A 57,671-nucleotide genomic window follows, 5' to 3' on the forward strand; every position below is an offset into this window, starting at 1 on the left:
GGATTGACAAGCCAAGGCCCGTTACAGAAGCCCGGATGAGCAGATGCCTGCGCCCTTGCGGGCGCAGGCTGTCGCTCATCCGGGCTAGATGAGGAGCGACCTCGCGCTCACTCCGGCATCATCGCGCCGGAGCCGCCGAACTCGGCCGGAAAGTCCTTCAGCTTCGGCAGGCCGTCTTTGATCGGCAGTACGCTCTCCGCATAGTTGACATGGACTCCCGGCGTGAACTTCAAGGTCGGGATGGTCGCGGCATAGACGTCGATCATGCCGAGCGGCGGGTGGTCGGTCATCAGATGCCCGCCACACTTGGTGCAGTATTTGCGGTGGCTCATGTCGGTCTTGTGATAGGTGCCGATCGCATCCGCGCCCTTGGTCACGCGGACATTCGCCGGCTTCCACAAGGTGAAAGCATTGACCGGGCCCGCCGACCACGAGCGGCAGGACGAGCAATGGCAATAGCCCATCGCCTCCGGCTCGCCATCGGCCTCGAGCTCGACCGCGCCGCAGAAGCATTTGCCCTGATAGAGCGTCATGACAGCGTTCTCCCTGTGTGTTGTTTTTGGATCTTGGGCGGACATGCTGACACAGCTCGGCGGCGAAAGGGAATCGCAGAATGCGCGTCAGCGCAGGGAACATCTGGTGCAGCGCAGCGGCTGACGTCGCTGATCGTCCGCACGGCGGAATGTGGCTTGAGTAACTCCGTCATGCGCGGGCTTGTCCCGCGCATCCACGTCGTTCTTCGGGGGAGGACGGACGTAGATGGCACGAGCCCGGCCATACGAGGAGGGGGACATCTGTCGTGACGTCGGAAGGGCCGTATGCGCTGCGCATGGCCCCATACGCGCACGCCGCTTGCCCAGGAACCCCTGGTGCCGTTAGCTCCTGGCACAACAACGAACGAGGGAGACGGCGCCGCGATGGGACCGCTTGCGGGCATCAAGGTCATCGACATGACCACCGTGCTGATGGGGCCGTATGCCGCCCAGACGCTTGGCGATTACGGCGCCGACGTCATCAAGGTGGAATCGCCCGAGGGCGACGTCACCCGCAAGATCGGTCCATGGCACCATCCCGGCATGGGACCGGTGTTCCTCAACACCAACCGCAGCAAGCGCGTGATCTGCCTCGACCTGAAGAAGCCGGCCGGCCGAGAGGCCGTGCTGCGCATGGTCAAGGACGCCGACGTGCTCCTCTATAACATCCGTCCCCAGGCGATGGCGCGGCTGAACCTCGGCTACGACGTGGTGTCTGCGCTCAATCCGCGGCTGGTCTATGCCGGCGTGTTCGGCTTTGGTCAGGACGGACCCTATGCGGCAAAACCGGCCTATGACGATCTGATCCAGGGCGGGGCGGCTTTGTCGCATCTGATGGCGGTGGCCGGCGACGGCACGCCGCGCTATGTGCCGAATGCGCTGGTGGACCGTATCGTCGGGCTCACCGCCGTCGGCGCGATCTGCGCCAGCCTTGTGCATCGCGACCGCACCGGACGCGGCCAGCGCCTGGACGTGCCGATGTTCGAAACCATGTCGGCCTTCATCATGGGCGATCATATGGGCGGGCTGACCTACGCCCCGCCGCTCGACCGCGGTGGCTATGCCCGGCATCTGTCGCCGGACCGCCGGCCTTACAAGACCGCCGACGGCTACATCTGCGTCATCGTCTACAACGACAAGCAATGGGACGCGTTCTTCACTGCGTCAGGCCGCCCCGACCTGTGCGCCGACGACCGCTTCAACAGCTTTGCCCGGCGTGCCGCGAATATCGACCTCGTCTATGCCGAGCTCGCCCGCATCTTCGAAACGCGCAGCACGGCCGAATGGACTGATCTGCTGGATGCGGCCGACATCCCGGTCATGCCGATGCACGACCTCGAGAGCCTGCTGCACGATCCGCATCTCGTCGCGACCGATTTCTTTCCTATCGTCCAGCATCCCACCGAAGGCCCGATCCGCAGCACCCGCGTCTCGGCGACCTGGTCGGAAACCAAGGCTGAGCCGCAGCGTCTGGCGGCGCGGCCGAACGAGCATGGCGAGGAGATCTTGCGCGAGCTGGGTTTCTCGCATGACGAGATCGTCGCAATGATCCGCGACGGCGCAACGACCCCGCCGCCTGCAAAGGAGTGACCCGATGGATTTCGCGCTCTCCGCCAACCAGGACTCGATCCGCGATGCGGTGGCCAGGATCTGTGCCCGGTTCGACGACGCCTACTGGCTGAAGAAGGACAAGGAGGGCGGCTTTCCCGCCGACTTCCACAAGGCGCTGGCCGACGCCGGCTGGCTCGGCATCTGCATTCCGGAAGCGTATGGCGGCTCCGGCCTCGGCATTCTCGATGCCGCGATCATGATGCGCACGATCGCGGAGTCCGGCGCCGGCATGAGCGGCGCCTCGGCGATCCACATGAACGTGTTCGGGCTCAATCCGGTCGTCGTGTTCGGCACCAAGGAGCAGTGCGCGCGGATGCTGCCGGGCATCGTCGATGGCAGCGAGAAGGCGTGTTTCGCGGTGACCGAGCCGAACACCGGCCTCAATACGACGCAGCTGAAGACCCGCGCGGTGCGCAAGGGCGACCGCTACGTCGTCAATGGCCAAAAGGTATGGATCTCGACCGCGCAGGTCGCCGAGAAGATCCTGCTGCTCGCGCGCACCACGCCGCTCGAGGAGGTCAAGCGCCCGACTCACGGACTGAGCCTGTTCTACACGGATTTCGACCGCAGCCGCATCAAGGTGCACGAGATCGAGAAGATGGGCCGCAAGCCGGTCGACTCCAACGAGCTGTTCTTCGAGGATTTCGAGATTCCGGTCGAGGATCGCTTGGGCGAGGAGGGGCGGGGCTTCGACTACATCCTGCACGGCATGAACCCCGAGCGTATCCTCATTGCTGCAGAGGCCGTCGGTCTCGGCCATCTCGCGCTGTCGCGCGCCTCGGCCTATGCGCGGACGCGTAACGTGTTCAACCGGCCGATCGGCCAGAACCAGGGCATCCAGCATCCTCTGGCAAAGAACTGGATGGAGCTGGAAGCGGCGTGGCTGATGGTGCTGCAGGCCGGCTGGCAATACGACGAGGGCATGGCCTGCGGCCCCGCCGCCAATGCCGCGAAATATCTCGCCGCCGAGGCCGGCTTCCACGCCTGCGAGCAGGCGGTCATGACCCATGGCGGCTTCGGCTACGCGCGTGAGTATCATGTCGAGCGATACCTCCGCGAATCCCTGATCCCCCGCATCGCCCCGATCAGCCCGCAGCTGATCTTGTCCTTCATCGCCGAGAAGGTCCTCGGTATGCCAAAATCGTATTGAGATGAGTTCTTGCTGAGATGTTGAACGCAATCATCAGGGACGCACGATACCCGTATTCCCTCCCTTGTGGGGGAGGGACAGGGAGGGCGGTCCCCTACGGGGACTCGTCGTATGAAGATACCGGCGTCGGTCGATTTTCCGGACTGGCCGACGTGAGCACATGCCCCGGGGCTCGCGGGGGGCTCGCCTCTCCCCGCACGCGGGGAGAGGCCGGATTGCATCGAAGATGCAATCCGGGTGAGGGGAACTCTCCACGCACTGAACTCGTGGAGAGTTCTCCTCTCCCCGCGCACGGAGAGAGGGGGCGCACCGCCCGCGTCGCACAATCTCGGGTCAAGCTACAGGGGGCCGACACGACCCTGGGCGCAGTGAGGGAAGCGCAGCGGCACTCGGGGCTGGCGCGATGACCTACATCACCGGCACCGGCCTCACCGCGTTTGGCAAGCACGATGGGCGCTCGTCGCTCGATTTGATGAGCATGGCAGCACAGCTCGCGCTCGACGATGCCGGGCTCACGCGGCGCGACATTGACGGCATCCTGTGCGGATACTCCACCGTGTCGCCGCACATCATGCTCGCGACCGTGTTCGCCGAGCATTTCGGCATCACGCCGTCCTATGCTCACGCCGTGCAGGTCGGCGGCGCCACCGGGCTCGCAATGGTGATGCTGGCGCATCATCTGGTCGAGGCCGGCGTGGTCAGGCACATGCTCGTCGTCGCTGGCGAGAACCGCCTCACCGGGCAGAGCCGCGACGCCTCGATCCAGGCTTTGGCCCAGGTCGGGCATCCCGTCTACGAACTGCCGCTGGGACCGACCATCCCCGCATATTACGGTCTCGTCGCCTCGCGTTACATGCATGAACATGGCGTCACCGAGCAGGACCTTGCCGAATTCGCGGTGCTGATGCGCACGCATGCGCTCGACCATCCCGGCGCCCAGTTCCATGATCCGATCACGGTGGCTGACGTCATGGCATCCAAGCCGGTGGCGCGGCCCCTGAAGCTGCTCGACTGCTGCCCGGTGTCCGATGGCGGCGCGGCCACCATCGTCAGCCGCGAACCGACCGGAGCCGCAGCGGTGCGTGTGCGCGGCTGTGCCCAGGCGCACACGCATCAACACGTCACGGCGGCGCCGGCGCTGAGCAACCTCGGGGCCGAGATCGCGATCACGAAGGCCAAAGCCGCTGCCGGGGTCAAGATCGTCGATGTCGACTACGCGGCGGTCTATGACAGTTTCACGATCACGCTCTGCATGCTGCTCGAGGATCTCGGTCTGGCCGGCCGTGGCGAGGCGGCTGCGCGTGTCAGGGCCGGCCATTTTGGCCGTGCGGGCGCGGTGCCGCTCAACACCCATGGCGGGCTGTTGAGCTATGGCCATTGCGGCGTCGGCGGCGCGATGGCGCATCTCAACGAGGCGCATCTGCAAATGACGGGACGGGCCGGCCACCGGCAGGTGCGCGAGGCGTCGCTGTCGCTGCTGCATGGCGATGGCGGCGTGCTGTCGTCGCATGTCAGCATGTTCTGGGAGCGGGTGCGATGAGCGAGGCGGCTGACTGGACCCGGGGTGAGGCCGTGATTCGCTACCAGCGCTGCGAGTCGTGCTCTCACCTGCAGTACTTCCGGCGCAGCTTCTGTTCGGCCTGCGGCTCGGCGGCCCTTACCGACCACCAGGCGAGCGGTATGGGCACCGTCTACGCGACATCATCGGTCTGCCGGGCTGCAACGCCGGAGACGCGCGCCCATGTGCCTTACAACATCGTGCTCGTGGATATGCGCGAGGGCTTTCGGATGATGGCCCATGGCGACCATGATCTTGCGATCGGCGACGCGGTCGAAGTCCGCTTCGTCGCCTTCGCAGGCGGCACCGTGCCATATTTCGGAAAAACGGAATGAGGTTGTGCGGCCGATGCACATCCGGACGGGCCGACCGCGGGCGGCCGAGGCGGGAACGATACGCAATACAGTTATTTCGTCCCGACCCGGATCGCCGCGCGATTGACGCAAAACGCTTACGCTACGCCTACCAACTCAAACGCAACTCAACTCGGTCGTTCGCGTGAGCAATCAAGCCCACATTCCTATCGACGGGCGATGAAGCAGCTGCGACGCAGAACCTCCAGACAGCCCTTCATCGCCCGTAGAACAGGACGCTGGCGATGACGATCATCGAGGTCACCGCCAGCATGTGTGCAAGTGCTTCCGATGTCGCCCTCTTTGTGGCTTCCTTCATGCCGTTTCCTCCCTGGACACTGGACACGACTCTCCGTTGCGCAAATACACACGCGACGGTCGGCTGGAATTTACTCGGAACACCCCACGTCGACGTCCGCTTCGCGAGTCCCCACTCGGCGTCGATCGACACTAGGGAACATCGTCGGCCAATGCGGCGCGAATTGGGCTCGCTTATGGTTGTCCTGCGACCGAGTCCCGGTAACGTTTGGGCGAGGCCGTACAAATACGAGTCATGAAAATCGGCCTTCAGAGACCATCCGGCGGCGCGAGCCGCCATTCCAGGTCCAGGCGAAGCCTGCCGTCGCGTGACGTTTCGATGACGGACCTAGTCGGCCGCGAGCAGATTGAGGCGCGCATTGGCCACCGTCAGGCGGTCCGCCAGCAGCCGCGCGAGATTGCGCATGATGCAGGCGCCCGCGTGCGGGTGAGAGCTGCGGAAGCGCTCGAAATCCGGAAGCGTGATTTCGAAGGCGCTGGCCGAGAAGTCGGCGACGACATCGGCGGAGCGCACCGGTTCCAGCAGCGCCATCTCGCCGAAACATTGCCCGGCCGTCAGGGTCGCCAGCCGGATGCCATCGGGCAAAGTTACATGGACGACGCCCGAGCGCAGGAAGAACAGCGATGTCGCCGCGTCCCCGGCGCTGAGAATCCGTTCGCCCTGTCGATATTGCCTGATGGTCGCCAACGCGGCGAGCTCATCGCGCTCGCCCTCCGTGAGGCCGGCGAGCAGTGGCTGCTCCGCAAGCTCCGTGGTTTCGAGGAAGTCGATCGCGCCGCCATGACGATAGACGATCTGATCCTCGGCCCATTCGATCGCCGTATCGAGCAGATAGAAATCGCGCACGTTCCGGATGTCGCCGGTGCGCGCCGTGATCTCCTGCCATTCCGGCGAACTGCGCCGAATCCCGGACAGCACCACCGTGACGTGGAAATCTGCCAGCTCGTGAAACAGCTCGGCCAACAGGCGCAGGCCTGCTTGTGTCATTGCGTTGACGCGGTGGAGATCGAAGATGACGAATTGCGGGCGCGCGCGCCCCGCAAGCTGACGCGAGACATAGTCGACGTTGGAGAACGACAGCGTGCCGACCAGCTCGAGCACGCGCACTGCATCGGGATGAGCGGCGAGGATCTTCCGCTCCTGCGCCCGACGGCTGCGCCGCGACGGGTTGGCGCCGATGTCGTAGTCGGCGATGATCGAGGCGCGCGCATCGTCCGAGCGGTTCAGCATGTGCAGTCCGTAGTGCGCCGACAGCGCTTCGCAGACCTTGATGCCACGCACGCTGTTGCCGTGGCTGTCGAGCCGGGGCGAGTAGCTGCCGAGCCCGAGTCGCGCCGGCAGGCTCGCCAGGATGCCGCCGCCGACGCCGCTCTTGGCTGGAATGCCGACTCGGTAGATCCATTCGCCGGCGAAATCATACATGCCCGAAGACGTCATCACGGACAGCGTCCGTGACACCGCATAGGGTGTCACGACCTGCTCGCCGGTGACCGGATTGACGCCGCGATTGGCCAGCGTCGCCGCCATCACCGCGCAGTCGCGCGCAGTCACGAGCACGGCGCATTGCCGAAAATAGACCGCGAGCACATCCTCGACCGGTTCCTTGATCACATGGGATGTCCGCAGGAGATAGGCGATGGCGCGGTTGCGGTCCCCGGTCGCGGCCTCCGATGCGAACACCGCATCGTCGACGTCGAGCCTGCGACCGGCGAAGCGGCCCAGCGCGTCGCGGATGGACTCGAAGGCATCGGCGCCCCTGGCCTTCAGGATGAGGCCGCTACAGGCGATCGCACCGGCATTGACCATCGCATTGAACGGATGGTTGTTGGCATTGAGCCGGATCGAGTTGAAGGGGTCTCCCGACGGCTCGACGCCGATGACCTGTTCGACTGCGTCGGAGCCGAGCGTGTCCAGCGCGAGCGCGAAGACGAACGGCTTCGACATCGACTGGATCGTAAATGGCACGCGGCTGTCGCCGACCTCGTAGACGTGGCCATCGAGTGCCGCGAGGCTGATGCCGAAATGCACGGGGTCGGCCTTGCCGAGCTCTGGAATGTAGTTGGCGACCGTGCCGTCATGGTCGGGCCCAAAATCGGCGTGGCAGGCGGCGAGGAAGCGCTGCAGCGGCGGCATCGCCGCGGACGCCCAATGTTGCGGATTGCGGATGGGCCGCTTGTGGTCGGTGGTCATGGCAAGCTCGGCGGGGGAGTCGATCGCGCGCCGGTTATGTCGCAGCTGCGTTGCAGCAGCCAGCCCACACTTGGTGCAAGTCTGGTCAAATGTTGCTGCTGCTCATGAATTGAGCTGCCGCGCGCACGCAGAGATGCGGTCGGGGGCTGCCGGGAGGCGGGGACGATCGGGCTGAGGCGAGGGCGGTGCGGTGCGACAGCACCGTCGCCAAAATGAATGCCTGCCATGCCATTGCGAATTGCGCTGACAGGCCGCGTCTTGTGCCAACACGCTGAACAACGGTGGGTTTTAGAAACGCTCTGCTGTTGTGAGGGAAAAACGGCTGGGCTAGCTTGTTCTGCAAGCGGAATTTAATTCCGCACCATGGAATTGAGTGGAACGCGCATGGGACGACGGTCTGAGCGATTGAGCAGGGTGGGGATGCTGCCTGGAGATCTCGCCGGTGACGGCGAGGTGATTCAGGTGGTGTCGCGGGCGTTCGACGTACTTCGTTGCTTCGAGGGGCACGAGGCGCGGCTGGGCAATTTAGAGATCTCGAACCGCTGTGGTCTGCCGCGGTCGACGGTGTCTCGGCTGACGCACACGCTGACCCGGATGGGCCAGCTGGTGTATCTGCCGCGCGATCAGAAGTACCGGATCGGCCCGAGCGCGGTGGCCATGAGCACGTCGATGACGCGGGGCTTGCAGCTGCGCAACCTGATCCGCCAGCGCCTGCAGGACGTCGCGGAGCAGTTGCCGGGGACGGTCGGTTTCGTCATTCCCGATCGCTTCCACCTCGTCTATCTGGAGTTCGGCCGTGCTGCGAATGCGCTGGGGCTGCACGAGACCACCGGCAGCCGGATCTCGATGGCGTCGACCGCGGCTGGCCACGCTTATGTCGCCGCCCTCGAGCCCGAGGTCGGCGATGCCCTGCTGACCGAGATGGAACGCGAGCTGCCGGATGCGGCGAGGCTGCTGCGGCCGCGGCTGGAGCACAACAGGCAGTTCCTCAAGGAGCATGGCTATGTGGTGGCCTGCGGCCTGTGGAGCCCGCATATCAACGGTGTCGCGCTGCCGCTGTGGTCGCCGCAGTACCAGACCTATGTCGTGCTCACGATCGGGCTGCTGTCCGCGATGTATGACGAGCAACGCCTGCATGACGAGGTGGCGCAGCCGATGCTCGAACTCGGCCGCAGCGTCGCTGCGCTGCTGCAGGGGGCCGAGGCCGACGTCTTCAACAGCCGGATGGAAAGAAAGCCGCTGCCTGTGACCACGAAGACCAACCAGAAGAACAAGACCATCACCGGGGCAGGGGGAACGAATGAGTTGGCAGCCGGAGCTCGAGGAACTGGCCCGGCGCGAAGCCTTCGCGCGGGAGATGGGCGGGCCTGACAAGGTCAAGCGTCAGCACGACCAGGGCCGCCTGACTGTCCGCGAGCGCATCGACGGCGTCGTCGATGCCGGCAGCTTCCACGAGATCGGCGCCGTCGCCGGTCTCGGCGAATATGACGAGCAGGGCGAGCTGAAACATGTGACGCCCGCCAATTGCGTGTTCGGACGTGCCCGCATCGACGGCCGCACCGTCGTCGTGGTCGGCGACGATTTCACCGTGCGCGGCGGCTCGGCCGATGCGTCGATCGCCGCCAAGCCGCTGATGGCGGAGGAGATGGCGCACGATTTCCGTCTGCCCATCATCCGCATCATCGAGGGCTCCGGCGGCGGCGGCTCGGTCAAGACGATCGAGACCAAGGGCGCGGCCAATCTGCCCGGCGGCATCGGCGGCAATCGCTGGTATCGCTACACGACCGAGAACATGTCGCTGGTGCCGGTGGTCGCGCTCGGCCTCGGCTCGGTCGCAGGCCTCGGCGCCGCGCGGCTTGCCGCCAGCCACTATTCGGTGATGACCAAGCAATCGGCGATGTTCGTCGCCGGTCCCCCGGTGGTGAAGCGGCTCGGCCAGGACCTCGGCAAGATGGAACTCGGCGGCGCCGACATCCAGACCCGCGCCGGCGGCGTCGATCATGCGGTCGACACCGAGGCGGAAGCCTTCGCCTGCGCGCGCCGCTTCCTGTCGTATCTGCCGTCGTCGGTCTACGAACTGCCGCCGACCTTGCCCTGCACCGACGATCCGCAGCGCACCGACGAGCAGTTGATCAGCGCCGTGCCGCGGGATCGCCGTCGGGTCTACAAGATGCGGCCGATCATCGAGTCCGTGGTCGACAGCGGCTCGTTCTTCGAGGTGGCGCAGAACTACGGCCGCCCGATCATCATCGGACTCGCGCGTCTCGAAGGCCGCGCGGTGATGGTGCTCGCGAGCGATCCCTATCACTATGGTGGCTCATGGACGGCGGATGCCTGCCAGAAGGTGATCCGCTGGGTCGACTTTGCCGAGACGTTCCATCTGCCGATCGTCTATCTGATGGATTGCCCGGGCTTCATGGTCGGTCTCGAGGCCGAGAAGGCGGCGACGATTCGCCATGGTGTGCGTGCGATGGCGGCGGTCAACCAGTCGACGGTACCGTGGTGCACGGTGATCGTACGCAACTCGTTCGGTGTTGCGGGCGTCGTGCATCAGCCGGCCGACCGCTTCTCGATCCGTTACGCTTGGCCCTCGGCCTATTGGGGCTCGCTGCCGCTCGAAGGCGGCATCGAGGCCGCCTATCGTGCCGAGATCGATGCCGCGCCGGATCCGAAGGCCAAGCTCAAGGAGATCGAGGAGCGGCTCAACAAGCTGCGCTCGCCGTTCCGCTCGGCCGAGAAGTTCTGGGTCGAGGAGATCATCGACCCGCGCAAGACGCGCGCGCTGCTCTGCGAGTTCGCGCGCCTCGCCGAGCCGTTGCGGACGGTCGGTCCGCCGACCGCGATGACGACGCGGCCGTGAGGGAGAGCGAATGGCGAATGGGGAGTAGCGAATAAGGGAAAAGGGTGGCGAATCGAGATCGCCGGACCCATCTCCTACTCGCTACTCGCTACTCGCTACTCGCTACTCGCTACTCGCTACTCGCTACTCGCTACTCGCTACTCGCTACTCGCTACTCGCCCGTTTCACGCCGGCTTCGGTTGTCGCGCGATCGCCAGCGCCAGCAGCGCCGCCAGGACGCAGAGCGCGCCTGCGGTGAAGAAGGCCGGCAGATAGCTCTGCAGCAGGGTGCGTGACAGGCCGGCGCCGAATGCGGCGGTCCCTGCGCCGAGCTGATGTGCGGCGAACACCCAGCCGAACACCAGGTTGGCCCGCTCCGCGCCGAAGCGCTGCGCCGTCAGCCGCACCGTTGGTGGCACGGTGGCAATCCAGTCGAGACCGTAGAACATCGCGAACAGCGACAGGCCGTAGAACGAGAAATCCGTGAACGGCAGGAAGAGGAGCGAAAGCCCACGCAGGCCGTAGTACCAGAACAGCAGCCAGCGATTATCGTAGCGGTCCGACAGCCAGCCCGAAACGATGGTGCCGAAGAAATCGAAGATCCCCATCGCGGCGAGCAGGCTCGCGGCCTGCACCTGCGGAATGCCGAAGTCGAGGCACATCGGGATCAGGTGCACCTGGATGAGGCCGTTGGTCGAGGCGCCGCAGATGAAGAAGGTCGCGAACAGCATCCAGAACACCGGCACTCGCGCTGCATCGCGCAGGGTACCGAGCGCGGCGGCAAGAATCGGCGTGGTGACCGGCGCGGGCGCCGTGATCGGCTCGCTGCCCTTGTCGCCGAACGGGCGCAGGCCGAGGTCGCTCGGCCGGTCGCGCATCAGGAGCAGCACGGCCGTGGCCGAGACGGCGAGGGCGCAGCAAACCAGCGCGAGCGCCGTGCGCCAGCCGAGCCGTTCGGTGAGGCTGGCGAGCAGCGGCAGGAACACCAACTGTCCGGTCGCCGTGCTCGCGGTGAGCACGCCGACCACGAGGCCGCGCCGCGCCACGAACCAGCGCGTGGCGATGGTCGCGCCGAGCACCAGCGCCGTCATGCCGGTGCCGATGCCGATCACGAAGCCCCACAGCAGCACGAGGTGCCAGATCTTCGTCATGGCCAGCGACGCCAGCAGCGCCGACACGACGATCACCTGGGCCAGCAAGGTGATGTTGCGCAGCCCGTAGCGGTTGAGCAGGGCTGCGGCGAACGGCGCCATCAGCCCGAACAGCACGAAGCGGATGGACAGCGCAGAGGAGATCTCTGCGGTGCTCCAGCCGAATTCCTGCTGCAGGGGGACGATGAACACGCCAGGCGCGCCGACCGTGCCAGCCGTGACCAGGGCCGTGAAGAAGGTCACGGCGACCATGACCCATCCGTAATGGATGTTGCGCCGTCCGAGGGCTGCTGCGATCTGGTTCGATATCATGCGAGGCCTCGCCAGTGTGTGCCACCGCGCCATTGTGGCAGGCGGCGCGGGTGACATAAACGACGAAGTTCCCTCATTTCACGACATCACGGACGCTCCACCGCGATGGCGGTCGCCTCACCGCCGCCGATGCACAGCGACGCCACGCCGCGCTTGAGGCCGCGGGCCTCCATCGCATGCAGCAGCGTCACGATCAGGCGTGCGCCGGTGGCGCCGATCGGGTGGCCGAGCGCGCAGGCGCCGCCATTGACGTTCAGACGGTCGCGGGGGATGCCGAGATCGCGCTGCGCTGCCATCGCGACGACGGCAAAGGCCTCGTTGATTTCGAACAGATCGACGTCCTCGACGCGCCAGCCGACTTTGTCGAGCAGCTTCCGGATCGCGGGGATCGGCGCCGTCGTGAACCATTGCGGCTCCTGGCTGTGCGTCGCATGACCCTTGATCTCGGCGATGACAGGCAGTCCGTCGCGCACGGCGCGGGATCGGGTCGCGAGCACGAGCGCTGCGGCGCCGTCGGCATTGGCCGAGGAGGCCGCTGGCGTGATCGTGCCGTCCTTGCGGAACGCCGGCTTCAGCGTCGGGATTTTCGCGGGATCGACCTTGAGCGGGTGTTCGTCATTGGCGATCAGGCGAGGGCCGGCTTTCTCCGTCAGGGTGATCGGTGCGATCTCGGCCTTGAATGCGCCGCTCTCGACGGCCTGGCGCGCCCGTGTCAGGGTCTCGATCGCGTAGGCATCCTGATCGGCGCGGCTGAACTGGTAGGCTTCTGCCGTCGCCTCGCCGAAATCGCCCATCGAGCGCCCGGACTCGTAGGCGTCCTCAAGTCCGTCCAGCAGCATGTGGTCGAGGATGCGATCGTGCCCCGCGCGATAGCCGCTGCGGGCCTTGGTCAGCAGATAGGGAGCATTGCTCATGCTCTCCATGCCGCCGGACACGACGATCTCGGCCGAGCCGGCCGTGATGATGTCGTGCGCCAGCATAGTCGCCTTCATGCCGGAGCCGCAGACCTTGTTGATCGTCGTGGCGCCCGTCGCATCCGGCAGGCCGGCGCCGCGCGCCGCCTGTCGCGCTGGAGCCTGGCCCTGACCGGCGGGCAGGACGTTGCCCATGAAGATCTCCTGGACCGCGTCGGGCGCAATGGTCGCGCGTTCGATCGCGGCTCGGATCACATGCGCACCGAGCTTGTGCGCGCTCAGCGGGGACAACTCGCCGATGAAGCGGCCGAGCGGGGTACGAGCGGCAGACAGGATCACGACGGGATCGGACGAGGCCATGACAGGTTTCCTGAATTGAATATGATGGTCATCATATAATAACGGATCCCAAAAGCAAATCCCGGCGATCTCGGCTCAACGGTGTCGTGATGCGGGAGGCGAGACGGCCGCGGGACTCGGCGCAGAACGTGGCGAATTGCTATCGCTTGCGGTCGATGAACCCCTGCATCAGCCGCTTCGGCTCGTCGGTGAGGAACGCGCGTCCGAAGGTGCCGACCGACAGCTCGATCGCATCCTTCAACGGCAGATCCTCCCATTGCCGCAGCAGGGCCTTCTGCGCCCGGAGCGCGTGCGGGCCGCAGGCGAGCAGCGACGCCACGGCCTTTTCCACCGCCGCATCCAATTCTCCTGCCAACGCCACGGCATCGACGAGACCCCAGGCGAGCGCGGTCGGCGCATCGACCGTCTCGGCCGTCAGCAGCAGCCAGCGGGTGCGGCCCCAGCCGATCAGCCGGGGCAGCAGCGCGGCATGAATCACCGAGGGAATGCCGACGCGTACTTCTGGCATACCGAATTTGGCATCATGTGCTGCAACGCGAAGATCGCAGGCGGCCGCCACCTCCAGCCCGCCGCCCAGGCACCAGCCGGGTAGCCGGGCGATCACGGGGGCCGGAAATGTTCGCACCGCGTCGCAAAGTTCAGCGAGGCGGGTGATGAAAGCCTCTGCGGAGGCCTGGTCGAGCGTCGCCATCTCCTTGATGTCGGCGCCGCCGATCATGCTCTTTTCGCTTGCTCCGGCGAAGAGGAGGACGCGAATGCTCTCGTCTGCGGCGAGCGACTGCAGTCCTTCTTTGATGCCGGCGATTGCGCTTGAGCCGAGAATGTTGAGCGTCCCGGCGTTGCAGATCGTCAGCCGGGCCACCCCACGGCCGTCGCGGCTGACGCCGCAGTATGGATTGAGCATGTCCATGGCCGGCCTCGTAAGGTTGTCGTGTTCGTGAAGCGCGCCGAGCCTGAACGGCATCGAGCCTTAGATCAACTCGAATTCATCAAATTGCTGCGGCGATCCGCGCGCGGAGCTGCTATTGTATGACCGCAGACATTCAATGGGACGGCAATGCGCTACTCTCCGGAACACAAGGCGGAAACCCACGCGCGAATCGTACGCAAGGCGTCGGTGCGGCTCCGCGAGAAAGGGGCTCATGGGGTCGGCGTCGCCGACCTGATGAAGGAAGCGGGGCTGACACACGGCGGATTCTACGCGCATTTCGAATCGCGCGAGGCGCTTGTCGTCGAGGCGTTTGGTTATGCCATGGACCGCTCGGTGGCGCGGTGGCGCAAGCTGCTGGACGAACTGCCGCCGCAAAAGCGGCTCGCCGCGATCGTCGACGGTTACCTTTCGCGGCAGCATCGCGACGACCTCGGCCACGGCTGCGCGGTTCCCGCGCTTGGCGCCGAGATCGCGCGCGAGAGCGCCAAGACCCGCAAGGCGTTTGCGGCGAAGCAGGAGGACCTGATCCAGCTGTTCGCCGGATACATCGTTGATGTGCCGCCCAAGATCGCCCGAAAGCGGGCGTCGGCGATGCTCGCGACCCTGATGGGGACGTTGGTCATGGCACGGGTGACCGGCAGTGGGGATGCGTCCGACGAGATTCTCGGCGCAGGCCGCGAGGCGGCTCTCGCCATCGCGACAGGACTCGGTCCGGCGGGCAAGACGTCGGCACGCCCGGCGGCGAAGCCGCGCGTGAGCAAGGCGCCCACCGCCCGAGGCTGAGCCCTTGGGCCCGCGGGCCTCAGCGCAAGGTCGTAAGGACCGAGAAGGGGAGCGGGTTTGACCGCGACGGAGGGGCGGCAATTTCGCAGCGCCGATCAGCGCTTAGACCCTTCCCAAACGCCGCAAAGACTGCAAGATGCCGGCCAAATCGGCACTGCTTACCCCTGCGGAGGATACCCCATGCGTTCGATCGGTCATTTCATTGGCGGCAAAGAGGTCAAGGGCACGTCTGGTCGGACGGCCGATGTCTTTGAGCCGATGACCGGCGACGTTCAGGCCAAGGTCGCGCTGGCGTCGCGGGCCGAATTGCGGGCGGCCGTGGAAAATGCCAAGGCGGCCCAGCCGGCCTGGGCTGCCACCAATCCGCAGCGCCGGGCGCGGGTGATGATGAAGTTTCTGGAACTCGCGCAGCGCGACTACGACCAACTCGCCGAGTTGCTCGCCCGCGAGCACGGCAAGACGGTTCCAGATGCCAAGGGCGACATCCAGCGCGGCCTCGAAGTGGTCGAGTTCGCCTGCGGCATCCCGCATTTGATGAAGGGCGAGTACACCGAAGGCGCTGGCCCCGGTATCGACATCTATTCGATGCGCCAGCCGCTCGGTGTCGTTGCCGGCATCACGCCGTTCAATTTCCCGGCGATGATTCCGATGTGGAAATTTGCTCCCGCCATCGCCTGCGGTAACGCCTTCATCCTCAAGCCGTCGGAGCGCGATCCGGGCGTGCCGATGAAGCTCGCCGAGCTGATGATCGAGGCGGGCCTGCCGGCCGGCATCCTCAACGTCGTCAACGGCGACAAGGAGGCCGTCGACGCCATCCTGGAGGATCCGGACATCATGGCGGTGGGCTTCGTCGGCTCGTCGCCGATCGCGCAATACATCTATGAGCGCGCGGCCGCCCACGGCAAGCGCTGCCAGTGCTTCGGCGGCGCCAAGAACCACGCCATCGTGATGCCCGACGCCGACCTCGACCAGGCCGTCGATGCGCTGATCGGTGCCGGCTATGGCTCGGCCGGCGAGCGCTGCATGGCGGTGTCGGTGGCGGTGCCCGTCGGCAAGACCACCGCCGACCGGCTGATGGAGAAGCTGATCCCGCGCGTCGAGTCCCTGAAGATCGGCACTTCGATCGATCCGTCGGCCGATTACGGCCCGCTGGTCACCCGCGAGGCGGTCGAGCGCGTGAAGAACTATGTCGACATCGGCGTCAAGGAAGGCGCGACGCTGGCCGTCGACGGCCGCGGCTTCAAGATGCAGGGCTACGAGAACGGCTTCTACATGGGCGGCTGCTTGTTCGACAACGTCACCCGGGACATGCGGATCTACAAGGAAGAGATCTTCGGTCCGGTGCTGTCGGTCGTCCGCGCCAAGGATTACGCCGAAGCGCTGGCGCTGCCGTCGGAGCATGATTACGGCAACGGCGTTGCCATCTTCACCCGCGATGGCGACGCGGCGCGCGACTTCGCCGCCAAGGTCAATGTCGGCATGGTCGGCATCAACGTGCCGATCCCGGTGCCGATCGCCTACTACACGTTCGGCGGTTGGAAGAAGTCCGGCTTCGGCGACCTCAACCAGCACGGCCCGGATTCGATCCGCTTCTACACCAAGACCAAGACGGTCACCTCGCGCTGGCCGTCCGGCGTCAAGGAAGGCGCAGAGTTCTCGATCCCTCTGATGAAGTGACGAGATGAGTTGACGAGAGTGGGAGCCCTTAAGGGCTCCCACTTGCGTCATTGTTGGCCGTCATTGCGAGGAGCGAAGCGACGAAGCAATCCAGGCTGCCTCCGCGGAAAGACTCTGGATTGCTTCGCTTCGCTCGCAATGACGGAGTGTGAAGAAGCGCCACGGCCAAGATAACAAACCAGGGAAACGCGGAGAACGGATGCATTTCGCTCTCGACGAGGATCAGATCGCGGTGCGCGACATGGCGCGCGCCTTCGCGGCCGAGAAGATCGCCCCGCATGCGTTGCGCTGGGACGAGGAGAAGCACTTTCCCGTCGACGTGATGCGCGAAGCCGCGGCGCTCGGCATGGGCGGCATCTACATCCGCGATGATGTCGGCGGCTCGGGCCTGACCCGTCTCGACGCGGCGCTGATCTTCGAGGCCCTGGCGACCGGCTGTCCGACGGTCTCGGCCTTCATTTCGATCCACAACATGGCGTCGTGGATGATCGACACGTTCGGCACCGAGGCGCAGCGTCAGGCCTATCTGCCGAAGCTTTGCGCCATGGATCTGATCGCGAGCTATTGCCTGACCGAGCCGGGCGCCGGCTCGGACGCCGCCGCGCTGCGCACCCGCGCGGTGCGCGACGGCGACGACTACGTCCTCAACGGCCAGAAGCAGTTCATCTCCGGCGCCGGCGCGACCGACATTCTCGTCGCGATGGTGCGCACCGGTGCCGATGGCCCCGGCGGCATCTCGACCCTGGTAATCGATGCGAAGACCCCGGGCGTGTCGTTCGGCGCCAATGAGCGCAAGATGGGCTGGAACGCGCAGCCGACCCGCGCCGTGATCTTCGAGAATGCGCGCGTGCCCGTCGCCAACCGGCTCGGCGAGGAAGGCATCGGCTTCAAGATCGCGATGGCCGGCCTCGACGGCGGTCGGCTCAACATCGCGGCGTGCTCGCTCGGCGGCGCGCAGAGCGCGCTCGACAAGACCCTTGCCTACACGAAGGAGCGCAAGGCCTTCGGCAAGCGGCTCGACGAATTCCAGGCGCTGCAGTTTCGCATCGCCGACATGGCAATCGAGCTGGAAGCGGCACGCACCTTCGTCTGGCGTGCCGCCGCCGCGCTCGACCGCAAGGATGCTGACGCCACCATGCTGTGCGCGATGGCCAAGCGCTTCGGCACCGATGTCGGCTTCGAGGTCGCCAACCAGGCGCTGCAGCTGCATGGCGGCTACGGCTATCTGAGCGAATACGGCATCGAGAAGATCGTGCGCGATCTGCGCGTGCACCAGATCCTCGAAGGGACCAACGAGATCATGCGTCTGATCGTGTCCCGCAAGCTGATCGAGGGCGCGCGATGAGCGAATTGGTCGAAGGCGATCTGATCGTTCGCCGCGAGGGCTCGGCCGGCATCATCCGGCTCAATCGTCCGAAGGCGATCAACGCGATGACCTTGGAGATGTCGATGGGCATCGACGCCGCGCTGGATCGGTTCGAGGCCGATCCCGCCGTGGCCGTCGTGGTGCTCGAAGGCGCCGGAGAGCGTGGGCTCTGTGCCGGCGGCGACATCCGGGGGCTCTACGAGAGCTCGAAGGTGAATGGTGACCTGGGCAAGGTGTTCTGGCGCCAGGAATACATCATGAATGCGCGCATCGCGGCGTTCGGCAAGCCCTATATCGCCTATATGGACGGCCTGGTGATGGGCGGCGGCGTCGGGCTGTCGGCGCATGGCCGCCATCGCATCGTCACCGAGAAGACCAGGCTCGCGATGCCCGAAGTCGGCCTCGGCTTCTTCCCCGATGTCGGCGGCACCTGGCTGTTGTCGCGCGCACCCGGCGAGCTCGGCGCCTATTTCGGTCTGACCGGACAGACGATGAATGGGCCGGACGCGATTCATGCCCGTTTTGCCGATGCAGTGGTGCCGACGGAGAGATGGCCGGCGCTGCGCGAGGTTCTGACAAAGGTCAGGCCCGGAGCGGTGTCCCTTGAGATTGACCAGCTCATTGCAGGTTTTGCCACCGGCGAGACCGCCGGGCCGGTGGCCGCGCAGCAGGCGAAGATCGATGCGTGGTTCGCTCATGATCGCATGCATGATATCTTCGTGGCGCTCGAAGCCGATGGTTCGGAGCTGGCGCTGGCGACCCTGAAGACGCTGAAGGAGAAGTCGCCGCGCGGCATGGTCGTGACGTTGAAGCTGCTGCGGCTGGCGCGCAAGGCGACATCGCTGCAGGAATGCCTGGTGCGTGAGTATCGTGCGGCGCTCGAAGTGTTCCGCAGCGATGATTTCCGCGAAGGCGTGCGCGCCGCGATCATCGACAAGGACCGCAATCCCAGCTGGTCGCCGCCGAATGTCGATCAGGTGACGCCGGAGATGCTGGAGCGCTATCTTGCCGAGATCGGCGCCGACGAGCTGACATTTCCGCAAACGAGATAACAAGCAGGTCGAGGGGAGACAACGAACCATGGCAACGATCGCATTCATCGGCCTCGGCAACATGGGCGGTCCGATGGCCGCCAACCTCGTCAAGGCCGGCCACAAGGTGGTCGCGTTCGATCTGGTCGAGGCGTCCAGGGCGCAGGCCAAGACCGATGGCGCCGAGATCGCCGCCAGCGCGTTGGCTGCGGCGAAGGGAGCAGATGCCGTGGTCACCATGCTGCCGGCCGGCAAGCATGTGCTGGCGGTCTGGAACGAGGTCGTGCCGGCAATGGCCAAGGGGGCGCTGATCATCGATTCCTCGACCATCGACGTCGAGAGCGCGCGCGCCGCGCATGCGCTCGCCGCCAAGCATGGCATCGCTGCGATCGACGCGCCGGTGTCGGGTGGCACCGGCGGCGCCAAGGCCGCGACGCTCACCTTCATGTGTGGCGGCGAGGAGGGGGCTTTCGCCGCTGCCAAGCCGATCCTGGAGAAGATGGGCAAGAAGATTGTCCATTGCGGCGGCGCCGGCGCCGGTCAGGCGGCCAAGATCTGTAACAACATGATCCTCGGCATCTCGATGATCGCGGTCAGCGAGGCCTTTGCGCTTGGTGAAAAGCTCGGCCTGTCGCACCAGGCGCTGTTCGACGTCGCCTCGACCTCGTCGGGCCAGTGCTGGTCGCTGACGTCCTATTGCCCGGTGCCCGGGCCGGTGCCGGCTTCGCCCGCCAACAACGACTACAAGCCGGGCTTTGCGACCGCGCTGATGCTCAAGGATCTCACGCTGTCGCAGGACGCCGCCAAGGCGGCGGGCGCGGCGACGCCGCTCGGCCAGCACGCGCAGGAGATCTACAAGGCGTTCGAGGCCGCCGGCCATGGTGGTGTCGATTTTTCCGGAATCATTCAGCACGTCCGCAAGCTTGCCGGGACCCCCTGATGACGACATTCAAGGACGCCCGCGCGTTTCTGCTGGCGCATCGCACCGATTATGATGCGGCCGTGAAGGGCTTTCGTTGGCCCGATCCGGTCCCGTTCAACTGGGCGCTCGACTGGTTCGATGCCGAGCTCGCGTCCGATCCGGAAAGCCGCGAGCGGACCGCGCTGTGGATCTTCGATGCGGCGCAGGACCGCCAGACCAAGCTGTCCTTTGCCGCGCTGTCGCGCCGCTCCAACCAGGTCGCCAACTTCCTGCGGGCGCAGGGCCTGCAGCGCGGTGATCATCTGCTGCTGCTGCTCGGCAATGTCGTGCCGCTGTGGGAGACGATGCTCGCGGCGATGAAGCTCGGCGTCGTCGTGATCCCCGCGACGACGCTTTTGACTATCGACGAGCTGCGCGACCGGCTAGAGCGCGGCCGCGCCAAGGCCGTCGTCGCCGCGCAGGATCAGGTCACGAAGTTCGCCGATCTCGGTGCCGGAGATCTGGTCCGAATCGTGGTCGGCGCACCGACCACGCCGGCGGGCTGGCTGCCGTTCGAGCTGGCCGCTGCGGCGGACGAGACGTTCACGCCGGATGGGCCGACGCAGCCGGACGATCCGATGCTGCTGTATTTCACCTCGGGCACCACGGCCAAGCCGAAGCTGGTGCGACACAGCCACCGCAGCTATCCGGTCGGCCATCTCTCGACGATGTACTGGCTCGGCCTGCAGCCGGGCGACGTCCATCTCAACATCTCCTCGCCGGGCTGGGCCAAGCACGCCTGGAGCTGCTTCTTCTCGCCGTGGAATGCCGGCGCGACCGTGTTCGTGGTCAACCAGCCGCGCTTTGACGCCAAGGGGCTGCTCGCGATCATCCGCCGCTGCGGCGTCACCACGTTGTGCGCGCCGCCCACGGTGTGGCGGCTGTTCATCCAGGAGCATCTCGCCGATTTCAAGGTAAGCCTGCGCGAGGCCTGCGGCGCCGGCGAGCCGCTCAATCCGGAAGTGATCGACCAGGTCCGTGCGGCCTGGGGGCTCACCATCCGCGACGGCTACGGCCAGACCGAGACCGCCGCGATCGTCGGCAACTCGCCGGGCCAGACGCTGAAGATCGGTTCGATGGGCCGGCCGCTGCCGGGCTACCGCGTCGAGGTCGCCGATATCGACGGCAATCTCGCGAGCGAGGGCGAGATCACCTTGGCGCTCACGGGGGAGCGACCGGCCGGGCTGATGCAGGGCTATCAGGGCGACGACGGCAAGCTGTCGGGGGCTGACGGGGTGCGCTATCGCACCGGCGACGTCGTGTTCCGGGACGAGGAGGGCTATCTCACCTTCGTCGGTCGCTCCGACGACGTGTTCAAATCATCGGACTATCGGATCTCGCCGTTCGAGCTGGAGAGCGTATTGCTGGAGCATGAGGCGGTTGCCGAGGCCGCCGTGGTGCCGTCACCGGATCCGATCCGGCTGGCGGTCCCCAAGGCCTATGTGCTGCTGACAGCGGGCGCCGAGCGCTCGCGCGAAACGGCGCTGTCGATCTTCGCGCATCTGCAATCGCGGCTGGCGCCGTTCAAACGTATCCGCCGGCTGGAGCTGGTCAGCGAATTGCCGAAGACGATCTCGGGCAAGATCCGCCGCGTGCAGCTGCGCCGGCTCGAGCACGAGGACAACCGCACCGACCATCTGCGCGGTGCGGAGTTCAGGGAAGAGGATTTCCCGGAGCTGAAGTCTCGGCAAGCCGGCCACGAGGGATAGGGGACTATTTGGTAAAGGCGACAATGACGCCGTGAGTTGGGTTACTCGTCATGCCCGGGCTTGCCCCGGGCATCCACGTCTTGCTGAGCATGCCGGACGACGTGGATGGCCGGGACAAGCCCGGCCATGGCGGCAGCGAAGCCGGTGCGTGACACGGCTTCCGGAGCAAGGCGTAGACAAGGCAGGACGAGCAAGGAATGAACAATCAAATCTGGAAGAAGCCGCCGATTTCACTCGAAGCCTATCAGGCCATGGTGGGACAGGAGATCGGCGTGTCGTCGTGGCACGTGCTCGATCAGAAGCGCATCGACACCTATGCCGACGTGATCGAGGATCATCAGTTCATCCATGTCGATCCCGAGCAGGCCAAGGCGACGCCGTTCGGCACCACCATCGCGCATGGCTTCCTGACGATGTCGCTGCTGTCGGTGATGTCCTACGAGGTCATGCCGGCGATCGAGGGCACGGCGATGGGCGTCAACTACGGTTTCGACAAGCTGCGCTTCATCTCGCCGGTGAGATCCGGCAAGCGCGTGCGCGGCCGCTTCGTGCTGGCGGAAGCCACGCTGCGCAAGCCCAAGGAATTGCAGTCGCGCACCAATGTCACCGTCGAGATCGAGGGCGAGGAGAAACCCGCTCTGGTCGCCGACTGGATCGGACTGATTTATCTGAGCTAACTCGCCTCGACACAACCCACCCTTCGTCATCGCCGGGCTTGACCCGGCGATCCATCACTGAAGAAAGCTGATGGATGCCCGGGCCTCCGCCGCGCCGAAGGGGCTTCGGCCCCGCAGGCGGGTCAAGCCCGGGCATGACGAGCAAAGAACCTAGGACACAACATCATGGCAATCAGATTCGACGGACGCGTCGCCATCGTCACCGGCGCAGGCAATGGTCTCGGGCGCGCGCATGCGCTGGGGCTGGCGAGCCGCGGCGCAAGGGTCGTGGTCAATGATTTCGGCGGCGCGCGTGACGGCACAGGCGGCTCGTTGACCGCGGCGGAGACGGTCGTCGAGGAGATCCGCAAGGCCGGCGGTACCGCGATGGCCGACGGCGCCGACGTCTCGAATTTCGAGCAGGTCACCGCGATGGTCGAACGCGCCACCAAGGAATGGGGCAGCGTCGACATCATGTGCGCCAATGCCGGCATCCTGCGCGACAAATCGTTCGGCAAGATGGAGGTCGCCGATTTCGCCAAGGTGCTGGACGTGCATCTCGTCGGCACCTTCTATTGCTGCAAGGCGGCGTGGAACGGCATGCGCGAACGCAATTACGGCCGCATCGTCATGACGACGTCGTCGTCCGGCCTGTTCGGCAATTTCGGCCAGGCCAATTATGGCGCCGCGAAGTCGGGCATGGTCGGGCTGATGAACGTCCTGGCGGAAGAGGGCCGCAAGACCAACATCCGCGTCAACATCATCTCGCCGACCGCAGCCACGCGCATGACCGAGGAACTGCTGCCGCCGCAGGCGCTGCAGCTGATGAAGCCGGAGGCGATCACCCCGGCAGTGGAATATCTGCTCAGCGAGGACGCCCCGACCCGCACCATCATGGGCGCCGGTGCGGGCTCCTTTGCGGTGATCAAGATCCTGGAGACCGAGGGCATCAACCTGCCGCCGGAGGAGTGGACGCCGGACGCGATCGCCGCGCATTTTGCCGAGATCAGCGACATGTCGAAGGCGCGGGCCCTGCAGGGCGCTTTCGAGCAGACGCAGAAATATGTCGGCCAGGCCGCAGCGCGGCTGGGGATCAAGCTGTAGGTCTCGCTGTCATTCCGGGCGCGCGTCAGCGCGAGCCCGGAATCCTGACCACGATCGGAAGTATGGATTCCGGGCCTGCGCCGAGCGGCGCATCCCGGAATGACGACCTTTTTCGTTGATCCGTTATCCCTCTTCACCCCGATTGCGCGATGTCCTCACACGCACCAAACATCGCCATCATCGGCGCCGGCCCCGCAGGGCTGATGGCGGCCGAGGTGCTGGCCGAGGGCGGCGCGGCCGTCACCGTCTACGACGCGATGCCATCCGTGGCGCGCAAGTTTCTGATGGCCGGCCGGGGCGGGCTCAATCTCACCCACAGCGAGGAGCTGCCCGCATTCCTGTCGCGCTACCGTGACGCCTCGTCCTGGCTGGAGCCGGCGATCCGCGCCTTCCCGCCGGAGCGGCTGCGCGCGTGGTGCGAGGCGCTGGGCGAGCCGACCTTCGTCGGCTCCTCGGGCCGCGTGTTTCCGGTTGCGATGAAGGCCTCGCCGCTGCTGCGGGCCTGGCTCCGCCGGCTGGCCACGCAGGGTGTTCGCTTCGAACTGCGACATCGCTGGACCGGATGGGACGATGGGCGGCTGTCCTTCGCGACGCCGGATGGACCACGCAAGGTTGCCGCCGACGCCACCGTGCTCGCACTCGGCGGCGCCAGCTGGCCGCGGCTCGGCTCCGACGGCGGCTGGGTGTCGATTCTCGCCGCGCAGGGCGTCACCATCGCGCCGCTGCGGCCAGCCAATTGCGGCTTCAGTGTCGCGTGGTCCGACATCTTTCGCGATCGTTTCGAGGGCCAGCCGCTGAAGGGCATTGCATTGTCTTTCGGCGAACGCATTGTGCGCGGAGAGGCGGTGGTGACGCGCGACGGCATCGAAGGAGGCGCGGTCTATGCGCTCTCGGCTGAGATGCGCGAGGCGCTCGCGCGGACGGGCGAGGCGATCCTGCACGTCGCGCTGCGGCCTGATCTCGCGACCGCGGACCTGATCAGCCGCATGTCGGCGCCGCGCGGCAAGCAGTCATTCTCGAATCTGCTGCGCAAGGCGCTGCACCTGTCGCCGGTTGCGATCGGCCTGCTGCAGGAGACCGCGAAGGCGCAGGGGCTCGCATTGGCGTCGTTGCCGCCGGACCGGATCGCGGCCCTGATCAACGGGGTGTCCATCCGTCTGACCGGCACCACCGGCCTCGCACGCGCGATCTCCAGCGCCGGCGGTGTCGCGCGCAGCGAGGTCGATGCCGACTTCATGCTCAGGCGGCGGCCGGGTGTGTTTGTCGCCGGCGAGATGCTGGATTGGGAGGCGCCGACCGGCGGCTATCTCCTGCAGGCCTCATTCGCGACAGGCGCGGCAGCCGGGCAGGGCGTGTTGACATGGCTGCGCGGAGCCGGTCAGGCTGACTGATCGTGCCGCTGGCGCAGAGCGCGCATCTCCAGAAAAAGACCGGTGCTTGGCCCTAATCCAAGCATATTCGAAGCCTAGTTGCTGACCGTTACAACTTGTCATGCGCAGGAGGCGCACCGAGGGAGACGCGCGTGCAGTCAGAGCTACCGGACATGAGTGATCTGGAACGGGACGTCATGAAGCTCGTCTGGCTCAGACAGCCTGTCACGGCTGAGATGGTCCGCGAGCTCCTCGATCGTGACCTGAAGGATTCCACGGTCCGGACCTTGCTGCGGCGTCTCGAAGAGAAGGGATATGTGTCCCATAGGATCGAAGGCCGGACTTATTTGTACAGCGCAAGTCGTCCGCCCGAGGCCGTCGCGGCGAACGCAGTCAACAAGATCGTCAATTGGTTCTGTCGCGGCTCCGTCGAGGAGCTCCTGGTCGGCATGATCGACGAGAAGCTCATCGATAAACGCCAGTTGAAGGCGTTCGCTGACAGGATTGCGAGGAGCAAGTCGGGAGAGCGTTGATGGACTTGCTGCTGGAGGCCGCACTGCGATCGTTTGGCCTCGGGGCGGCAGTCTGGATCGGTCTGCGGCTGGTCAGAGTCGTCAATCCTCGGATCGAGTTGCGGGTGTGGGTCTGCGTGATGCTGGCCTCGACCGCGATGCCTGCGCTGGTCGGGTCGAGTCTGGTCACGCTCACGCTGCACGAAGATCCTCCCGCGGCGGCGATCCCGCTGCCAGGCGCGCCGGACGAGCAGCCAATGGCCCGTAGTTTGCGGTCGGGCTCGGCCGGCGCCGCGCGCGTTGCCACGGCTGTCGATCAAAGCGGTTCGGCTCGCGAATTCGGCCAGGCCGACGCCAACCGCGGTGTGGGTGCCGCGACGTCCTCGTCGTCTGCCGCGCCCGGCGTCGGCGCGCAACTCTCTGCTTGGCGTCCGAACTGGCGCGGACTTGTCTTCTATCTCTATTTCACTGTGGCCGCCGTGCTGCTGCTGCGGATCAGTCTGGGCATTCTGTTCGCGGTCAGGCTGTGGCGCTCGGCGGAGATCGTTCATGAGCCGCTTGCCGGCGGTGATGTGCGCGTCAGTCCCGCCGTCAGATCGCCGGTGACGTTTGCCGGCAGCGTCCTGCTGCCTTTGGAATACCGCGACTGGGAGCCCGTCAAACTAATCGCGGTGCTCGGGCACGAGCATTCCCATGTCCGCCATCTGGATTTCTACACGCTGTTGTTTGCGACCTTGCACCGCGCGGTGTTCTGGATCAATCCGCTCGCCTGGTATCTCTGCTACAGGGTCGCGGCCTTGGCAGAGATGCGAAGCGACGACGAGGCGATCGAAGGCATCGGCGATCGCCTGGCCTATGCGGAAGTGCTGCTCGGGGTGGCCAGCAACCCGGCGCCGCCACCTCATGGCATGGTCGCCCTGATGCATGCGATCGTTGCCCAACGGATCGAGCGGATCCTGGATTCCGACTGCGTTTCGGAACGGCCCGCATTGCGCAAACGCATCGCCACCTATGGCGCCTGTTGCACCCTCATTCTGCTGAGTGCAGGCAGGATCGGCTACGGCTATCTGCCGCTGGACGTCAGCTGGGACGAGTTCACGGCCCGCAGGACCTCGGGGGCCGTGCGGGCCGTGATGGTCCCCCCCGAGCAGCTCGACAGCTATGTCGGCTACTACCAGGCCGATCCGGCGGTCCTGCCCGACCTGGTGTTGACCGTGACGCGCGACAAGCAGCATCTGTTCGTGCAACGTACCGGCCAGAACAAGATCGAAGTGTTGCCGGAGAGCGAACGCGATTTCTTCTACACCGATCGAAGCTTCGAACTGTCCTTCATCGGCCGGGCGGGGGCGCGCGCCATTGCCATGGTACTGCATCAGAACGGCACGCATATCCGTGCGTCGCGGGTCTCGGCGGACGTCGCCCGCCGTGCGGCCGACCTGCTTGAGCAGCGTCTCATTGAACAGGCGCGAACGCGCAGCCCAGCCAGGATTGACCCGGCTGCCTTCGACCGCCTGGTCGGATATTATCGTGAGAACCCGCGGCTCCACGTCGAAATCAGCCGAGATGGCGATCGGCTGTTCGGCCGATACAGCGGCAGCCGCAAAATGGAGCTGTTTGCCGAAGACGATCTGCACTTCTTCTTCAAGGATATTGATGCACAGATCGCCTTCGTCGCCGATGCCGATGGACACGTCAATGCGCTGACCAGTCACCAGGACGGCCGTCTGTGGCCTGCCCAGCGGATAGCCGCACCGGACCGAACCGTGGGCCAGGTCGAGGACGCTGCCGCGTCGCGGAATCCGGGTATCGCTCCCGAGCAGGCCGTCATTCTCCGTGAGCCGCGATCGGCCGAGACGATCGCAGGATTCTACCAGGTCGATTCGTTCAAGATTCTGGTCATTTCCGCCGAGAACGGCAGGAGTTTCGCGCAGCTCGGCTATCAGCCGAAGGTCGAGATCGAGGCGGCCCGCGACGGCTCATATGGCGATGTCGGCATGTCGCTCAGGCTTCGCTTCACGTTGGATGATGCGGGCAAAGTCTCGGGCGCGATGCTCATTCGCAAGGGCAAGACGACGCGGCTGCCGCGCATCAGTGGTTTGCCGCAGTTTGCACCGCAGGCCTCTCGGCTCGATGCGCGGCTGTTCGATGCCGAATACGCCGGAAACTACCAGGCGGGGTTCGATACTTTGATCCGAATTACCAGAGAGGGAGACCGCCTCCGCGTCGAAAAGCCTGGTCTGGTGACCGGAGATGAGATCGAACCTGTCGCCGATCGAGTGTTCCTGTGCCGGGCGACCGGCAAGCATTTTCTGTTCATTCGGGATCCCTCGGCAAGCGCGCTGAACCTCGTGATCTTCGAGCCGGGTGTCGGTGCAACGTTGGCCACGCGGATCGATGGCGCAACGGCGCGAGAGCTCGAAGTGGAGCATATTCGTCGGACCGCGATGAGGATCGACCGCGTTCTGGCTCAGACGGCGACGGCCGGCAGTGAGGAGATCCTGCGTGATACGATCGCGCAGTTGCAGCGCGGCGAGGTCGACTCGACGCAGCTGAAACAGAGATTTCCGCAGGAGCTTCGGGTCAGGCTGCTCAAGGCCAAGCGTGAGCTGCAGGCACTCGGCGTGCTTCAGCAGCTTCGGTTTGCCGGAGTCGCGGCGGACGGGCTGGACGTCTTCGATGCCCAGTTTGCGTGGGGGAGTGCCCGATTCAGAGTGCTCTTGGACAGCGACCGGACCGTGAAGCGGCTGGCCTTTCGCTGGTACGGAGACGACACGCCGGGGGCCTATGTGCCCTGCGGAGCTGAAATCCCCACCGGCGAGCCCGCCGGAGCGCTGTCGATCGACGTGACCCTGATCAATCACAGCGAAGGACCCGTCAACGCCTACCTGGTCGGGCCGGATGGCGAGCGCAGATTTCAAAGCAGTTTCGAGCCGGACACGCGTGGCGAGGTCGCGACGAAACTCGATCGGCCGATCGTCATCACCGACAAGGCCGGCGATTGCATCGGAATCGTTCTTCCAGGCAGGGCGACCCGTGTCACCGAGGTGCGGGGAAGCGAGAATGGCGCTGTCCTCGGCGCGCCCCTGATCCATGACACGCCGGATCCGCAGAGCCAGACGCGGCTGCTGGACTACATGGCCGCAGTGCGCGACGGTCGGATCGACGAGACGATGCTGACCCGGTCGATGGCGCGCAATGGACGCGAGAGGCTCGCCGTTTGGCAGCGCATGTTGACCGATCTCGGCCGGTTCGAGTCGCTTCGCTTTATCGGTGGAGATAGCGCCGTCGGCGATCGGTTCCGCGCGCGCTTCAGCAACGGCGAACTCGATTGGCGGATCGTCACCGCCGCAGACGGGCGCATTTCCAGCCTCGCTGTCGGCGCTGACTAGAGCATGATCCGGAAAAGTGGAAGCCGGTTTTCCGAATCGGATTGAGCCCGCTCGCATTCATCGAGCTGTTTGTTGAGCGAACAAATGTGGCGGTCGTAAACCGATAACGGCGCCGGGATCGCCACGATCAACTAATTAGTCGTGGCTTGGACGACCAGACATCGTCGAATTGCCGTCAATATCGCGACGCATTGCGAGTGTTACATTTTGTAGCGAATAAGGCGTCAACAATCGACCGTCTCGTGGAGAACGTAAAGATGAAGAACCTGAGGATCGTCAGGACGGCTGCGGCTGTGCTGATCGGCATTGGTGTGTCGTCCAATCCAGTATTCGCTGGCAACCATGCGGCTCTAGCGAAACCGGGTGCCAATTTGAAGGCTGCGGCGGCCGTCGATCAGAAGGCCAACAACGCTGTGGCGGCGGCCCAGGCCGCCGGCAAGAAGGCGGCTGATACGCTCAAGGCCGCCGACAAGACGGCGGCCGTTGCTGCAAAGGCCGTGACTCAGGCTGCTACCAAGGCGGCCACGGCTGCGGACAAGCAGACCGCGGCCGCTGCGAAGGCCGCCACCAAGGCCGCGACAGCTGCAGACAAGCAGACGGCAGCGGTCGCGAAGGCCGCCGACAAGGCTGCAGCGGCCAATGCCAATGCGGCCAAGGCTGCAGAGCAGAAGGCGAACGCAGCGAAGGCTGCGGATAAGGCGGCTGCCAAGGCTGCGAAGGAGGCGGCCGAGCAAAAGGCCAAGGCGGCGAAGGCTGCAGAGGCAAAGGCTGCCAAGGCAGCGAAGGAAGCCGCCGAGCAGAAGGCCAAGGCGGCGAAGGCTGCAGAGGCAAAGGCTGCCAAGGCAGCGAAGGAAGCCGCCGAGCAGAAGGCCAAGGCGGCGAAGGCTGCAGAGGCAAAGGCTGCCAAGGCTGCGAATGAGGCCGCAGAGCAGAAGGCCAAGGCGGCGAAGGCCGCAGAGGCGAAGGCTGCCAAGGCAGCGAAGGAGGCGGCCGAGCAGAAGGCCAAGGCGGCGAAGGCTGCAGAGGCAAAGGCTGCCAAGGCGGCGAAGGAAGCGGCCGAGCAGAAGGCCAAGGCGGCGAAGGCCGCAGAGGCGAAGGCTGCCAAGGCAGCGAAGGAAGCAGCCGAAAAGAAAGCGAAGGCCGCGAAGGCTGCTGAGAAGAAGGCGGCCAAGGCTGCAAAGGAAGCGGCTGAGCAGAAGGCCAAGGCTGCGAAGCAGGCCGCGGCGAAGGCCGCGCAGGCCGCTGCCGGGAAGGCTGCGGCGCAGGCCAACAATGCAGCCAATCAGGCTGCGGCCAAGACGGCACAAGCTGCAAAATAGCCAGGCCATGTCGACCGCGTAAGCGGCCGCCCTCGGGAGAGAACGACGGACCGTCAGCGTTGCTCGCCGACGGTCCATCTCGAGGACGGCGCATCGACGTCATGTGCAGGCTGCTGACGTCTGCTCGGATGCCGACGATAGCCGTTGCGTTTTTCATGCGCAGATGCGCCGAGCGCGTCTGCCTGATGCGTTGCCCGAGTTTGTTGTGAGACATGCGAAAGCGTCAGCTTTGGTTCGGGCGATGGGGATCACGCGGCGATTGCTTGGCGCGGCTTGCCGCATCGTGTTGCATTGTCTGCTGCTCACCGTCACCCTCTCGGTCGACCGTGCGGAAGCCGCCGTCAGGGCTGAAACATTGCTGTTGCGCCCGGTCGCCGACGCGGACCCGTTGTTGTTGCGGCGGTTCAAGGCGATCGATCCGCGGGAGAGCCTGGCGCGAGCCGTCCGCTTTGCCCCGGCCGCGGCGAAGCCGTTGCCCTTGCCGGGCGCGATGCTCGAGGGCACAGGATGCCTTGCCTTGATGCGGGTGCCCCCCAATGATGCAACTCGGATCTGGCGCGCGCTGGTCCGTTGTCACATCAAGAGCCGGCCTATCGGACCCAAGCGGCCGGTCGCGCCGGTCATGCCGAAGCTGGAGGAGGTCGCGGAGGCGCCCAAGCCGGAGGAGAAGGCCGAGGAGGACGATCCCTTCGAACCGAAGGGAATCAAGGTCGGGGCCTTTGTGATCAAGCCGGCACTGGAACTGACCGTCGGGGTCGACTCCAATCCGTTGCGGATGCCGCGGGGCGGCAGGCCCGCGCAGACGCGCTCCGTCGTCCACGAGCTCGAAATACGTTCGCAATTCGAGCGGCACGAGCTCAATGCGGATCTGAGCGTCGGTTACAGCCAGACGCAAGGCGTGCCCGTGCTCAACGCCCCGGCGGTCGATGCGAAGATCGATGGCCGCTACGACATCACCGACGATCGATCGATCAATGGCGAGGTCCGGTATGCGCTCGATCCCGTCGACCGGGTGCTCGAAGCCCCCAGAGGCACCTTCGTCTCTAAATCCGGAGCGACGGTGGGCGTGAGCCAGAAGCTCGACAATGTCAGCGTCTCGGTGAAGGGGCTGGTCGATCGGAGCACCTTCAGCGGCGCACGCCCCGGCGATGACGCGCCGATCCCGAACAAGGACCGCAATTTCACCCAGCCTGCGGTGCAGACGCGCGTGTCTTACGCATTGTCGCCGCAGATCAGTCCGTTCGTCGACGTGACGCTGGACCGCAGGGTGCACGACATCCCGGTGGATTTCGGCGGCGTCCGCCGCGATTCCAATGGCACCGTGGTCAGTGCCGGACTGAGCCTGGCCTTTGCTGGACGATTGGCCGGCGAGATCGCGGTCGGATATCTGACGCGGCGTTTTGCCGACCCGATGCTGCCCGGGATTTCCGGCATGATCGTGAACGGGGCGCTCGTCTATCGGCCATTCGACAGGACGTCATTCGTCCTGGTCGGAACGTCCGACACTCTGGAGAGCGTCATACCGGGCGTGAGCGGGATCTTTCGGCGGGACCTGATCCTGCAGGCGCGCCAGGAATTCGATCCCCGCACCAGTGCCTCGCTGTCCTTCGGCTTTGGTCAGGACCGGTTCGCGGGCATTGTCCGGACCGACGATCGATACTCCGTTGCGCTTGGCGCCGTCTACAAGCTGTCGCGTGAAGTGCAGCTCAAGGCCGACGTCCGGCAGGATTGGTTGAGATCGACAATCCCCACCGTCAACAACATGGCGACGACGGCGACGGTGGGAATCCGATTCCAATACTGACGATCCGTCTGCCTAGCGCAGCTTGCCCCTGGCCGCGACCGGCAGCGTTCCTAGGATCTCGTCGCCGCGGACCATCACGACCTCGTCCATCATGTTGACGACGACGCAGACATGGTTGGGGACGATGCGGACGACGTCGCCGACATGGGGGCGGGTGTTGGAGCGCGACAGATCGAGGAATCCGTGCTCCTCGGCGAAGCGGGCGATCTTGGCCTCCGGGTGCTCCAGGATCAGGCCATGGCCGTCGAGGCCTCCAGTATCGGATGTCAGCGTCTTCGAGCCGGCATCGAGGATGCCGCGCTCGGGCGCGGCACGGCTGACGACGGTCGAGTAGATATGCAGCGCGCAGTCGTCCCAGGTCGCAACGCCGGCGGCGACCTGCATGCGGTCGTTGTAGATGTAGGTTCCGGGCCGGTGCTCGGTGGCGCCCTTGAGCTTGCCGAGATTTTTCAGGTTGGGCGAGCCGCCGGTCGAGACGATGGCCGCGTCCAGCCCTTCGGCGCGCACGCCGGCGAGCGCCTCGTCAAAGAAGCGTTGCGCCTCGTCCCAGCCCGTCTCGGTCGGATACAGCATGAAGCCGGCGAAGCGCAGGCCCTCTGACACCTTGATCTGGCGCGCGAGCTGAATCGCCTCGGCCGGCGTTTCAACACCAGCGCGCTTGCGCCCGGTGTCGCATTCGACCACGACGGAGAGCGTGCGACCGGATTGCTTCGCCGCCTCCGGCAGGCCGGCGACGACGACCGGATTGTCGGCGGCGACCGTCATGTCGGCCTTGGCCTGCAGCGCGGCGAGCCGCGCCATCTTCTCCTCGCCAATCAGATTGTAGCTGATCAGGACGTTGTCGATGCCGGCCTCAGCCATAATCTCGGCCTCGCCGATCTTCTGGCAGGTGATGCCTTGGGCGCCGGCCGCGATCTGCAGCTTGGCCAGTTCAGGGCTCTTGTGCGTCTTGATGTGGGGACGATTGGCGACGCCGGCCGCCGCGCACTGCGCCTGGATGCGCGCGATGTTGCGCTCGACCCTGTCCATGTCGATGACGGCGCACGGGGTGCCGTATTCCCTGGCGATCCTGGCGGCGAGCGGCGTGGTCATCTCATTCACTCCATGTTGCCGTCATTGCGAGGAGCGAAACGACGAAGCAATCCAGAGTCGCATCTACAGCTGTGGATTGCTTCCGCCGTCGCCCTTCGGGCTATGGCGGACAAGTCGCTTCGCTCGCAATGACGAAGAGAACGTCGGGTGGGCAAAGCGAAGGGTGCCCACCGTCTTCTGTTGCGCAAGACCGCGGTGGGCACGGCGCTGGCGCGCCTTGGCCCACCCTACGGCGCCGTCACCCGCCCTCGATCTCCTCGCGCAGCATTTCGAGCTCCAGCCAGCGGTCTTCGGCAGCGGTGAGCTCGGCCTGCGCGGTGGCGAGGGCCAGCGAAGCGGCGTCGAACGTCTTGCGGTCTTTCGCATACAGCGCGGGGTCGTCGAGCAGCTTCTGCTGCTTCGCGATCTCCCCTTGCAGCTTGGCGATCGTCTTCGGCAAGGTCTCCAGCGCGTGCTTCTCGTTGAAGGAGAGTTTGCGCTTCGACGTGCTCGAAGCCGTCGCCGCAGGCTTGGCCGCCTTCTTCTCATCGGCGGCGGCTGCTGCCGCCGCGGCGTGCTCGCGCTTCAGGTCGGCGCCGCGCTGAACCAGCATGTCGCTGTAGCCGCCGGCATATTCCTGCCATTTGCCGTTGCCCTCGGGCACGATCACCGAGGTGACGACGCGGTCGAGGAAGTCGCGGTCGTGGCTGATCAGGATGACCGTGCCCTCATAGTCGCCGAGCATGTCCTCGAGGACATCCAGCGTATCGAGATCGAGATCGTTGGTCGGTTCGTCTAGCACCAACAGGTTCGACGGCTTGGCCAGCGCGCGCGCCAGCATCAGTCGGCCGCGCTCGCCCCCGGAGAGCACCTCGAGCGGCGTGCGCATCTGCTCGCGCGAGAACAGGAAGTCTTCCATGTAGCCGACGACGTGCTTCGGTTTGCCTGCCACCATGACGTGGTCACCGCGGCCGCCGGTCAGCGCCTCCGCCAAGGTTGTCCGTGGATCGAGGCTTTCGCGATGCTGGTCGAGCGTCGCCATCTCCAGGTTGACGCCGAGCCGGATGCTGCCGCTGTCGGGTTCGCTGCCGCCGGTGAGCAGGTTGACCAGCGTGGTCTTGCCGGCGCCATTGGGGCCGACGATGCCGATGCGGTCGCCGCGCTGGATGCGGATGGAGAAATTGTCGACGATCTTGCGATCGCCATAACTCTTCGACGCGCCCTTGGCCTCGATGACGAGCTTGCCGGACTTGTCGGCCTCGGCGGCGGCGAGATTAGCGCTCCCCACGGCTCCGCGATAGTCGCGGCGCTGCTGGCGCAGCGCATGCAGATTGGCGAGCCGCTTGACGTTGCGCTTGCGCCGGCCGGAGACGCCGTAGCGCAGCCAGTGCTCCTCGTTGACGATCTTGCGGTCGAGCTTGTGCTGCTCGCGTTCTTCTTCCGCCAGCACCTCGTCGCGCCACGCCTCGAACGCCGCAAAGCCGCGGTCGATCTGCTTGATCTGGCCGCGATCGAGCCACGCGGTTGAGCGCGACAGATTGGTCAGGAAGCGCCGGTCGTGGCTGATCAGCACCAGCGCGCAGCGCCGGCCGTCAAGCTCGTTCTCCAGCCACTCGATCGTGGTGAGGTCGAGATGGTTGGTCGGCTCGTCCAGGAGCAGGATGTCCGGGTTCGGTGCCAGCACGCGCGCCAGCGCCGCGCGGCGCGCCTCGCCGCCGGAGACATGCGCCGGATCTTCCTCGCCCGTCAGCCCGAGCTGCTCGACCAGATAGCGGGCCTGGTAATGATCGTCGCCGGGCCCAAGCCCGGCCTCGACGTAAGACAGCGTGGTGGGATGGCCGGAGAAATCCGGCTCCTGCGGCAGATAGCGCACAGTGGCGCCCGGCTGCACGAAGCGCGTGCCGCTGTCGCAATCGACCAGGCCGGCGGCGATCTTCAGCAAAGTGGATTTGCCGGAGCCGTTGCGGCCGATCAGGCAGACGCGTTCGCCGGGCGAGACCGACAGCTCGACGCCCTGCAGCAGCGCCGTGCCGCCGAAGGTCAGGCGGATGTCTTTCAACTGGATGAGCGGTGGCGCCATGTTTCTAGCTCTGCTGGTGGACCCGCGCCGCGCGCTGGCGCTGCAGGCGGCGGATCGTCGTATCGAGGGTGGAGAGAAAGGTGGAGCGGTCGCGCGGGGTGAACGAGCGCGGCCCGCCCGTGACCTCGCCTGATGAGCGCAGATCGGTCATCAGGTTGCGCACTGCCAAGGTCATGCCGATCGACTCCTCCGTGAACGGCTTGCCGTTCGGCGCGATCACGGCGCTGCCGGCCTTGACGCAGCGGCTCGCCAGCGGAATGTCCGCGGTGATGACGATGTCGTCGCCGCCGGTGCGCTCGGCGATCCAGTCGTCCGCGGCGTCCATCCCGCTGCCGGCTGCCACGCGGGTGATCAGCGGATCGTCGGGCACGCGGATGAAGCCGCCGGCGACGACGATCACCGGCAGGCCGTGCCGGAGCGCGACGCGGTAGATTTCGTCCTTCACCGGGCAGGCGTCGGCGTCGACAAAGATGCGGAAAGGTGCGGCTTCGGTGGTCATCGGGCCTTTCATCGGGATGGCCGGTTGGTACTCCATCGCGTCAGGAATTGCGAGCCAAACGCTGCGCTTGCCAGGACCTTTCCGGCCGCTACCATCGCCGAAAGGGCTCAAAGGGAGGCAAGCATGGCAGGCGGACTCGGGGTGCACGCGGTCGAGGCGTTCAATACGGCCAAGCAATCCGAGAACAAGATGCATGATGATGCCGTAGCGCGCCGTTTCGGCTTCGCCGGCGGCCTCGTACCCGGCGTCGAGGTGCTGGCCTATATGCTGCATCAGCCGGTGGCCCGCTGGGGCCGGGCATTCCTGGAGCGCGGGCTGATCGAGGCGCGGTTTATCAAGCCGGTCTATGATGGCGAGATGGCCGAGGTCAGGGCAGAGCAGGTGGGCGATGGCATCGGGCTCGAGGTGACAAGCCAAGGCGAGCTATGCGCCACCGGTTCCGCGTCATTGCCGGCGGTGGCGCCGGATGTCGGGCTGGCCGAATACCGCGATGTTCCGCCGGCTGCCATGCGGCCTCCGGTCAGCGCGGAGTCCTTCGCTGTCGGCAGCTGGCTCGGCACCGCGCCACGCGCCTGGCCAGGGCAGGCGGCGAAGCTGTATCTCGATGAGATCCGCGAGCGCGAGCCGCTCTATGCGAACGACCGGCTCGGCCATCCCGGCATGCTGCAGCGGGTGATGAACCGGCTGCTGGTCGACAATGTCGTGCTCGGTCCCTGGATTCACGTCGGCAGCCGGATGCAGCTGCTGTCGGTGATCGCCGAGACCGACGAGATCACGGCACGGGGGCGGGTGGTCGCAAACTACGAGAAGAAGGGCCACCGCTTCGTCGAGATCGACGCGCTGGTGGTCGCGAACGGCACGCGCGCGCTGGCACATTGCCAGCACGTCGCGATTTACCAGCCGCGCGCGCAGGCGGCGGCGTAGCGGATAGTTTGGAGAAGCGATGGGCTGAGGGAAAAGGCACGCCGCCTCTCTGAACAAGGCCGTCATGCCCGGGCTTGTCCCGGGCATCCACGTCGTGCGTCACCTGCGGCTCGTGGATGGCCGGGCCTACGCCGCGCCGAAGGGGCTTCGGCCCCGCAGGCGGGTCAAGCCCAGCCATGACGGAGGAGAGAGAGGGGCACTCACTCATCGGCCCCACTAACGCGCCGCTCACGCCGCCGACTTCGCCTTGCCGTCCTGGATCGCGCGCCAGATCTTCTCGGTCGTCAGCGGCATGTCCAGATGCTTCACGCCGTAGTCGGACAGCGCGTCGATCACGGCGTTGATGACGCTCGCCATCGAGCCGGCGCAGCCGGCTTCGCCGCAGCCTTTGGTGCCGAGCGGGTTGCTCTTGGCGGGCACCGGGTGATTGTCGACCGTCATCATCGGCACGTCGGAGGCGCGCGGCAGCGCGTAGTCCATCAATGATCCCGTGATCGGCTGGCCGCTCTCGTCGTAGCGCAGGTGCTCCATCATCGCCTGGCCGATGCCTTGCGCGACGCCGCCATGCAGCTGGCCCGCGACGATCATCGGGTTGATCACGGTGCCGAAATCGTTGATCGCGGTATAGGCGACGATCTGGGCGACGCCGGTGTCCGGCTCGATCTCGACCTCGCAGACATGGCATCCGTTCGGGAAAGTCGACTCCGTCGCCGTCGAATTGTGGTCGACGTCGAGCGAGGCCGGCACGCCCTCGGGCATCTTGCCCTCGCGCATCCGCCGCGCCAGCTCCATGATGTCGATGCTGCGGTCGGTGCCGGCAATGGTGAACTGGCCGCCCGCGAACTCGATGTCGGCTTCCGAGGCCTCCAGCAGATGCGCCGCCGCCTGCTTGCCCTTGGCGATGACGAGCTGCGACGACTCGACGATCGCCTGGCCGGTCGCGGTGATCGAACGCGAGCCGCCGGTGCCGTTGCCGAACCGCACGAGGTCGGAGTCGCTCTGCTCAAGCCGGATCTTCTCGAACGGCACGCCGAGCTGCGCCGACAGCACCTGCGCGAACGGCGTGGCATGGCCCTGGCCGTAATCGAGCGTGCCAGTGGTCAGGGTCACGCCGCCATCGGCGTCAAACGTGATCTTGCCGAGTTCGCCGGATGGCGGCGCGGTCACTTCCAGATAGGAGCCGACCGCGATGCCGCGCAGCTTGCCATTCTTACGGCTCTCGCGCTTGCGCTTGGCGAATCCGGCATAGTCCGAGACAGCGAGCGCCTTCTCGAACACCGCGGCGAAATCACCCGAGTCATAGGTGACACCGGAGGCCGCCGGGAACGGCATCTGGCTCGGCTTGATGAAGTTGCGCTTGCGGATGGTGAGGCGGTCGATGCCCATCTCGCGCGCCGCGGTGTCGATCAGCCGTTCCATGAAATAGTTCGCCTCGGGCCGGCCGGCGCCGCGATAGGCGCCCATCAGGGTGACGTTGGTCAGCACGGTCTTGATGTCGACGCCGAGCAGCGGCGTCTTGTAGACGCTGGCGAGGTTCTTGCCGGTGTTGAGCGACAGCGGCAGCGGCGCCACGCCCATGATGTAGGCGCCGAGATTGCCATAGCCGGACAGCCGCACGGCGAGGAACTTGCCGTCGGCGTCGAGCGCGAGCTCGCCATGGATGATCTGGTCGCGGCCCTGGCTGTCCGACAGGAAGGCGGTGGTGCGCTCGTCGCGCCACTTCACAGGGCGGCCGAGCTCTCTGGCGGCGTGCAGAATGCAGACATATTCGGGATAGGAGACGTTCTTCATCCCAAAGGAGCCGCCGACATTGGTGGTGAGGATGCGGACCTTGTCCGGCGCGACGTTGAGGATCTTTGCCAAGGTCGCCTTGTTGCCGGACACGCCCTGCGTCGGCACCTGCAAGGTGAAGCGCTCGGTCTTGCCATCGAACGCGGCGAGCGCCACGCGCGGCTCCATCGACACCACGGCGACCCGGGTGTTGACGATGTCGAGCCTGGTCACATGCGCGGCTTTCGCGAACGCCTCCTCGATCTTGGCAGTGTCGCCATAATGGTAATCCAGCGCGACGTTGTTCGGGATGTGGTCATAGAGCTGCGGCGCGCCGGGCCTGGTCGCCTCCTCGGCGTTGGTGACCGCGGGCAGGGGCTCGATGTCGAGCCCGACCGCCTCGGCCGCGTCGCGGGCCTGGGCCGCGGTCTCCGCCACCACGAAGGCGATGGGATCTCCGACGAAGCGAACCTTGTCGGTGGCAAGCGCCGGCCGATTGGTCTGCAGCAGCGGCGAGCCGTCGCGGCTCTTCAGCGGCAGGCCGCAGGTGAACGGGCCATAGGCGGCCGCGGCGAGATCAGCGCCGGTCCACACCCCGAGCACGCCCGGCATGCCCTTGGCGGCCGTCGTGTCGATGCCCTTGATGATGCCATGGGCATGGCTGGAGCGGACGATCCAGGCATAGGCCTGGCCCGGCAGGTTGAAATCATCGGTATATTTGCCGTGACCGCGGACCAGCGTGTCGTCCTCCTTGCGCCGGACCGGCTGCCCGACGCCGAATTTCTGCAGCGCGATCGCGTTTTCGAGGGAAGCCGGCGAGGTGTGATCTTGCATGGATGAACGATCCGGGAGGCTGGATGAGGCGCAAATGCGGGCTGTTCCCAGATAGTGCAGCCCCTGCGGCCGGACAACGGTTGATTAGGAATGGTGCATCACGCCTGACGGAGGGGCTGTTGCGCCGGGGCTATCCACTGATAATGTCTCACGAAAGAGAACTTCCATCTGGGCCGGTTCGGCCAGCGGAAAGACATTTGAATGATCAATGACACGCGGCTGCGGGAGGATCCCACGCCGCGCGGGAACCTGGAGCCCGGCTTGCATCCGGGTCTGGACGTCGCGTCACAGCCCTGCGCCAGCAATGGCGGCAGCGTCTATGCGGCCCTGGACCTCGGAACCAACAATTGCCGGCTCCTGATCGCCTGTCCCTCGGGCGACAGTTTTCGCGTGGTCGATTCCTTCTCGCGCATCGTCCGGCTGGGCGAGGGCATCTCGACCACCGGCTGCATCAGCGACGCGGCGATGGATCGGGCGATCGCCGCCCTCAGCATCTGCCGGGATAAGATCCAATCGAAAAAGGCCAGGCGCCTGCGCCTGATCGCGACGGAGGCCTGCCGCGCGGCGGCCAATGCGGAGGGGTTCCGCAGCCGGGTGGCGGCCGAGACCGGCATCGAGCTCGAGGTGATCGATCGCGAGACCGAGGCGGCGTTGGCCGTGAAGGGCTGCGCGCCGCTGCTGGATCCGTCCGGGCGCGGGGCGATCCTGTTCGATATCGGCGGCGGATCCAGCGAGCTGGTCCGGATCGAGCGTGATCCTTCCGATCGTCATGCCGAGCCACGCATCAAGGCGTGGATGTCGATCCCGCTCGGGGTCGTCACGCTCGCCGAGCGCTTCGGCGGGCGCGACGTGACGCCTGAGATCTACGCCGCCATGGTCGAGGACGTGGCCGGACATGTCGGTCCGTTCGCGGCGGAGAACGGCGGAGATCTCGCCGGCATGCACCTGCTCGGCACCTCCGGCACGGTGACGACGCTGGCGGGCATTCATCTCAACCTCGCACGCTACGACCGTCGCCGGGTCGACGGCATCTGGATCAATGACGCCGACATCACCGCGACCATCGCCAAGCTGCTGGCGATGAGCTACCAGGAGCGCGCCGAGAACAACTGCATCAGCATCGACCGGGCCGATCTCGTGCTGGCCGGCTGCGCCATTCTCGATGCCATCCGGCAATCCTTTCCGCTGCCACGGCTGCGCGTCGCCGATCGGGGCCTGCGCGAAGGCATGCTGGTGGAGATGATGCGCGAGGACGGGGCGCTCCGTACGGCGTAAATTCTTCACCCTCCCCCTCCAGGGGAGGGTGGACGTCCCATCTGCTGTTGTCGCCTCGTGGATCTTTCGATCCCGTCGACGGAGCACAGGTCACGACACAGAGACCCGCATGGCAAAAGACACCACCGGCCGCATGCATGTGCAGGTCAAGACCGGAGGTAAGCGCAAGCTGTCCTCGAAGCTCTGGCTGGAGCGTCAGCTCAACGATCCCTATGTCGCGCAAGCCAAGCGCGACGGCTATCGCTCGCGCGCGACCTACAAGCTGATCGAGATCGACGACAAATATCACCTGCTCAAGCCCGGCATGACCGTGGTCGATCTCGGCGCGGCGCCCGGCGGCTGGAGCCAGATCGCGGCGCGCCGGGTCGGCGCCGAAGCGGGCAAGGGCAAGGTCATCGCGATCGATCTCTTGGAAATGGGCGAGGTCCCCGGCGTCACCTTCACGCAGATGGACTTTCATGCCCAGGATGCGCCGGAGAAGCTCCGGGCGATGCTCGGCGGCCGCGCCGACGTGGTGATGTCGGACATGGCCGCCAACACCACCGGCCATCGCAAGACCGACCAGCTGCGCATCGTCGGTCTGGTGGAACTCGCCGCGCATTTTGCCGGCGAGGTGCTCAAGCCCGGCGGCAGCTTCCTCGCCAAGACCTTTCAGAGCGGCGCCGATGCCGAGCTGCTGGCGCAGCTGAAGCGCGATTACGCCACCGTCCGCCACGTCAAGCCGGCCGCCAGCCGGCAGGATTCCTCGGAGCGCTACGTGCTGGCGATGGGCTTTCGCGGCGGAGAGCCGGCCGAGCTGTTGTAACGGCGTCATTGCGACCGTTGCGCGCTGACGATACAGAGCAGATGCAATCAAGGTCTCGGGAATCGGCCTGCGCCGACGAGACGCAAATTCCGGAGGTCCTGCATGCGTATCCTGAGCTGGAGCGCCCTCGCGCTCGGTTTGATGGTCGGGGTCGTCGTATCAGGCCCGGCTCGCGCCCAGGCCTACGATCCGCGCTATCCCGTGTGCATGAAGGTCTATGAAGGCGGCCGGTGGGGGGGCGAGTGGATCGACTGCAGCTACACGTCGCTGCCGCAATGCCGCGCAACGGCGTCGGGCCGGGCGGCGATGTGCGACCTCAATCCGTTCTTCGCACCACCGCCGCCTCCGCCGCGTCGCGCGCACCGGCGGCATCACTGAAACATTTCATGACGGAACGGCCATTGCCGTGCCGCGCGATCAAGCTCAAGATCCGAAACATCCAGTCCAGCGGGCCGCCTTGATGCCGCATCGTTTCATCGTTTCGATCGTGACGCTCCTGCTGCTGTTGCCCGCAATCGCGCTCGCCGCGCCGGCGCACAAGCGGAAGGCGCAGCGCTGGCAGGGCTACGGCTTCCTGCCTGGCTACAAGCAGCCTCCCAATAACAGCCTGCCGCTCTATGCGGACAAGGAGGCGATGCGCAACGGGCCGCGCGGCAACCGCCGTCACTGGTACATCGACGGCACGCCGAAATACCTTCTCTATAATGGCGAGTGGCATTATTTCGGCCAGCCCGGCTTTTACCGCGGCCATTACAATGGCGGCAGCTTCGGGCCATGCTGGACCCGGACGCCAGTGGGCATGGTCTGGACCTGCGGCTAGGCTCCGAGCCGCCACCGGCGCCTGCGATGCCGGCGGGGAGGGTGCGCCATCCTGTCGCAGGGCGGCGCCTTGAATGCCCCCGCTTTGGCTGTAAGCTATTGCATTATCTTGAGAATTCGAAAGCGGCGATGGGGCGCGCGATCGCCGCAGGCTGGCCATCCTGGCCGTATCGCTGCTTTCGAAACGCAATATCAAGAAACGAGAGCCGCGTGGCCGGCCGTGGAGGGGTCCTTGAAGTGGTTGTGTGCGCGCCTGTGCGGCGCAGCTGTCGCGTTGATCGTCCTGGCCGGCGCCCCGGCCTCTGCCCAGCAGCTTGAACTGAAGGTGATGGCGCCTGCGGCGCCCGGCGGCGGCTGGGACCAGACCGCGCGGGCGATGCAGCAAGCCTTCGTCGCATCCGGCGTCGCGCGCAGCGTCCAGGTCACCAACGTGGCCGGCGCGGGCGGCACGGTCGGCATCGCGCAATTCGTCAACGGCGCCAAGGGCGATGGCAACCAACTGATGGTGAACGGCTTCGTCATGGTCGGCGCGCTCGCGATGAACAAGTCGCCGGTGACGCTCGAGCAGGTGACGCCGATCGCGCGCCTGACCGAGGAGATCCAGGTCATCGTCGTGCCGGCGAATTCGCCGATCAAGACCGCGCAAGATCTCGCGGCGGCGCTAAAGGCCGACATCGCCAAGGTGACCTTTGCCGGCGGCTCGGCGGGCGGTGTCGATCACGTGATGGCCGCGCTGTTCGCCGGCACTGTCGGGGCCGATGCCAAGAAGGTCAACTACATCCCGTTCTCCGGCGGCGGTGAGTCGCTGGCGGCGATCCTCGGCGGCAAGGTCACGGCCGGCATCTCCGGCCTGTCCGAATATGACGGGCAGATCAAGAGCGGCAAGCTGCGCGCGATCGGCGTCTCCTCGGAAAACCGCATCCCTGGCGTCGATATTCCGACCTTCAAGGAGCAGGGCATCGATCTCGTGCTCGCCAATTGGCGTTCGGTCGTCGCACCGCCCGGCATCACCCCGGAGCAGAAGAAGACGCTGGCCGACGCGGTCGAGAAGATGGTGAAGTCGGATGCCTGGAAGGACATCCTGAAGCAGAAGGGCTGGGATGACGCCTATCTGCCCGGCGATGCCTTCGCCGAGTTCCTGAAAAAGGAAAACATCCGCGTCACCGACGTGCTGAAGTCGGTCGGCCTCGTCAAGTCATGACGACGGAGAGCGCCGGCGCGGAGCCACCCTCGCGAGGCATCGACAAGGCCGGCATCGTCATCGCAGGCTTGCTGGCCGCCGTCGCCTTGGTGCTCGTCTACGACGCCAACCAGATCCCGGCGACCACGATGTATGGCATGGGCCCGCAGGTCATGCCGGTCGTGATTGCGATCGGGCTCGGCATCTTAGCGCTGGCCAATCTGATCGACGCTGTCCGAGGCAACCTGCCGCCGCGCGAGAGCGCCGATCCGGTCGCGGTGCTGCTGATCCTGGCGGGCCTTGCGCTCCTGATCGCCATCATCGGCTTCGGCGGCGGCTTCATCCTGGCGACGACGGCGCTGTTCGTGACGACATCGGCCGCGTTCGGCCGCCGCGACTTCGTCACCGATCTCGTCATCGGCGCGGTGCTCACGACCCTGATCTATCTCGCCTTCGACCGTCTGCTCACTTTGAGCCTTCCCGCCGGTCCGCTCGAAAGACTGCTCTGATGGACACGTTCGCCGCGCTCGCACATGGGATGGCGATCGCCGTCCAGCCCATGAACCTGCTCTATGCGCTGATCGGTGTGTTTCTCGGCACCGCGGTCGGCGTGCTGCCAGGCATCGGGCCGGCGCTCACTGTCGCGCTGCTTTTGCCTGTCACCTACAAGCTCGATCCCGGCGGCTCACTGATCATGTTCGCCGGCATCTATTACGGCGGCATGTATGGCGGATCGACCACCGCGATCCTGATCAACACGCCCGGCGAAAGCGCCTCGATGGCGACCGCGCTGGAGGGCTACAAGATGGCCAAGGCCGGCCGCGGCGGCCCGGCGCTGGCGACGTCGGCGATCGGCTCCTTCGTCGCCGGCACCATCGCCACCATCGGGCTCGCGTTCCTGTCGCCTTACCTCGTCGACATCGCCGTGCGCTTCGGGCCGGAGGATTACTTCGCGCTGATGTGCGTCGCCTTCGTCACGGTGTCCGCGACCTTCGGCGATTCACCCGTACGCGGGCTCACCAGCCTGTTCATCGGGCTGACGCTCGGCCTGGTCGGCATCGACAAGCTCACGGGGCAGGCGCGGCTCGCCTTCGGCGTGCCCGAACTGCTCGATGGCGTCGAGGTGACGACCTTGGCCGTCGGCCTGTTCGCGGTCGGCGAGGCGCTCTATGTCGCCTCGCGCCGGCACCACACGGAGGAGAAGATCGAGGCCGTCAAAGGCTCGCTGTGGATGACGCGCGAGGACTGGAAGCGCTCCTGGAAGCCGTGGCTGCGCGGCACCGCGTTCGGCTTTCCGATCGGCGCGTTGCCGGCCGGCGGCGCGGAGATTCCGACCTTCCTGTCCTATTCGACCGAGAAGCGGCTGACCAAATATCCGGAGCAGTTCGGCAAGGGTGCGATCGAAGGCGTCGCCGGTCCGGAGGCCGCGAACAACGCCTCGGCCGCTGGCACGCTGGTGCCGCTTCTGACCCTGGGTCTGCCGACCTCGGCGACGGCGGCGATGATGCTCGCGGGCTTCCAGCAATATGGCCTCAATCCGGGACCGCTGCTGTTCGCCGAGCGGCCCGATCTGGTGTGGGGCCTGATCGCGAGCCTGTTCATCGCCAACACGATGCTGCTGGTGCTCAACCTGCCGCTGGTGGGCCTTTGGGTGCGGCTGCTGAAGATTCCGACGCCGTGGCTTTATGCCGGCATCCTCGTCTTCGCGACCATGGGCACGATCGCCGCGAAGCCATCGGTGGTCGAATTGTCGATGCTCGCCGGCTTCGGCGTGCTCGGTTTCCTGATGCGGCGCTTCGACTTCCCCATTGCGCCCGTCGTCGTCGGCCTGATCCTCGGGCCGATCGCGGAGAGCCAGTTGCGCCGCGCGCTCGCGATCAGCCTCGGCGATCCCATGACCTTGCTGCAATCGCCAATCTCGGCGACGCTGCTCGTGGTCGCGCTGATTGCGCTGATTGCGCCGTTCATCTTGAAGGGGCTCGGCCGCTTCAAGGCGAATGAGGACTGAGTGTGGCTTGCAAGCGGGAATCCGACGACCGCGCTGCAACATAACGTGACCGCGGGGAGGGGGCGAAGATCGGCCTCGGCATGAAACGATGTGCGCGTGATCTGGTTTGCGCTTGAACATCGAGACCGGGGCCTGGAACTCCGGATCATCCGAGGAAGCGTCTTTCGGGGCGTCACCCCAAACCGAAAGAGACCCGATGACCGATCGCTTCGATGACGGTTTCAAGCCATCGCCCGCGCCGCGCGTCGCCCCCAGGACAGACCAGTCGCGCCATCCCGTGATCCTGCGCGCCTCCGCCTTCGGCGTCGCCGGCATCTTGTCGGCGCTGATGCTGACGGCCGTGGTGCCGCCGATCGTGGCCGACCAATCCGACCGCGCCGTCGTGGATGCGCCTGTGATGCTGCTGACCTCGCCGATCTCGGGCCAGGTCGAGTCGCTCACGGCGACATCCGGCGGCGAGGTGCGCAGCAGCGATCGTCTGGCCCAGATCACCAATCCGCGGCTCGACCGGACCACCCTGATCTCGCTGCAGGAAAAGGCCGACGACGCGCGCCAGAAGCTCGACGCGACCCGCGCCAAGCATCAATCGGACCTCGCTTACGTCGCCTCCCTCGATCAGGAGATCGCCAGCCAGGCCGACCAGTTGAAGGCACAGCTGCAGTCGCAGATCGAGGAGCTGCGCGCCCGCGTCGCGCAATCCGCCGCCATGAGCAGCGAGAAGAAGGCGATCGTCGACCGCCAGAACCGTATGGTGGCGCGCGATGCGGCCAGCGCCGAGATGCTGAAGCCGACCGAGCAGCAATATGCGGCGGCGCTGCACGACACCGACGCGCAGAATGCCAAGCTCAATCAGAAGCTGACCCAGCTGAAGGCGCTCAACGCCGGCATCTATGTCGGCGAGGATCTGGTCGCGCTCAACATGCTCGGCCAGAAGCGCCGTGACATCGACCTCGACGCACGACGGATGGAGATCGAGGAGAAGCAGCAATCGGCGATGCTCGACGATCTCGAAGGCTTGCTCAAATCCGAGAGCGCGCGGCTGGCCCGGCTCGCGGCAGCCGATGTGCTCTCGCCGGGGTCCGGCAGGGTGCTCGCGGTGGGCGCCGAGACTGGACGCCAGGTCAGCGCCGGCGATACGATCGCCTCCGTGGTCGATTGCGACAAGCGCTTCGTCGTGGCGATCTTCTCCTATCGCCAGGGTGAATCGATGAAGCCGGGCACCAAGGTCCGCATCGAGGGCGGCGGTTATCGCAGCGGCACGGTCAGCGCCGTGCTGCCGAAGACCAGCGACAAGGTCGATGAGCGCTTCGCCGTGCCGTTTCCGCAGACCGAGCGCCGCGAGCTCTATGTCATGATCACGCCAGATGCCGCCGATGAAAAGCCTGCCGCGGAGCCTGCCTCCGCGGCGACGCCGGCCTGCACGGTCGGGCAGTGGGTCACCGTCACCCGCGACAACGGCATCGTGCCGTCGATGTCGGTGACGTGGCGGCGGCTCGGACATCTGGTGGCCTCGCTGGCCGATCTCGATCCGGCAGCGCCGGACGAAGCGACACGGCGGGCCGGCGTCGCCAAGCTCGACGAGGCGCTGCGATCGCCGTCGGCCGCGCAGCGGTCGCAGCTCGACGAGCCTTGGTTGCCGGTGTCGAGCGCGGTGTCGGCGCAATGAGGCTGCTCGCCATGCTCATTCTGTCCATGGTGCTGGTCGGCACATCGCCTGCGCGCGCCGAGCTGTCGTTCTGTCCCGGCCTCGTCAAGGCGGTCGAACCCGGGCTGAAAGGCACGGCTGCGGCCTTCATCCGCAGCTACGAGCCGGGCGCCGACGAGGACGCCCTGCCGCTCGGTCTCTCGACCACGGCGTTCGTCTATGACAATGCGCTCGCCGCGATCGCGCTGGTCGCCTGCGAGCGTGTCGATCAGGCGCGGACGATCGGCAACGCCCTGGTGCAGGCGGCTACCTACGACCGCACCTTCGATGACGGGCGTCTGCGCAATGCCTATCGCGCCGGTCCCCTCGGTCGCGGCGCGGCCCTGCTGCCGGGCTGGTGGGATAGCCAGAAGAACATCTGGGGCGAGGACCCCGCGCAGGACGGCACCGCGACTGGCAATGTCGCCTGGGCGGCGTTGGCGCTGCTGACGCTGCATCAAGCGACGGGCGAGGCCGCCTATCTGTCCGGCGCAAAGCGTCTGATGGATTGGATCATCGCCAATGCGAGCCACGGGTCCGATGGCTTCAGCGGCGGCTTTCACGGCTATGATCCGCAGCAGGTGCGCCTCACCTGGATGTCGACCGAGCACAATGCCGACGTCTACGCCGTCGCGTCATGGCTCTTTCGACTCACCTCCGCGCCGCGCTACCGGGACGCTGCGAAGACGGCGAGCCGGCTGCTCGATCGCACCTTTCGCGGTGATCATTTCCTGCTCGGCACCAAACCGGATGGCAGCCTCGCCGACGACAACCTTCTCGCGCTCGATGTGCAGCTCTGGCCGTGGATGGCGGTGCCGGATGCGCCCGACTGGCGCAAGGCGCTCGGCTTTGCGCAAGCCCATCTCGCCGTCGACGACGGCTTCGACTTCAACGGCGATCGTGACGGCGTCTGGGTCGAGGGCACGGCGCAGGCCGCGCTGGCCTATCGCATTGTCGGCAACGCCGCGGCCAGCCAGCAGCTGCTGGCGGCCATGCGCAACGATGGAACGTCATCGGGGCTCCTCAACGCGACGCGCAGCGCGCGTGTGAGCACGGGCCTGTCGATCGATCCGAGCGGGACCAGCACGATCCCCGATTTCTTCTACTACAAGCGACCGCATCTCGGGGCTACCGCCTGGGCGGTGCTCGCCGAGACCGGCTGGAATCCGTTCACCGGCGCGAAGGTGCCCTGATGTTTCCACTTCCCAGCGATGCTGCGTCGGTGCTGACCACCGACCTTGGAGTCCTGCTCGGGCTCCTGGCGATGGCCAGGCTGCTCGACCCGAAGCGATGGCGCGATCGCGCCCTGTTGGGAGCGACGACGGCCACGCTCCTGCTGATCTACACGCTGTGGCGCTGGAACGACACGCTGCCGAGCTTCGATCTCACCTTGCAGGCGCTGTGGCCGCGTCTCTTCATCACGCTCGAGATCATCGCGATCTCCTATACGCTGATGTCAATCCTGATCCTCACCCGCAGCGTCGACCGCTCGGCGCAGGCCGATGCCGCGCGGCGCGCGCTGGCGGCGCGGGGCGAGCAGCCGGCCGTCGATGTCTTCATCTGCACCTATGATGAGCCGATGGAGATCGTCGAGCGCTCGATCCTGGCGGCGCTGGCGCTCGACTATCCCGACAACACCGTCTGGGTGCTCGACGACACCCGTCGCGACTGGCTGCGCGCCTTCTGCGATGAGGTCGGCGCGCGCCATTTGACCCGGCCCGACAACAAGGGCGCCAAGGCCGGCAATCTCAACAACGCGTTGGCAGTGACCGCGCGTCTCTCCAATGCGCCGGTGATCCTGGTGCTCGATGCCGATTTCGCGCCGCGGCGCGACTTCCTCCAGCGCACCGTCGGCTTGCTGCTCTCCGAGCCCGATATCGCTGTCGTGCAGACGCCGCAATTCTATTACAATCCCGATCCGATCCAGCACAATCTGCTCTCGTCCAGCAGTTGGGTCGACGATCAGCGCTTCTTTTTCGACGTGTTCCAGCCGGCCAAGGATGCCTGGGGTTGCGCGTTCTGCGTCGGCACATCCTTTGTCGTGCGCCGCGAGCGGCTCGCCGAGATCGGCGGCTTCCCCCATGCGGCGATCTCGGAAGACCTCAATCTCACCTACACGCTGCTGAGGCGCGGTCAGCGCACGGTCTGGCTCAACGAGCCGCTCAGCTTCGGTCTCTCGGCGGAGGGCGTGCCGGAATACATCACCCAGCGCGCGCGCTGGTGCCTCGGCACGATCCAGGTCGCGCTGCTGCGCGACGGACCGCTGCGCAGCCGCGGCTACAGCTTCACCCAGCGCTGGCATTTTCTGCATGGCGTGCTGAACTGGCTGTGCAAGCCGTTCATGGTGCTGCTGCTGATCGCGCCGCCGATCTACTGGTTCGCAGGCCTGCCGGCCTTCGCGGCAGACTATCTCTCGTTCCTGCGTTACGGCGTGCCGGCACTGCTCGGCATGATCATCTATATGGGCTGGATTTCGCGGGCGCGCACCTTGCCGCTGTTCATGGAGGCGACGCATGCGGTGACCTGCTTTGCCGTCACGGCCACCTTGCTCAGCGCGCTGATCCGGCCGTTCGGCCGCCCTTTCAAGGTCACTGACAAAGGTGGCGACCGCTCCCGGCCGCGGGTCCACGCCAAGCTGGCGACACTCTTCGGGCTCATCGCCGCAAGCTCGGCGGCCAGCATCGTCTGGGCTTTCATATCGCCGACAGCCGCCAGCGAGATCTCGTCGATCGACTATTTCAACCTGATGTGGGCTGGCATTGCCATGCTGATCGCCTTCATCGCATTCCTGGTCTGCTTCGAGTTGCCGCGGGGCGAGGATCTGTTCCCAAGCGGTGAAGCCGGCTGGCTCGCGAAGGACAATGAAGTCGTGCCGTGCCGCATCGAGGCCTTGTCGCTGTCGTCGGCACGGGTCGCCGGCCTGCGCCATCAGCGCCTGACCACGCCCGGAAGCCGATTGCCGCTGCATCTCGATGGTCTCGGATGGATCGAGGCGTCGGTGAGCGCCGTCTCCAAGACGACGATGCATCTCCGTCTCCAGCCGTCCGAAGCGCAGCGGCGGCAGTTGGTGCTTCGCCTGTTCAGTTCCTCCTGCGGCGTCATCACCGGCCGCGCGCGCCTGCGTGGTGCACTGGCCGGGCTGGCGCGACGCGGCTTCGCCGGGCGGTGATGCACCTGAAGATCTTCGATCCCGTGAAGCGCGTGATCGAGGCGGCGACCTTTTGCTGCGTTGTTGCTGTCGTCTCCTCGCGCTTGCGGCGGTCGACCAGCGCCTGAATGTTGCGTCCGAGGGCGGGAGTGAGCCCCGGGCTCGGGGCATGACGCGGTGCGAGCTCTTCGGTCATCCGATCAGAACGAAACCTCGCGGCGAAGCGTTCCATCGCTCGGTCGCAACCCCGTGCCGCTCCGCTGATGTGGCCTCCAGGTCACGCTCGCCCAATCTTGGCCGGTCTCCATCATTTGGCGGAGGCGTGCGGCTTCCGCATTTTGGCAAGCAGCAACCTCGCTGTTTTCCGATTGCAGATAGGAATGGCCATGAGCACCGCGCTTCGTCGTAACGTCTCGATCCTCAGCCTCGTGCTTGCATCCGCAAGCGCCTCGGCTGCGGAGGTCGAGGATCTGAATGCCCGACTGGCAAGGCTGGAGCGGGAGAATGCAGCGATGCGGATGGAGAACGCCGCGCTGCGCGAGAACAAGCGGCTGCGTGAGGAGAACGGCCGGCTGCGCTCGGCTGAGAACTCCGAGCCGATGCGCTCGGCGTCCTCGAATGGTGCAGCCGGCTCAGGACGGCTGGCCGCAGACCGAAGCGCGGCGCCAGCTTCTCTGCGCGCGGGACTGGAAGCCAGAGATCCCTATCAGAGCTATGCATCGGCAGATGGTCCCGGCGCCTACAAGGCACCGGCTCGTCCGGCCAGCGGCGTGCTGAAGATCTGGGGGGAAGGCGGCGCCATCTGGAGCGGCGGCGACCGGTTCTTCCAGGATGCGGGCACGGCGCTCGCTGCATTTCCCAACACGACCGTGTCCCCGCCGCTCGATCTGACGCCCAAGGTCGGTTGGGAGGCCGCCACCGGCTTCGACTATCTGATCGCTGGCTCGCCATGGCACGTCAGCGGCCAGCTCCGCTATGGTCAGAGCGGCCAGGCCAGCGCGCAAATCCTGTCGTCCGGACGGCTTGATCTTGGACGGGGCCGCGTCATCACGGCCTCTGATACGTTCGATGCGACCTATCAGGAATCGCGCTGGCTGGCCGATATCGCCATCGGGCGCGACGTGTTCGGAACCGGGCCGGGGGCGCTTCAGGTCAAGGGTGGACTGCGGCTGCTCGACTTCGAAACCCGTGCGACCAACTCCGATCTGCTGCGACAGAATGCGAGCATCGTCGATGTCGGCAACGTGGTCTTCACCAACGTCGATGCCGCACAGGCGAACGACGGCGCGAATCGCAACAGCTTTCTCGGCGCCGGCCCGCGTGTCGGCGTGGAAGGCTCGATCCCGTTCGCCGGCCGCTGGTCGCTGGACTATCTCAGCGACGTTGCCGTGCTGTTCGGCGTTCAGCGCAACGTCGTCAACAGCAGGTCCCAGTCGTCCGCCAGCGTGCCGGTACTGGCGCAACCCGGCACCAGCTTCACCGTCTCCACGGAGCGCAACACCGCGCTGTTCAATGCCGATCTGCAGTTCGGCCTGTCATATTGGATCAACGAGAACGTCAAGCTCGGCGGAAGCTACCGGGTCGATGCCTTGATCAACACGCAGGATACGACGTTCACGCCGAACCGCTTCACGCATGGCCCGCGGCTGACGGTGACGGGCCAGTTCGATGCGCGATGACGCTCGGTGCGCGGTTGGCCTATTGTATGCCAAGGATGCAGTTCAGATCCTGAAAGGCCGCCTTGCATGTGAGGCGTTCTGCGCTCGCGGGTTGCGCGGAGTCTTGCAGACAAGAGGAGGATTGGAAGCGGCGGCAGGTGTACAAGGTTGATCGTTGTCATGAAATCGTAATCTGCGCGTGCCGCGAGAAAATGGGGCTGGTCCTAACAACTAATGAGTGTGAAGTCGGATTTCGTTGTCAGACATGTTCGTTAAAGTGTCGCAGCCTCTTGCTGATCGACCGCGTGTTCTTACGTGCTGATCACTGTCCAGCAGGAGAACGACAGACGTGTCTACCATCGTTAAGTCCACCGTATCCGCTCTTCTCGTTTTGGTGTCCGCGAGCGCCGTCCAGGCCAAGAGCATGGAATGTCCCACGACATCCGAAACTCAAATCGAAGGCTTGTTCACAAGCTTCAACGATGCCTGGGCGACCAAGGATCCGGAGAAGGTGACTGCACTTTTCACCAAGAAGCCGGTACTGCTCGCGACCGTGTCGAACACGCCGCGCACCACACCGGAGGAGGTCAAGGACTACTTCGTCAAATTCCTCAAGAGCAGCCCGGTCGGCCGCATCGATACATCGACGGTCGAGCTGGACTGCAACACGGCGACGCGTCTCGGCACCTGGACGGTGACGTTGACCGATCCTGCAACGGGCGCCAAGTCGGACGTCAAGGCACGCTACTCGTTCATCTATCGCTACGAGGACGGCGCCTGGAAGATCGACCATCTGCACTCATCGATGATGCCGGAGAAGTAGTCGGCGTCTCCGTGGCTGGACCCGCTTCATTCGAGGCGGGTTCAGCGTCCCGGTCCGGAGCGCAATGATATCCGGGGACTTATCGATGCCAGCCCATGTCCAGGCGTCGCTCCCGCCCGGGCCCGATGACGAAGCCGGGATCAGCTAACCCAGCCGCTGATCCCGCGCGTCATGCGTGGTTTCGCTGGCCGATTTGGTCGCTGCCTTCTCCACCCCTTTCTCGGCGCCCTTGCGGCTGGCGATGGCCGCGACCTTGCGGCCCGAGATCTCGCTGCCGGCATCGTCGGGCATCTGCCAGAAGAAGAACGACGACAGCGCCGAGGTGATGGCGACGACGATGAAGGCCGGCGCGAAAGAGGTGGCGGTCAGCTGGCTCGCGCCATGCGCCCACATCGTGGTCTCCACCGAGAACGCGCCGACGGCGACGCCGGCCGAGATCGCGAGCTGCTGGTTGACGCTGGTCAGCGTGGTGGCGCGGCTCATCTGCGCGGTCTCGACCTCGGCATAGGCCACGGTGTTGATCGCGGTGAACTGCAGCGAGCGGAAGAAGCCGCCGACAAACAAGATGATGACGATCAGGAGCAGCGGCGTCGCCGGTGTGAACAGCGCGCAGGCGGCCAGGAAGACCGAGCTGACGACCGCGTTGACGGTCATCAGGTGGCGGAAGCCGAAGGCGCGGATGAGGCGCGCGGCCAAGGCCTTCATGCCCATCGCGCCAGCCGAGGAGCCAAAGGTGACGAGGCCCGACTGGAACGGCGACAGGCCGAAGCCGAGCTGCATCAGCAGCGGCAGCAGGAAGGGCAGGGCGCCGATCCCCAGCCGGAACATGAAGCCGCCGACGATCGAGGCCCGCAAGGTCGGCAGCCGCAGCAGCGAGAAGTCGAGCACCGGCGAATTGGTCCGCCAGGAGTGGCGGACGTAGAGCGTCATCGAGATCGCGCCGATCGCGACCAGGCTCGCCACCACCGACCAGGGCAGCAAATTGAGACCCGCGACCGAGAGGCCGAAGGCGAGACCGGCGAGGCCAAGGCCGGCGAGCACCATGCCATAGAGATCGAACGGCTCGGGATTGTCGCTCTTGATCGGATCGATGAAGCGCAGCGCCATGATGATGCCGACGATGCCGATCGGAATGTTGATCAGGAAGATCCAGTGCCAGGAGAAATAGGTGGTGATGAAGCCGCCGACCGGCGGCCCGATGACCGGGCCGATCAGCGCGGGGATGGTGACCCAGGCCATGGCGCCGACCAGCGCGCTCTTGTCGACCGAGCGCAAGAGCACGAGCCGGCCGACCGGCGTCATCATCGCGCCGCCCATGCCCTGCAGGATGCGCGCGAACACGAAGTTCTCGACCGAGTTCGCCAGCGCGCAGCCGATCGAGCCGATCATGAACACGGCGACGGCGCTCGAGAACACCCGCCGCGCGCCAAAACGGTCGGCGGTCCAGCCGCTCGCCGGGATGAACACCGCGAGCGACAGCAGATAGGAGGTGATGGCGAGCTTCAGCGTCAGCGGGCTGGTGCCGATGTCCCTGGCGATCGCCGGCAGCGAGGTCGCGATGACCGTGGAGTCCATGTTCTCCATGAACAGGGCAGTGGCGACGATCAGCGGAATGACGCGTTGCTTGTTCATCGGATGTCGGTGGCGGGAGGAGGGAGACGCGGGCGGTGCGGCTTTAACACCCTGCGACGAACGAGGCCATTGCGCTGGCGGCATGGCCCACTAGATCCAGCGCGACGCTGTCGCGTCCCCTTTGTTGGAGATGTGCCGATGATCTACCTGCTCGCCGCTCTGGTGCCGCCGCTGGGCCTGTTGTTCAACGGGCAGCCGTTCGCGGCGGTGTTCAATCTGGCGCTGTGCGTGGTGTGCCTGGTCCTCGGCCTGTTCTTCCACGTGCTGCTGCTGGTGCCCTCGGCGCACGCTCTGATCGCCGTGCACATGCGGCGGGAGGACCGGCGTCACCGGGAGGTAGTGGACGCGATCCGGCGTTACGGGCCGCCGCCGGGCGCGTGGCGCTGAGTCCTGGCGGGGGTCGCCAGGAACGGAACTTCCGCTCCGGAATCGCGCCCTGCGCGATCTTTTATTGCTCGTGACGCGAAAATTAAGGCTCTCCGCCGCCATCCCGCGTAATCGCCGGATGGTGACGGATCGGCCCTTTGATTCGTCACAGGCCCATGCTATCGACCCGCGTCAACCCCACCGATGGGCATCGATTCGACGGCGAGGCATGGTCTCGACGGCGCCGCCGCTCATCCGCATCAGCATCGCGGCCGTATCAGGCCGCAGACAAGGAGTTGACGATGGCGACCGTGCAGACACTTCGCGAAGCCTTTACCTTCGACGACGTGCTCTTGAAGCCGGGCCTCTCCGATGTGCTTCCCTCCGAGGTCGACATCCGCTCGCGCGTGACGCGTGAAATCCCGCTCAACATCCCGATCATGGCCTCCGCCATGGATACCGTCACCGAGGCGCGCATGGCGATCGCGATGGCGCAGGCCGGCGGTATCGGCGTCATCCACCGCAATTTCGATCCCGAGGGCCAGGCCGCGCAGGTCCGCCAGGTCAAGAAGTTCGAATCCGGCATGGTGGTGAACCCGCTGACCATCGCGCCCGACGCGACGCTCGCCGATGCGCTGGCGCTGATGAAGGATTACGGCTTCTCCGGCATTCCCGTCGTCACCGGCGGCGGCAAAGGCATTCCGGGCAAGCTGGTCGGCATCCTCACCAACCGCGACGTGCGCTTCGCCACCGATCCGCGGCAGAAGATCTCCGAGCTGATGACGCATGAGAACCTCGTCACCGTGCGCGAGGGCGTCGGCCAGGACGAGGCCAAGAAGATCCTGCACAAGCACCGCATCGAGAAGCTGCTGGTCGTCGACGATCAGTATCGCTGCGTCGGCCTGATCACCGTCAAGGACATGGAGAAGGCGGTCGCGCATCCGCTCGCCTGCAAGGACTCGCAGGGCCGGCTGCGCGTCGCGGCGGCGACGACGGTGGGCGAGGGCGGCTTCGAGCGCACCGAGAAGCTGATCGAGGCCGGCGTCGACCTCGTCGTGGTCGACACCGCGCATGGCCATTCCTCGCGCGTGCTGGAAGCGGTTAACCGCATCAAGCGCATCTCCAACGCGGTGCAGGTGATCGCCGGCAACATCGCCACCCGCGACGGCGCGCAGGCGCTGATCGATGCCGGCGCTGACGCGGTCAAGGTCGGCATCGGCCCGGGCTCGATCTGCACCACGCGCATCGTCGCCGGCGTCGGCGTGCCGCAGCTCACTGCGATCATGGATGCGGTCGAGGCCGCCAAGAAGGCCGACGTGCCCGTGATCGCCGACGGCGGCATCAAGTTCTCGGGCGACCTCGCCAAGGCGCTCGCCGCCGGTGCCGACGTCGCCATGGTCGGCTCGCTGCTCGCCGGCACCGACGAGACGCCGGGCGAAGTGTTCCTGTGGCAGGGCCGCTCCTACAAGGCCTATCGCGGCATGGGCTCGGTCGGCGCGATGGCCCGCGGCTCGGCCGACCGCTACTTCCAGCAGGACATCAAGGATACGTTGAAGCTCGTGCCTGAAGGCATCGAGGGCCAGGTGCCGTACAAGGGCCCGGTCGGCAATGTCATGCACCAGCTCGCCGGCGGTCTGCGCGCCGCCATGGGCTATGTCGGCGCCAAGGATCTCGGCGAATTCCACGGCAAGGCCGAATTCGTCCGCATCACCGGCGCGGGCCTGCGCGAGAGCCACGTCCACGATGTCACGATCACGCGCGAAAGCCCGAACTATCCGGGCGGGGCGTAAGCCACACGCCCGCTCTCTCCGTCATTGCGAGGAGCGAAGCGACGAAGCAATCCAGGGGTTGCGCACGCCGCCCTGGATTGCTTCGCTTCGCTCGCAATGACGGCTCCTTTGGGTTCGGCACCGACCGTCACACCAACAAAAGAGGAAACATCTGATGTCCCAAGCCAAGCGCATCGTTCTCGCCGCCCGTCCCGTCGGCGAGCCCAAGCCGAGTGACTTCCGCCTCGAGGAGCACGCCATTCCGACGCCCGGCGCCGGCGAGGTGCTGCTGCGCACGATCTGGCTGTCGCTCGATCCCTATATGCGCGGGCGCATGAGCGACGGGCCGTCTTATGCGCAGCCGGTGCCGGTCGGCGGCGTGATGGAGGCGGGCACCGTGTGCGAGGTGGTCGCCTCCAACAATCCCGGCTTCAAGGCCGGCGACATCGTGCTGGCGCGCGCCGGCTGGCAGACGCATGCGATCTCCGACGGCAAGGGCCTCGCCAAGGTCGATCCCAAGCTGGCGCCGATCTCGACCGCCGTCGGTGTGCTCGGCATGCCCGGCATGACCGCCTATACCGGCCTGCTCGACATCGGCCAGCCCAAGCCGGGCGAGACCGTGGTGGTCGCCGCGGCGTCCGGCGCGGTCGGCTCGGCCGTGGGCCAGATCGCGAAGATCAAGGGCGCCCGCGCCATCGGCATCGCCGGCGGCAAGGACAAATGCGACTATGTGAAGAACGAGTTCGGCTTCGACGACTGCCTCGACCATCGCGATCCCGATCTTGCGGCGAAGCTGAAAGCGGCGTGCCCCAAGGGCATCGACGTCTATTTCGAGAATGTCGGCGGCCCGGTGTTCGAGGCGGTGTTCCCGCTGTTCAACGCCTTTGCCCGCATGCCCGTCTGCGGCCTGATCGCGCATTACAACGACACCCAGTCGGTGGCGCCGAAATGGGCCGGCGCGCTGATGCGCAACGTCCTGACCAAGCGGCTCACCATCCGCGGCTTCATCGTCTCGGATTTCGCCAGCCGCCATGGCGACTTCCTGAAGGACATGTCGGCCTGGGTGCGCGACGGCAAGGTCAAGTACAAGGAACACGTCACCGAGGGCCTGGAGAACGCCCCGGACGCCTTCATGGGCCTGCTCAAGGGCGCCAATTTCGGCAAGCAGCTGGTGCGGGTCGGGCCGGACAAGGCTTGAGCCACAGCTGATGTGAAAGTTGAGCACGACCGCAAAAATACGGGAACCACGGACGGTTGCCGGGAGTCCTGAGGGAACCGGTTCATTCATGAAGGCCCGGCGTCGCGCCGGGCCTTCGGCTTTCCTCAAGGGGGATCTTCGATGTCGCTGACCATGGTTCTGCTGCCCGTCTTCGTCGAGGTGGGGCTCACTTTCGCGCTTCTGTTCTGGACCAAGGGACGCGCCA

Annotated in this window: 45 protein-coding genes and 1 pseudogene (1 of these 46 running past the window's edge); 36 read left to right on the top strand and 10 right to left on the bottom strand. The window is 65.9% G+C overall.

All coding sequences use genetic code 11. The annotated features are described in order from the left end of the window. Positions 1-107: 107 nt before the first annotated feature. Positions 108-533: a GFA family protein gene (locus tag HL671_RS13310; protein WP_012043666.1), complete on the bottom strand. Its 426-nt coding sequence runs from the start codon at positions 531-533 to the stop codon at positions 108-110. 384 nt (positions 534-917) lie between these two features. Between HL671_RS13310 and HL671_RS13315 the strand changes: the two genes are divergently transcribed. The 4 genes from HL671_RS13315 to HL671_RS13330 all read left to right on the top strand — a co-directional run bounded on the left by HL671_RS13315 (position 918) and on the right by HL671_RS13330 (position 5,187). Continuing rightward, entirely contained in the window at positions 918-2,123 is a 1,206-nt protein-coding gene (locus HL671_RS13315; RefSeq protein ID WP_172236644.1) for a CaiB/BaiF CoA transferase family protein, read from the top strand. A gap of 4 nt (positions 2,124-2,127) precedes the next feature. Then, positions 2,128-3,294 (top strand): acyl-CoA dehydrogenase family protein, encoded by a 1,167-nt coding sequence (locus HL671_RS13320; RefSeq protein WP_172236645.1) that lies wholly within the window; start codon positions 2,128-2,130, stop codon positions 3,292-3,294. Between the two features lie 403 nt (positions 3,295-3,697). Continuing rightward, entirely contained in the window at positions 3,698-4,834 is a 1,137-nt protein-coding gene (locus tag HL671_RS13325; protein WP_172236646.1) for a thiolase family protein, read from the top strand. Further along, complete coding sequence (locus tag HL671_RS13330; RefSeq protein WP_172236647.1) at positions 4,831-5,187, top strand: Zn-ribbon domain-containing OB-fold protein; 357 nt, start codon at positions 4,831-4,833, stop codon at positions 5,185-5,187. The genes HL671_RS13325 and HL671_RS13330 overlap by 4 nt, the downstream gene beginning before the upstream one ends. A gap of 664 nt (positions 5,188-5,851) precedes the next feature. On the opposite strand, the gene glsA is transcribed toward HL671_RS13330, so the two are convergent. Further along, positions 5,852-7,714 (bottom strand): glutaminase A, encoded by a 1,863-nt coding sequence (glsA, locus tag HL671_RS13335; RefSeq protein WP_172236648.1) that lies wholly within the window; start codon positions 7,712-7,714, stop codon positions 5,852-5,854. A 384-nt stretch (positions 7,715-8,098) separates the two neighbouring features. On the opposite strand from glsA, the gene HL671_RS13340 reads away from it, so the two are divergent. Continuing rightward, positions 8,099-9,085: an IclR family transcriptional regulator gene (locus HL671_RS13340; protein ID WP_172236649.1), complete on the top strand. Its 987-nt coding sequence runs from the start codon at positions 8,099-8,101 to the stop codon at positions 9,083-9,085. Next, positions 9,015-10,574, top strand: a complete 1,560-nt coding sequence (locus tag HL671_RS13345) for an acyl-CoA carboxylase subunit beta (protein ID WP_012043673.1) — start codon at positions 9,015-9,017, stop codon at positions 10,572-10,574. Before HL671_RS13340 ends, HL671_RS13345 begins: the two co-directional genes overlap by 71 nt. Before the next feature lie 164 nt (positions 10,575-10,738). On the opposite strand, the gene HL671_RS13350 is transcribed toward HL671_RS13345, so the two are convergent. From HL671_RS13350 to HL671_RS13360, 3 genes are all read right to left on the bottom strand, one after another. Further along, complete coding sequence (locus HL671_RS13350; protein ID WP_172236650.1) at positions 10,739-12,016, bottom strand: MFS transporter; 1,278 nt, start codon at positions 12,014-12,016, stop codon at positions 10,739-10,741. 86 nt (positions 12,017-12,102) lie between these two features. Next, the gene (locus tag HL671_RS13355) at positions 12,103-13,290 is read right to left on the bottom strand and encodes an acetyl-CoA C-acyltransferase (RefSeq protein WP_012043675.1); all 1,188 of its coding nucleotides are present in this window, start codon (positions 13,288-13,290) and stop codon (positions 12,103-12,105) included. A gap of 139 nt (positions 13,291-13,429) precedes the next feature. Then, the gene (locus HL671_RS13360; protein ID WP_012043676.1) at positions 13,430-14,200 is read right to left on the bottom strand and encodes an enoyl-CoA hydratase; all 771 of its coding nucleotides are present in this window, start codon (positions 14,198-14,200) and stop codon (positions 13,430-13,432) included. 147 nt (positions 14,201-14,347) lie between these two features. On the opposite strand from HL671_RS13360, the gene HL671_RS13365 reads away from it, so the two are divergent. The 13 genes and pseudogenes from HL671_RS13365 to HL671_RS13425 all read left to right on the top strand — a co-directional run bounded on the left by HL671_RS13365 (position 14,348) and on the right by HL671_RS13425 (position 31,902). Then, the gene (locus HL671_RS13365; RefSeq protein WP_012043677.1) at positions 14,348-15,004 is read left to right on the top strand and encodes a TetR/AcrR family transcriptional regulator; all 657 of its coding nucleotides are present in this window, start codon (positions 14,348-14,350) and stop codon (positions 15,002-15,004) included. A 180-nt stretch (positions 15,005-15,184) separates the two neighbouring features. Further along, positions 15,185-16,681: a CoA-acylating methylmalonate-semialdehyde dehydrogenase gene (locus tag HL671_RS13370; RefSeq protein WP_172236651.1), complete on the top strand. Its 1,497-nt coding sequence runs from the start codon at positions 15,185-15,187 to the stop codon at positions 16,679-16,681. A 199-nt stretch (positions 16,682-16,880) separates the two neighbouring features. Then, positions 16,881-18,026 carry an isobutyryl-CoA dehydrogenase gene (locus tag HL671_RS13375; RefSeq protein WP_172236652.1) on the top strand — a complete coding sequence of 382 codons (1,146 nt, stop codon included), beginning with the start codon at positions 16,881-16,883 and terminating at the stop codon, positions 18,024-18,026. Continuing rightward, positions 18,023-19,099 carry an enoyl-CoA hydratase/isomerase family protein gene (locus HL671_RS13380; RefSeq protein ID WP_041750697.1) on the top strand — a complete coding sequence of 359 codons (1,077 nt, stop codon included), beginning with the start codon at positions 18,023-18,025 and terminating at the stop codon, positions 19,097-19,099. The genes HL671_RS13375 and HL671_RS13380 overlap by 4 nt, the downstream gene beginning before the upstream one ends. A 10-nt stretch (positions 19,100-19,109) precedes the next feature. Beyond that, positions 19,110-20,018: pseudogene (gene mmsB / locus HL671_RS13385) on the top strand (3-hydroxyisobutyrate dehydrogenase); the annotation flags it as partial. Beyond that, positions 20,018-21,748: an AMP-binding protein gene (locus tag HL671_RS13390; RefSeq protein ID WP_172236653.1), complete on the top strand. Its 1,731-nt coding sequence runs from the start codon at positions 20,018-20,020 to the stop codon at positions 21,746-21,748. The pseudogene mmsB and the gene HL671_RS13390, both read left to right, overlap by 1 nt. A gap of 197 nt (positions 21,749-21,945) precedes the next feature. Continuing rightward, positions 21,946-22,425, top strand: a complete 480-nt coding sequence (locus HL671_RS13395; protein ID WP_012043682.1) for a MaoC family dehydratase — start codon at positions 21,946-21,948, stop codon at positions 22,423-22,425. Between the two features lie 165 nt (positions 22,426-22,590). After that, a complete protein-coding gene (locus tag HL671_RS13400) occupies positions 22,591-23,508 on the top strand; it encodes an SDR family NAD(P)-dependent oxidoreductase (protein WP_172236654.1) in 918 nt (305 codons plus the stop codon). A gap of 149 nt (positions 23,509-23,657) precedes the next feature. After that, the gene (locus tag HL671_RS13405; protein WP_172236655.1) at positions 23,658-24,899 is read left to right on the top strand and encodes a BaiN/RdsA family NAD(P)/FAD-dependent oxidoreductase; all 1,242 of its coding nucleotides are present in this window, start codon (positions 23,658-23,660) and stop codon (positions 24,897-24,899) included. Positions 24,900-25,051: 152 nt separating this feature from the next. Continuing rightward, the gene (locus HL671_RS13410) at positions 25,052-25,411 is read left to right on the top strand and encodes a BlaI/MecI/CopY family transcriptional regulator (RefSeq protein WP_041750699.1); all 360 of its coding nucleotides are present in this window, start codon (positions 25,052-25,054) and stop codon (positions 25,409-25,411) included. After that, positions 25,411-28,779, top strand: a complete 3,369-nt coding sequence (locus HL671_RS13415; protein ID WP_172236656.1) for a M56 family metallopeptidase — start codon at positions 25,411-25,413, stop codon at positions 28,777-28,779. Before HL671_RS13410 ends, HL671_RS13415 begins: the two co-directional genes overlap by 1 nt. Positions 28,780-29,036: 257 nt before the next feature. Beyond that, positions 29,037-30,098, top strand: a complete 1,062-nt coding sequence (locus HL671_RS13420; RefSeq protein WP_172236657.1) for a hypothetical protein — start codon at positions 29,037-29,039, stop codon at positions 30,096-30,098. Between the two features lie 283 nt (positions 30,099-30,381). After that, positions 30,382-31,902, top strand: a complete 1,521-nt coding sequence (locus HL671_RS13425; protein ID WP_172236658.1) for an outer membrane beta-barrel protein — start codon at positions 30,382-30,384, stop codon at positions 31,900-31,902. Positions 31,903-31,914: 12 nt separating this feature from the next. Here HL671_RS13425 and HL671_RS13430 read toward each other — a convergent pair whose 3' ends face one another. The 3 genes from HL671_RS13430 to HL671_RS13440 all read right to left on the bottom strand — a co-directional run bounded on the left by HL671_RS13430 (position 31,915) and on the right by HL671_RS13440 (position 35,552). Then, entirely contained in the window at positions 31,915-32,994 is a 1,080-nt protein-coding gene (locus HL671_RS13430; RefSeq protein WP_012043688.1) for a D-TA family PLP-dependent enzyme, read from the bottom strand. A 238-nt stretch (positions 32,995-33,232) separates the two neighbouring features. Next, the gene (locus HL671_RS13435; RefSeq protein WP_012043689.1) at positions 33,233-35,053 is read right to left on the bottom strand and encodes an ABC-F family ATP-binding cassette domain-containing protein; all 1,821 of its coding nucleotides are present in this window, start codon (positions 35,051-35,053) and stop codon (positions 33,233-33,235) included. 4 nt (positions 35,054-35,057) lie between these two features. Beyond that, positions 35,058-35,552 carry a YaiI/YqxD family protein gene (locus HL671_RS13440; RefSeq protein ID WP_041751481.1) on the bottom strand — a complete coding sequence of 165 codons (495 nt, stop codon included), beginning with the start codon at positions 35,550-35,552 and terminating at the stop codon, positions 35,058-35,060. Between the two features lie 123 nt (positions 35,553-35,675). Between HL671_RS13440 and HL671_RS13445 the strand changes: the two genes are divergently transcribed. Then, positions 35,676-36,476, top strand: coding sequence for a hypothetical protein (locus tag HL671_RS13445; RefSeq protein WP_172236659.1), 801 nt, complete (start codon positions 35,676-35,678; stop codon positions 36,474-36,476). Between the two features lie 228 nt (positions 36,477-36,704). Here HL671_RS13445 and HL671_RS13450 read toward each other — a convergent pair whose 3' ends face one another. Then, complete coding sequence (locus HL671_RS13450; RefSeq protein WP_172236660.1) at positions 36,705-39,080, bottom strand: xanthine dehydrogenase family protein molybdopterin-binding subunit; 2,376 nt, start codon at positions 39,078-39,080, stop codon at positions 36,705-36,707. Between the two features lie 201 nt (positions 39,081-39,281). On the opposite strand from HL671_RS13450, the gene HL671_RS13455 reads away from it, so the two are divergent. The 12 genes from HL671_RS13455 to HL671_RS13510 all read left to right on the top strand — a co-directional run bounded on the left by HL671_RS13455 (position 39,282) and on the right by HL671_RS13510 (position 52,480). Next, positions 39,282-40,355: a Ppx/GppA phosphatase family protein gene (locus HL671_RS13455; protein ID WP_012043694.1), complete on the top strand. Its 1,074-nt coding sequence runs from the start codon at positions 39,282-39,284 to the stop codon at positions 40,353-40,355. A gap of 109 nt (positions 40,356-40,464) precedes the next feature. Continuing rightward, positions 40,465-41,160 carry an RlmE family RNA methyltransferase gene (locus HL671_RS13460; RefSeq protein WP_012043695.1) on the top strand — a complete coding sequence of 232 codons (696 nt, stop codon included), beginning with the start codon at positions 40,465-40,467 and terminating at the stop codon, positions 41,158-41,160. 102 nt (positions 41,161-41,262) lie between these two features. Then, complete coding sequence (locus HL671_RS13465) at positions 41,263-41,538, top strand: DUF3551 domain-containing protein (RefSeq protein ID WP_083780670.1); 276 nt, start codon at positions 41,263-41,265, stop codon at positions 41,536-41,538. Positions 41,539-41,620: 82 nt separating this feature from the next. Beyond that, positions 41,621-41,980, top strand: a complete 360-nt coding sequence (locus HL671_RS13470; protein WP_041750700.1) for a hypothetical protein — start codon at positions 41,621-41,623, stop codon at positions 41,978-41,980. Positions 41,981-42,211: 231 nt separating this feature from the next. Continuing rightward, positions 42,212-43,180 (top strand): Bug family tripartite tricarboxylate transporter substrate binding protein, encoded by a 969-nt coding sequence (locus HL671_RS13475; protein WP_172236661.1) that lies wholly within the window; start codon positions 42,212-42,214, stop codon positions 43,178-43,180. Beyond that, a complete protein-coding gene (locus tag HL671_RS13480; RefSeq protein ID WP_172236662.1) occupies positions 43,177-43,668 on the top strand; it encodes a tripartite tricarboxylate transporter TctB family protein in 492 nt (163 codons plus the stop codon). Before HL671_RS13475 ends, HL671_RS13480 begins: the two co-directional genes overlap by 4 nt. Further along, positions 43,668-45,167 carry a tripartite tricarboxylate transporter permease gene (locus tag HL671_RS13485; RefSeq protein WP_172236663.1) on the top strand — a complete coding sequence of 500 codons (1,500 nt, stop codon included), beginning with the start codon at positions 43,668-43,670 and terminating at the stop codon, positions 45,165-45,167. Before HL671_RS13480 ends, HL671_RS13485 begins: the two co-directional genes overlap by 1 nt. Positions 45,168-45,363: 196 nt before the next feature. Next, positions 45,364-46,833 (top strand): HlyD family secretion protein, encoded by a 1,470-nt coding sequence (locus HL671_RS13490; protein WP_172236664.1) that lies wholly within the window; start codon positions 45,364-45,366, stop codon positions 46,831-46,833. Next, on the top strand, positions 46,830-48,044 hold the full coding sequence (locus HL671_RS13495) for a hypothetical protein (RefSeq protein ID WP_172236665.1): 1,215 nt from the start codon (positions 46,830-46,832) through the stop codon (positions 48,042-48,044). The genes HL671_RS13490 and HL671_RS13495 overlap by 4 nt, the downstream gene beginning before the upstream one ends. Further along, positions 48,044-50,020: a glycosyltransferase family 2 protein gene (locus HL671_RS13500; RefSeq protein ID WP_172236666.1), complete on the top strand. Its 1,977-nt coding sequence runs from the start codon at positions 48,044-48,046 to the stop codon at positions 50,018-50,020. Before HL671_RS13495 ends, HL671_RS13500 begins: the two co-directional genes overlap by 1 nt. A 365-nt stretch (positions 50,021-50,385) precedes the next feature. Beyond that, on the top strand, positions 50,386-51,678 hold the full coding sequence (locus HL671_RS13505; RefSeq protein WP_172236667.1) for a hypothetical protein: 1,293 nt from the start codon (positions 50,386-50,388) through the stop codon (positions 51,676-51,678). Positions 51,679-52,006: 328 nt separating this feature from the next. After that, positions 52,007-52,480 (top strand): SgcJ/EcaC family oxidoreductase, encoded by a 474-nt coding sequence (locus tag HL671_RS13510; RefSeq protein WP_041750703.1) that lies wholly within the window; start codon positions 52,007-52,009, stop codon positions 52,478-52,480. A 144-nt stretch (positions 52,481-52,624) separates the two neighbouring features. Here HL671_RS13510 and HL671_RS13515 read toward each other — a convergent pair whose 3' ends face one another. Continuing rightward, entirely contained in the window at positions 52,625-54,112 is a 1,488-nt protein-coding gene (locus HL671_RS13515; protein WP_012043706.1) for an MDR family MFS transporter, read from the bottom strand. 138 nt (positions 54,113-54,250) lie between these two features. Here HL671_RS13515 and HL671_RS13520 point away from each other — a divergent pair, with 138 nt between their 5' ends. From HL671_RS13520 to HL671_RS13535, 4 genes are all read left to right on the top strand, one after another. Further along, positions 54,251-54,499 carry a hypothetical protein gene (locus HL671_RS13520; protein WP_012043707.1) on the top strand — a complete coding sequence of 83 codons (249 nt, stop codon included), beginning with the start codon at positions 54,251-54,253 and terminating at the stop codon, positions 54,497-54,499. Between the two features lie 281 nt (positions 54,500-54,780). Continuing rightward, positions 54,781-56,268: an IMP dehydrogenase gene (gene guaB, locus HL671_RS13525; protein ID WP_012043708.1), complete on the top strand. Its 1,488-nt coding sequence runs from the start codon at positions 54,781-54,783 to the stop codon at positions 56,266-56,268. Positions 56,269-56,422: 154 nt separating this feature from the next. Beyond that, the gene (locus HL671_RS13530) at positions 56,423-57,445 is read left to right on the top strand and encodes an NADP-dependent oxidoreductase (RefSeq protein ID WP_012043709.1); all 1,023 of its coding nucleotides are present in this window, start codon (positions 56,423-56,425) and stop codon (positions 57,443-57,445) included. A 141-nt stretch (positions 57,446-57,586) separates the two neighbouring features. Beyond that, on the top strand, positions 57,587-57,671 hold the start of the coding sequence (locus tag HL671_RS13535) for an MAPEG family protein (protein ID WP_172236668.1). The gene runs 254 nt beyond the window's last position; 85 of the gene's 339 nt are visible here — the first part of the coding sequence; the start codon lies at positions 57,587-57,589; its stop codon lies off the right edge, out of view.

The organism is Bradyrhizobium denitrificans (genome assembly GCF_013179005.1).
GTDB classification, from domain to species: Bacteria; Pseudomonadota; Alphaproteobacteria; order Rhizobiales; family Xanthobacteraceae; genus Bradyrhizobium; species Bradyrhizobium denitrificans.

What these genes read in the sequence shown, in the direction of transcription:
- HL671_RS13310 (WP_012043666.1), bottom strand. Translation starts at nt 533, where the DNA reads ATGACGCTCTATCAGGGCAAATGCTTCTGCGGCGCGGTCGAGCTCGAG.
- HL671_RS13315 (WP_172236644.1), top strand. Translation starts at nt 918, where the DNA reads ATGGGACCGCTTGCGGGCATCAAGGTCATCGACATGACCACCGTGCTG.
- HL671_RS13320 (WP_172236645.1), top strand. Translation starts at nt 2,128, where the DNA reads ATGGATTTCGCGCTCTCCGCCAACCAGGACTCGATCCGCGATGCGGTG.
- HL671_RS13325 (WP_172236646.1), top strand. Translation starts at nt 3,698, where the DNA reads ATGACCTACATCACCGGCACCGGCCTCACCGCGTTTGGCAAGCACGAT.
- HL671_RS13330 (WP_172236647.1), top strand. Translation starts at nt 4,831, where the DNA reads ATGAGCGAGGCGGCTGACTGGACCCGGGGTGAGGCCGTGATTCGCTAC.
- glsA (WP_172236648.1), bottom strand. Translation starts at nt 7,714, where the DNA reads ATGACCACCGACCACAAGCGGCCCATCCGCAATCCGCAACATTGGGCG.
- HL671_RS13340 (WP_172236649.1), top strand. Translation starts at nt 8,099, where the DNA reads ATGGGACGACGGTCTGAGCGATTGAGCAGGGTGGGGATGCTGCCTGGA.
- HL671_RS13345 (WP_012043673.1), top strand. Translation starts at nt 9,015, where the DNA reads ATGAGTTGGCAGCCGGAGCTCGAGGAACTGGCCCGGCGCGAAGCCTTC.
- HL671_RS13350 (WP_172236650.1), bottom strand. Translation starts at nt 12,016, where the DNA reads ATGATATCGAACCAGATCGCAGCAGCCCTCGGACGGCGCAACATCCAT.
- HL671_RS13355 (WP_012043675.1), bottom strand. Translation starts at nt 13,290, where the DNA reads ATGGCCTCGTCCGATCCCGTCGTGATCCTGTCTGCCGCTCGTACCCCG.
- HL671_RS13360 (WP_012043676.1), bottom strand. Translation starts at nt 14,200, where the DNA reads ATGGACATGCTCAATCCATACTGCGGCGTCAGCCGCGACGGCCGTGGG.
- HL671_RS13365 (WP_012043677.1), top strand. Translation starts at nt 14,348, where the DNA reads ATGCGCTACTCTCCGGAACACAAGGCGGAAACCCACGCGCGAATCGTA.
- HL671_RS13370 (WP_172236651.1), top strand. Translation starts at nt 15,185, where the DNA reads ATGCGTTCGATCGGTCATTTCATTGGCGGCAAAGAGGTCAAGGGCACG.
- HL671_RS13375 (WP_172236652.1), top strand. Translation starts at nt 16,881, where the DNA reads ATGCATTTCGCTCTCGACGAGGATCAGATCGCGGTGCGCGACATGGCG.
- HL671_RS13380 (WP_041750697.1), top strand. Translation starts at nt 18,023, where the DNA reads ATGAGCGAATTGGTCGAAGGCGATCTGATCGTTCGCCGCGAGGGCTCG.
- HL671_RS13390 (WP_172236653.1), top strand. Translation starts at nt 20,018, where the DNA reads ATGACGACATTCAAGGACGCCCGCGCGTTTCTGCTGGCGCATCGCACC.
- HL671_RS13395 (WP_012043682.1), top strand. Translation starts at nt 21,946, where the DNA reads ATGAACAATCAAATCTGGAAGAAGCCGCCGATTTCACTCGAAGCCTAT.
- HL671_RS13400 (WP_172236654.1), top strand. Translation starts at nt 22,591, where the DNA reads ATGGCAATCAGATTCGACGGACGCGTCGCCATCGTCACCGGCGCAGGC.
- HL671_RS13405 (WP_172236655.1), top strand. Translation starts at nt 23,658, where the DNA reads ATGTCCTCACACGCACCAAACATCGCCATCATCGGCGCCGGCCCCGCA.
- HL671_RS13410 (WP_041750699.1), top strand. Translation starts at nt 25,052, where the DNA reads ATGAGTGATCTGGAACGGGACGTCATGAAGCTCGTCTGGCTCAGACAG.
- HL671_RS13415 (WP_172236656.1), top strand. Translation starts at nt 25,411, where the DNA reads ATGGACTTGCTGCTGGAGGCCGCACTGCGATCGTTTGGCCTCGGGGCG.
- HL671_RS13420 (WP_172236657.1), top strand. Translation starts at nt 29,037, where the DNA reads ATGAAGAACCTGAGGATCGTCAGGACGGCTGCGGCTGTGCTGATCGGC.
- HL671_RS13430 (WP_012043688.1), bottom strand. Translation starts at nt 32,994, where the DNA reads ATGACCACGCCGCTCGCCGCCAGGATCGCCAGGGAATACGGCACCCCG.
- HL671_RS13435 (WP_012043689.1), bottom strand. Translation starts at nt 35,053, where the DNA reads ATGGCGCCACCGCTCATCCAGTTGAAAGACATCCGCCTGACCTTCGGC.
- HL671_RS13440 (WP_041751481.1), bottom strand. Translation starts at nt 35,552, where the DNA reads ATGACCACCGAAGCCGCACCTTTCCGCATCTTTGTCGACGCCGACGCC.
- HL671_RS13445 (WP_172236659.1), top strand. Translation starts at nt 35,676, where the DNA reads ATGGCAGGCGGACTCGGGGTGCACGCGGTCGAGGCGTTCAATACGGCC.
- HL671_RS13450 (WP_172236660.1), bottom strand. Translation starts at nt 39,080, where the DNA reads ATGCAAGATCACACCTCGCCGGCTTCCCTCGAAAACGCGATCGCGCTG.
- HL671_RS13455 (WP_012043694.1), top strand. Translation starts at nt 39,282, where the DNA reads ATGATCAATGACACGCGGCTGCGGGAGGATCCCACGCCGCGCGGGAAC.
- HL671_RS13460 (WP_012043695.1), top strand. Translation starts at nt 40,465, where the DNA reads ATGGCAAAAGACACCACCGGCCGCATGCATGTGCAGGTCAAGACCGGA.
- HL671_RS13465 (WP_083780670.1), top strand. Translation starts at nt 41,263, where the DNA reads ATGCGTATCCTGAGCTGGAGCGCCCTCGCGCTCGGTTTGATGGTCGGG.
- HL671_RS13470 (WP_041750700.1), top strand. Translation starts at nt 41,621, where the DNA reads ATGCCGCATCGTTTCATCGTTTCGATCGTGACGCTCCTGCTGCTGTTG.
- HL671_RS13480 (WP_172236662.1), top strand. Translation starts at nt 43,177, where the DNA reads ATGACGACGGAGAGCGCCGGCGCGGAGCCACCCTCGCGAGGCATCGAC.
- HL671_RS13485 (WP_172236663.1), top strand. Translation starts at nt 43,668, where the DNA reads ATGGACACGTTCGCCGCGCTCGCACATGGGATGGCGATCGCCGTCCAG.
- HL671_RS13490 (WP_172236664.1), top strand. Translation starts at nt 45,364, where the DNA reads ATGACCGATCGCTTCGATGACGGTTTCAAGCCATCGCCCGCGCCGCGC.
- HL671_RS13495 (WP_172236665.1), top strand. Translation starts at nt 46,830, where the DNA reads ATGAGGCTGCTCGCCATGCTCATTCTGTCCATGGTGCTGGTCGGCACA.
- HL671_RS13500 (WP_172236666.1), top strand. Translation starts at nt 48,044, where the DNA reads ATGTTTCCACTTCCCAGCGATGCTGCGTCGGTGCTGACCACCGACCTT.
- HL671_RS13505 (WP_172236667.1), top strand. Translation starts at nt 50,386, where the DNA reads ATGAGCACCGCGCTTCGTCGTAACGTCTCGATCCTCAGCCTCGTGCTT.
- HL671_RS13515 (WP_012043706.1), bottom strand. Translation starts at nt 54,112, where the DNA reads ATGAACAAGCAACGCGTCATTCCGCTGATCGTCGCCACTGCCCTGTTC.
- HL671_RS13520 (WP_012043707.1), top strand. Translation starts at nt 54,251, where the DNA reads ATGATCTACCTGCTCGCCGCTCTGGTGCCGCCGCTGGGCCTGTTGTTC.
- guaB (WP_012043708.1), top strand. Translation starts at nt 54,781, where the DNA reads ATGGCGACCGTGCAGACACTTCGCGAAGCCTTTACCTTCGACGACGTG.
- HL671_RS13530 (WP_012043709.1), top strand. Translation starts at nt 56,423, where the DNA reads ATGTCCCAAGCCAAGCGCATCGTTCTCGCCGCCCGTCCCGTCGGCGAG.